This is a genomic window from Streptomyces sp. NPDC016309 (assembly GCF_043077235.1).
In the GTDB taxonomy this organism is placed as follows: Bacteria; Actinomycetota; Actinomycetes; order Streptomycetales; family Streptomycetaceae; genus Streptomyces.
Window position 1 is genome coordinate 1 of record NZ_JBIBSG010000021.1, and the last position, 57,279, is coordinate 57,279.

33 protein-coding genes are annotated in these 57,279 nt (G+C 71.3%); 20 read left to right on the forward strand and 13 right to left on the reverse strand.

The genetic code is table 11. The annotated features are described in order from the left end of the window. Nucleotides 1-165: 165 nt before the first annotated feature. Nucleotides 166-441 (reverse strand): hypothetical protein, encoded by a 276-nt coding sequence (locus ACF068_RS31525; protein WP_392277737.1) that lies wholly within the window; start codon nucleotides 439-441, stop codon nucleotides 166-168. Nucleotides 442-509: 68 nt separating this feature from the next. Further along, nucleotides 510-827 (reverse strand): ATP-binding protein, encoded by a 318-nt coding sequence (locus ACF068_RS31530; protein ID WP_392277766.1) that lies wholly within the window; start codon nucleotides 825-827, stop codon nucleotides 510-512. A gap of 888 nt (nucleotides 828-1,715) precedes the next feature. On the opposite strand from ACF068_RS31530, the gene ACF068_RS31535 reads away from it, so the two are divergent. The 4 genes from ACF068_RS31535 to ACF068_RS31550 all read left to right on the forward strand — a co-directional run bounded on the left by ACF068_RS31535 (nucleotide 1,716) and on the right by ACF068_RS31550 (nucleotide 4,052). Then, on the forward strand, nucleotides 1,716-2,054 hold the full coding sequence (locus tag ACF068_RS31535) for a MerR family transcriptional regulator (RefSeq protein ID WP_392277738.1): 339 nt from the start codon (nucleotides 1,716-1,718) through the stop codon (nucleotides 2,052-2,054). A 432-nt stretch (nucleotides 2,055-2,486) separates the two neighbouring features. Then, entirely contained in the window at nucleotides 2,487-3,317 is an 831-nt protein-coding gene (locus tag ACF068_RS31540; RefSeq protein ID WP_392277739.1) for a hemolysin III family protein, read from the forward strand. Between the two features lie 174 nt (nucleotides 3,318-3,491). After that, nucleotides 3,492-3,848: a PRC-barrel domain-containing protein gene (locus tag ACF068_RS31545; protein ID WP_392277740.1), complete on the forward strand. Its 357-nt coding sequence runs from the start codon at nucleotides 3,492-3,494 to the stop codon at nucleotides 3,846-3,848. 36 nt (nucleotides 3,849-3,884) lie between these two features. Continuing rightward, entirely contained in the window at nucleotides 3,885-4,052 is a 168-nt protein-coding gene (locus ACF068_RS31550) for a hypothetical protein (RefSeq protein WP_351811889.1), read from the forward strand. 82 nt (nucleotides 4,053-4,134) lie between these two features. Here the strand turns inward: ACF068_RS31550 and ACF068_RS31555 are convergent, their stop codons facing one another. The 3 genes from ACF068_RS31555 to ACF068_RS31565 all read right to left on the reverse strand — a co-directional run bounded on the left by ACF068_RS31555 (nucleotide 4,135) and on the right by ACF068_RS31565 (nucleotide 8,303). Then, nucleotides 4,135-5,373 (reverse strand): PP2C family protein-serine/threonine phosphatase, encoded by a 1,239-nt coding sequence (locus ACF068_RS31555; protein WP_392277741.1) that lies wholly within the window; start codon nucleotides 5,371-5,373, stop codon nucleotides 4,135-4,137. Between the two features lie 748 nt (nucleotides 5,374-6,121). After that, complete coding sequence (locus tag ACF068_RS31560; RefSeq protein WP_392277742.1) at nucleotides 6,122-6,295, reverse strand: hypothetical protein; 174 nt, start codon at nucleotides 6,293-6,295, stop codon at nucleotides 6,122-6,124. A gap of 517 nt (nucleotides 6,296-6,812) precedes the next feature. Continuing rightward, nucleotides 6,813-8,303 (reverse strand): hypothetical protein, encoded by a 1,491-nt coding sequence (locus ACF068_RS31565; RefSeq protein ID WP_392277743.1) that lies wholly within the window; start codon nucleotides 8,301-8,303, stop codon nucleotides 6,813-6,815. 105 nt (nucleotides 8,304-8,408) lie between these two features. Between ACF068_RS31565 and ACF068_RS31570 the strand changes: the two genes are divergently transcribed. Together ACF068_RS31570 and ACF068_RS31575 are read left to right on the forward strand one after the other, a co-directional pair. Beyond that, nucleotides 8,409-9,029 (forward strand): VOC family protein, encoded by a 621-nt coding sequence (locus ACF068_RS31570; RefSeq protein WP_392277744.1) that lies wholly within the window; start codon nucleotides 8,409-8,411, stop codon nucleotides 9,027-9,029. Nucleotides 9,030-9,565: 536 nt separating this feature from the next. Continuing rightward, complete coding sequence (locus tag ACF068_RS31575; protein ID WP_392277745.1) at nucleotides 9,566-10,336, forward strand: SAM-dependent methyltransferase; 771 nt, start codon at nucleotides 9,566-9,568, stop codon at nucleotides 10,334-10,336. Nucleotides 10,337-10,538: 202 nt separating this feature from the next. Here ACF068_RS31575 and ACF068_RS31580 read toward each other — a convergent pair whose 3' ends face one another. Beyond that, entirely contained in the window at nucleotides 10,539-11,531 is a 993-nt protein-coding gene (locus ACF068_RS31580) for a zinc-binding alcohol dehydrogenase family protein (RefSeq protein WP_392277746.1), read from the reverse strand. A gap of 59 nt (nucleotides 11,532-11,590) precedes the next feature. Here ACF068_RS31580 and ACF068_RS31585 point away from each other — a divergent pair, with 59 nt between their 5' ends. Further along, nucleotides 11,591-12,052 carry a MarR family winged helix-turn-helix transcriptional regulator gene (locus ACF068_RS31585; RefSeq protein WP_392277747.1) on the forward strand — a complete coding sequence of 154 codons (462 nt, stop codon included), beginning with the start codon at nucleotides 11,591-11,593 and terminating at the stop codon, nucleotides 12,050-12,052. Between the two features lie 286 nt (nucleotides 12,053-12,338). Then, the gene (locus ACF068_RS31590) at nucleotides 12,339-12,872 is read left to right on the forward strand and encodes a DUF6233 domain-containing protein (protein WP_392277748.1); all 534 of its coding nucleotides are present in this window, start codon (nucleotides 12,339-12,341) and stop codon (nucleotides 12,870-12,872) included. 356 nt (nucleotides 12,873-13,228) lie between these two features. On the opposite strand, the gene ACF068_RS31595 is transcribed toward ACF068_RS31590, so the two are convergent. Further along, entirely contained in the window at nucleotides 13,229-15,679 is a 2,451-nt protein-coding gene (locus ACF068_RS31595) for an ABC transporter permease (protein WP_392277767.1), read from the reverse strand. Beyond that, a complete protein-coding gene (locus ACF068_RS31600) occupies nucleotides 15,676-16,368 on the reverse strand; it encodes an ABC transporter ATP-binding protein (RefSeq protein WP_392277749.1) in 693 nt (230 codons plus the stop codon). The genes ACF068_RS31595 and ACF068_RS31600 overlap by 4 nt, the downstream gene beginning before the upstream one ends. A gap of 219 nt (nucleotides 16,369-16,587) precedes the next feature. On the opposite strand from ACF068_RS31600, the gene ACF068_RS31605 reads away from it, so the two are divergent. After that, the gene (locus tag ACF068_RS31605) at nucleotides 16,588-17,886 is read left to right on the forward strand and encodes a sensor histidine kinase (protein WP_392277750.1); all 1,299 of its coding nucleotides are present in this window, start codon (nucleotides 16,588-16,590) and stop codon (nucleotides 17,884-17,886) included. Next, nucleotides 17,883-18,578 carry a response regulator gene (locus ACF068_RS31610; RefSeq protein WP_392277751.1) on the forward strand — a complete coding sequence of 232 codons (696 nt, stop codon included), beginning with the start codon at nucleotides 17,883-17,885 and terminating at the stop codon, nucleotides 18,576-18,578. Before ACF068_RS31605 ends, ACF068_RS31610 begins: the two co-directional genes overlap by 4 nt. Nucleotides 18,579-18,687: 109 nt before the next feature. On the opposite strand, the gene ACF068_RS31615 is transcribed toward ACF068_RS31610, so the two are convergent. After that, nucleotides 18,688-19,875, reverse strand: a complete 1,188-nt coding sequence (locus ACF068_RS31615) for a multiprotein-bridging factor 1 family protein (RefSeq protein WP_392277752.1) — start codon at nucleotides 19,873-19,875, stop codon at nucleotides 18,688-18,690. Nucleotides 19,876-19,999: 124 nt separating this feature from the next. Between ACF068_RS31615 and ACF068_RS31620 the strand changes: the two genes are divergently transcribed. From ACF068_RS31620 to ACF068_RS31635, 4 genes are read left to right on the forward strand one after another with little or no spacing between them, the layout of a single operon-like run. Further along, nucleotides 20,000-20,602 (forward strand): toll/interleukin-1 receptor domain-containing protein, encoded by a 603-nt coding sequence (locus tag ACF068_RS31620; protein ID WP_392277753.1) that lies wholly within the window; start codon nucleotides 20,000-20,002, stop codon nucleotides 20,600-20,602. Between the two features lie 55 nt (nucleotides 20,603-20,657). Then, nucleotides 20,658-22,841, forward strand: a complete 2,184-nt coding sequence (locus ACF068_RS31625; protein ID WP_392277754.1) for a PQQ-binding-like beta-propeller repeat protein — start codon at nucleotides 20,658-20,660, stop codon at nucleotides 22,839-22,841. Nucleotides 22,842-22,857: 16 nt separating this feature from the next. Continuing rightward, the gene (locus ACF068_RS31630; RefSeq protein WP_392277755.1) at nucleotides 22,858-23,289 is read left to right on the forward strand and encodes a hypothetical protein; all 432 of its coding nucleotides are present in this window, start codon (nucleotides 22,858-22,860) and stop codon (nucleotides 23,287-23,289) included. After that, nucleotides 23,286-27,155, forward strand: a complete 3,870-nt coding sequence (locus ACF068_RS31635) for an NACHT and WD repeat domain-containing protein (protein ID WP_392277756.1) — start codon at nucleotides 23,286-23,288, stop codon at nucleotides 27,153-27,155. Before ACF068_RS31630 ends, ACF068_RS31635 begins: the two co-directional genes overlap by 4 nt. 188 nt (nucleotides 27,156-27,343) lie before the next feature. Here ACF068_RS31635 and ACF068_RS31640 read toward each other — a convergent pair whose 3' ends face one another. After that, nucleotides 27,344-27,775, reverse strand: coding sequence for a YybH family protein (locus ACF068_RS31640; RefSeq protein WP_392277757.1), 432 nt, complete (start codon nucleotides 27,773-27,775; stop codon nucleotides 27,344-27,346). Between the two features lie 486 nt (nucleotides 27,776-28,261). Here ACF068_RS31640 and ACF068_RS31645 point away from each other — a divergent pair, with 486 nt between their 5' ends. Both ACF068_RS31645 and ACF068_RS31650 read left to right on the forward strand, forming a co-directional pair. Beyond that, nucleotides 28,262-29,026, forward strand: coding sequence for a thioesterase II family protein (locus tag ACF068_RS31645; protein ID WP_392277758.1), 765 nt, complete (start codon nucleotides 28,262-28,264; stop codon nucleotides 29,024-29,026). A gap of 240 nt (nucleotides 29,027-29,266) precedes the next feature. Beyond that, nucleotides 29,267-32,140, forward strand: coding sequence for an AAA family ATPase (locus ACF068_RS31650; protein ID WP_392277759.1), 2,874 nt, complete (start codon nucleotides 29,267-29,269; stop codon nucleotides 32,138-32,140). Nucleotides 32,141-32,243: 103 nt separating this feature from the next. Here ACF068_RS31650 and ACF068_RS31655 read toward each other — a convergent pair whose 3' ends face one another. After that, the gene (locus ACF068_RS31655) at nucleotides 32,244-32,849 is read right to left on the reverse strand and encodes a response regulator (protein ID WP_392277768.1); all 606 of its coding nucleotides are present in this window, start codon (nucleotides 32,847-32,849) and stop codon (nucleotides 32,244-32,246) included. A 16-nt stretch (nucleotides 32,850-32,865) separates the two neighbouring features. Continuing rightward, nucleotides 32,866-34,119, reverse strand: a complete 1,254-nt coding sequence (locus ACF068_RS31660; RefSeq protein ID WP_392277760.1) for a sensor histidine kinase — start codon at nucleotides 34,117-34,119, stop codon at nucleotides 32,866-32,868. A gap of 366 nt (nucleotides 34,120-34,485) precedes the next feature. On the opposite strand from ACF068_RS31660, the gene ACF068_RS31665 reads away from it, so the two are divergent. From ACF068_RS31665 to ACF068_RS31675, 3 genes are all read left to right on the forward strand, one after another. After that, the gene (locus tag ACF068_RS31665; RefSeq protein ID WP_392277761.1) at nucleotides 34,486-35,046 is read left to right on the forward strand and encodes a hypothetical protein; all 561 of its coding nucleotides are present in this window, start codon (nucleotides 34,486-34,488) and stop codon (nucleotides 35,044-35,046) included. A gap of 66 nt (nucleotides 35,047-35,112) precedes the next feature. Continuing rightward, nucleotides 35,113-35,604, forward strand: a complete 492-nt coding sequence (locus ACF068_RS31670; protein ID WP_392277762.1) for a PH domain-containing protein — start codon at nucleotides 35,113-35,115, stop codon at nucleotides 35,602-35,604. Further along, entirely contained in the window at nucleotides 35,601-37,154 is a 1,554-nt protein-coding gene (locus tag ACF068_RS31675; RefSeq protein ID WP_392277763.1) for a PH domain-containing protein, read from the forward strand. Before ACF068_RS31670 ends, ACF068_RS31675 begins: the two co-directional genes overlap by 4 nt. 396 nt (nucleotides 37,155-37,550) lie before the next feature. Here the strand turns inward: ACF068_RS31675 and ACF068_RS31680 are convergent, their stop codons facing one another. Further along, a complete protein-coding gene (locus ACF068_RS31680) occupies nucleotides 37,551-38,669 on the reverse strand; it encodes a nucleotide disphospho-sugar-binding domain-containing protein (protein WP_392277764.1) in 1,119 nt (372 codons plus the stop codon). Nucleotides 38,670-38,937: 268 nt separating this feature from the next. On the opposite strand from ACF068_RS31680, the gene ACF068_RS31685 reads away from it, so the two are divergent. After that, nucleotides 38,938-57,279 (forward strand): type I polyketide synthase (locus ACF068_RS31685; protein ID WP_392277765.1); only part of this gene is annotated, 18,342 nt, incomplete at its 3' end.

The window sequence follows — 57,279 nt, forward strand, 5'->3', positions numbered from 1 at the left end:
AACCTAAAATAATTATAACCCCCCCCCCGCCCCCGCCCCAACCCCGGGGGGGGGGGGCCGGGGGGGGGCCCCCCCCCGCCCCCCCCCCCCCGGGGGGGGGGGGGCCCCCCCGGGCCCCGGCCCCCCCCCACACTGCTTGTAATGGGTTCCCGTCGCTCTCATTGCTCAGTGATCGGAATAGCTGAAGTCGCCCATTGCCCAGGCGCTGACGTCGTCGATCGAGACGCGGTACATCCCACCCGTCTCCAGGAGCCCGGCGAGAACTCGCCCACGTTGGACGAGCCAGCCAGGACCTCCGACACGTTGCCTCCGTACGACCTCGGGAGCCAGCCGACCCGTGATGACAGCGCCACCGCTGACCACGGTCAGGGACATCTGATTGCTCTGCCCGGCCACCACCAGGGCAGCGACATCAACCAGCAGTTCGTCAGGCTTCGACATCAGCACCGATCCTCTTCACCGGTGGTTCCGTCCCTTCAACCGGTCCCGCTGCCGAGCGAGAAGGGCGGTCACCGTCTTCCGCCAGAGGCCCGGCGGGTGACCGCGGTCGCTCTGGCGAGACGGTTGACCGTGGGCAAGCCGAAACCCCTGGTGCCGCCGTTCAGGTCGGGGGCGCGCATGCGCGGCGGCGCCTGCGGGCTGGGGTCATGAACGGCCACCTCGATACTGCCCGGGTGTGCGGTCAGGCCCAGGGCGCAGGTGCCACCGCCGTGACGCAGGGTGTTGGTGGCGAGCTCCGAGACGACCAGGACCACGGTATCGGCGGCCTCGGCTGCTAGCGCCGGGACAAGACCTTCGAGGAACTCCCGTGCGCTCTCGCGTGCGATGGCGACGGACCCCGAGGGGCGGGCGGTTAGGACTCACCAATGCCTGCCCCGCATGCACGGGCTCGTGCCCCGGCCTGTGGCGGGTAGCCGGGCGATGGCTGTCCTTGCGCCTGCCCATGTCACTGTTCGAGGTCGATTATCTAACCGTCGAGCATGCGGAAATCTATGTCGGCCAGAGTAGACATTGGGTGGTGTTGTGGTTATGGTTTCTCTCGTAGCCCAGAGAGACCGCAGGGCTCGGCAGAGACGAACTGCCGGGCATTACCCGTAGTTGCAGTTCGCAGGACGGTGCGGTGACGGAGTTTCGAAGCCAGGGTTGTTGCAGGACGGCGACGGGACTGGTGACCGGACCGGGTGGCCCGCAGTGATGAGGGGTCGCCGTGAGTAGTACCCGTAAGTGAGTGCAGTTCGCAGCACCCAGCAGTGAAGTCAGTGAGCAGTACCTCGGTGAAGGCGTCGGCTGCGGGCGCGCGCACCGGGAGGTTCGGCAGCGGGGTTCTAAGCCAGAGCAGACGCAGGATGGGCAACGGGGCTGGCTGCCGAAGTGGCGCTGTGAGAGGCCACAAGCAGCACGCAACACCAGCAATACAAGCAGTTCGCAGTTCCCGCTTGGTAAGTGATTGATCCAGAGGGAAGAACGGAGGAGCCGAGCGCCATCAGGATCGCCTGGGCGGAAGTCTTGAGCCCGGGTACCGCAGGACATCGATAGTGAGGTGGTCTCCGGTCACGCATCCGCGATCCCCGCACCCCCGGCAACATTTCGGTCGGGTGTGCGGAACCAGAAGGCCGGCGCAGTATCAGGGCCGGTAGATGGTGCAGCAGTTCCTTCGGGGCCCTGGTGCCGGTACAGGCACCAGGGCCCCTCCACGCGGTTCACAGAGAGGTGCAATGACCGCAGACGACTCGTACGGCCGTCTCGACGACGACAATTACCCCGCCTACACCATGGGCCGGGCCGCCGACATGCTCGGCACCACCCCCACCTTCCTCCGCGCCATCGGAGACGCCCGCCTCATCACCCCGCTCCGCTCCGCAGGCGGACACCGCCGCTACTCCCGCTACCAACTGCGCATCGCCGCCCGCGCCCGGGAACTCGTCGACCAGGGCACCGGCATCGAAGCCGCCTGCCGCATCGTGATCCTCGAGGACCAGCTCGAGGAAGCCCAGCACATCAACGCCGAATACCGCCGCGCCGCCGAATCATCCAATCCGACGCCCGCAGCGTGAGATGAGCGTGCCCGCCGGCATTGGTGGGCACCGTACGCACAGTCCCGCTGATCTCGCAGCCCCTGCCCGAGGGGTCGCGCGCCGCGTCCGGTAACTGCCGTCGTCCGTGCGGGCCGTGCTTTCAGTCGGACAAGGGGGCTGAGCTCGGTCGCTTCAAGCGTCGTCCCTGGCACGCTCGGTCGCCTCCTCGTACGAGTTGCCGTTGAACCGGGGGCCACCACGCTACGGGTGAGCGGGGAGACGCCCGTTCGGAAGCCCTGGCCGTTCCCATGCCCAGCCGCTCTACTCGGCTTCGGCGAACTCAATCGGCGGTGGGATCAATGGGGCCGGAGTTCACACGGCGACGAACCGGCCCATGCCCGCGACGTAGTCCTGGTTTTCGAGACCCGCCTCCCCGACTGCTGTCCGTGTGAGGTCCCCTAGCATGATCGCATGATTACCGGTGGCGCCCAGGAGGCCCAGGGAGGACGAGAAGCTGTGTCCCGCGACGCCGCTGAGGCCGAACGCCTTCACGTCGCCTCAGCGCGTGAAGAATGTCGTGAAGACGGGCTGCCCTGCGGATCACGAGGTGACGATCCAGGGGAGAACGCTCACTCGGTTGCCGCTCTGCTGGAGCGGGCGGCCGACCTGGCCGAACCGATCAAGCCCAGGTTGCGTGGCTGGCTTCATGCCGGAATGGTCCCCGCCGCGCTGATCGCAGGCATTGTGCTCATCTGCCTGGCCCGCACCCCGCAGGCGGCCCTGGCCTGCGCCGTGTACTCGGTCACCGCCTGGCTGCTGTTCGTAACGAGCGCCATCTACCACCGCGGCACCTGGGGCCCGCTCGGCGAGGCTCTTCTGCGACGCCTCGACCACGCAAACATCTTCCTCATCATCGCAGGCACCTGCACCCCCCTCGCCGTGCTCCTCCTTCCGGTGGAACAACGGTCCATGCTGCTGTGGATCGTGTGGACGGGTGCATTGGCGGGCATTGCGTTCCGGGTCCTGTGGGTCGCAGCTCCGCGCTGGTTGTACACCCCGTGCTACCTGGCCCTGGGGTGGGCACCGGTGCGCTACCTGCCCGACTTCCTGCACACCGGCGGAGCGGCCGTACTCGCCCTGATCGTGGCCGGCGGTCTCCTCTACAGCGCGGGCGCGGTCGTCTACGCCCTCCAGCGCCCCGACCCCTCGCCCCGCTGGTTCGGCTTCCACGAGGTGTTCCACGCGCTGACCGTGGCAGCATTCACCGCGCACTACATCGCCATCTCCCTGGCCGTCTACTGACCGCGACGGGCTGGGCGACCGCCGAGGCATCGCCCACGCGCGAAAGCTGTTTGCCCTTCCGGCCTGCAAGTTGGCCGCTCTCCGGGGTGTGACGTCCCGTAGGCAGGTAAGGAGGGAGGAGCGAGAGAAGGGCGAGACAGCGGTCTTCAGCTGACCTGTGACAGAGGGGGCCCCGTGTTCGAGGCGGAAGACGTCAGGGAGTGGCGTGGCCACAATGTGGTCGACCACGAGCGGCACAAGATCGGCGCCCTGGACGCGGTCTACGTCGACACGGCCACGGACCAGCCCGCGTTCGCGACGGTCACGGTCGGCCTGCCGACCCGGCACCGGCTTGTGTTCGTTTCCCTGGGCGGCGCGACGGTCGGTCCCGGGTATCTGAAGGTCGCCTACGATAAGAAGCGGGTCAAGGAGGCGCCTTCGATCGGCACGGACGGCGAACTGCTCGCGGAGGATGAGAAGACGGTCTTCGCGCACTACGAGTTCGCCTACCGAACGGGTGCGGGCGGCGAACGTCGCCTCGCCCGCCGCTGATGCCCCACCAACTTCCCCCACCGCGAGGTGACACGGATGGCTCTCTTCTTCCTGCTGGTCATCGTGGCCATCGTGCTCGGCATCATCGGAGTGGTGGCGAAGGGCCTGTTCTACCTGTTGGTCATCGGTGTGGTGGTTTTGGTCGCCGACTTCGTCCTCCTCGGCCTGCGCCTGGGCCGCCGCCGCAGGAACCCGCCCCGGTGACGCGGTCACTCCGGGGCAGAGCACCCCGCTTCGCCCGCCCAAGGTGGCCGACCCCAAGTGGGTTGTCGGAGCAGTCATCGAGTCACTGCCCCGGAGTGGTCCGCCCCGTCCGAGACGGGGCGGAGGCGTCGGCGAGGTCGGCGCCGGTGTCGGCGTCCCGCCGGGAGTGGCCGACGCCGTGCCAGTCCAGGCACATGACGGTCGCGTCGTCCTGCAGGTGGCCTTGGTTGGCGTCGACGGCCGCCGCGATGAGGGTGCGGGCGGCCTCGCGGGGATGCAGCGCGCGGGTGCGGACGATCAGGTCGGGCAGATCGAGGCTGGTGGCGTTCCGCTCCAGCATGCCGTCGGTCAGCATCACCAGCCGGTCGCCCGGCTGCAGGTCCAGCGACTGGACCCGGTAGGTGTGGGGGACTTGGAAGCCGAACGGCATATCGATCTCCGGACTGACCTCCCGCACCTGTCCGTCCCGCATCCGCAGCGGCCAGGGGTGCCCGGCGTTGATGAACTCGGTCTTGCCGTTGATCAGGCTGATGCGCAGGAGCTGGCCGGTGACGTAGCTCTGGCGGCCGTGCTGGCGCATGGCCCGATCGGCCTGGCGGGCCTGTTCGGCGAGGTCGGCACCGGCCCGCCGTGCCCGGCGCAGGGCACCCACCAGGAGAGTTGCCAGCAATGCGGCGTCAACATCGTGCCCCATGGCATCGGTCACGGAGAGCTGGACCGTGTCCCGGTCGATCACGTAGTCGAAGGTGTCCCCCCCGACGTGGTCGGCCGGCTCCAGCGCCCCGGCCACCGCGAACTGCGCCGCCTCACACGCCAGCGACGCCGGGAGCAACCGGTGCTGGATCTCCGCGGCCAGGCTCAGCGGGCTGGTACGGCGGCCCCACTGGTACACGTCGGTGAAGGACCGGTTGGCGATGACGATGTACGCGAGGGCGTGCGCGGTCTCGCCGATCTCCCGCATCACCCCCGCGTCCGGTACCGACGGCAGGAACAGTTCGAGGAGCCCGATGGCGTCCCCGCGGTTGGTCACCGGGGCGACGATACGCACCAGCGCGCCCTCGCCCTCGTCCTCCACGCTCGGCCGCTGGGTGCGGATCACGTCGTCGTACAGGGTGCCCCGCAGCCTGATGCGCCGGGCGGGCTCATCGGTATCGACGCTGCCTGCTGCCCCAAGCCGTACGACCGAGCCGCCGGTGAAGTCGGTGATCAAGAACGATACCGACGCGGCCCCGAGGCGCTCCTTGAGCATGCGCGCGACCACGTCAAGCGACTCCACGGGCGCCGCCGTCTCCGCCGCCGCCAACGCCCCTGCCAAGGTCATCGCCCTGCCCCAGCCACCCCCGTCCTCAGGAGTACGAGGGGTAGCTGCACCGTCCCCGTCAGGCCCAGATACGGTCACGGTGACTCCTCGCTGCTGGCTCACTCTCAGGGCTCCGTCCCGGTTGCGCGAGGGGCCGGCGCCAAGCCCGGTGCCGGGCAGATGTCACATTGCACCACAGGGCCCCTGAACGGATGCAGCTGCCGGCCAACCGGCCGTCGAACGGCCCGGCATCGGCGCCACTCCGTGGGGTCTTCCCGAGCCTGGCAGCCACCGGCCACCAGAGTTCATGTCCCACCGGCACCGGCGGCGACCCATGGTGCTTCCTGGTGTTCCGCTCCAAGATGCTCCATGACGCCCGGACGTCGCAGGGGCGATGCGGGCTGCGCGCATGCCCGGTGCCTGTGACGTCAGGGGAGAAGCGGTCGCGGCCCACGCAGCGGCAGGCTCCGAAGCTCCCTCGCATGGCACATCCCCTGAAACGGCGCAGATGAGGTTCGACCCTCCCACCGGTTTGCCGCACAGGCAGGTGGACCGCAGACGTCTGGAGACCGCTGCGGCGTGCTGCCGGCCCTTGAGAACGATCTTTGGTTCGAAGGACCCGTTACGGTACCGGGGGCACGGCTGCCTTGACTGGGTACGCCGTCCACGCGATGGGCCTGGACGGCGTACCCCGCGGCCAGCCGGTAGCCGAAATCCTCGGCGAGCGCGTCCGGGCCGATACGGATCAGCCGGTGGTGCAGATCCTCTTCTACGCGGTCGCAGCGGACGTGTCGGCGAGCTCGGGAAAGCGAGCCTCCCAGGCAGCCATCACCGCCCCGGTCAGGGACAGCTCCCGCCAACGGGTCCGCAGAACAGCGACGTCGAGGTGCGCCTGCCGGTCCCCGGGCGACTGCGCCTCACGGATCACCCGCTCGTACATCATCAGCCCATCGGCGTCGGCCAGGTCGTACTCCTAGTGCGGGCCCCAGTCCAGATGCCGGGGCAGGGCCACAAGGCCGTCCGCCGCGCCCCCAGCTCCCCGAGCGAGTCCGGCAGGGCATACGGTCGAAGCTGCGCCTACCTGCTGCTCATGCTTACCAACATGCCCCACGCCGAGGATTTACCAGGTGGATCTCTGCGAGGGATCCCTCGGAAGCGGGGTCTCGCATTTGGCTCCCTGGTGGGTCCCAAGCAGGAGCAACGACCACTCGCGGGTGTGACCAGCGATGCGGATCAGGCCCCTGGCCTGGGACTCTCTGCCGAGATAGCCGGATGCGTCAGCACGTCGCACGTACCGCCCAATCTGAACGTAACGCACACCAGCAGCGCCCCCGATACGACCCTTGCGGGCCGCTGACCTGTGCAGGCGGGCCGCCTTGGTATCGCTCTTCTCCGGGATTACGTGCCGGATACCGCGTCGCCGCAGGTAGGCGCGGATCATGCCGTTGCTGGGACAGCCCTTAGTCCTCCTCGCCGCACCATCCGTCCACGTCGCGTACCCCCGCTGCGGCGAGTGCGGCCAGGTGGGCCGGGCAGCCGAACGCCTCCGCGTCGGGGCGCGGCGCCGGGACGGTCTTCGGGGCGTGGAGGTGTCGTAGGACCGCGCCGTCGAGCCGTTCGAGGGCGGGGTGGTCGTCGTGGGCGCAGGTGTGGGCGTGCGGGGTCTCGGCGAGGGTGCGCAGCAGCGTCCGGATGTCGCGGGCCAGGGCGATGGCCGGGCCGGGATGCGTGATGCGAAGGGCCGTGGCGGCGGTCAGGACGAGTACGGTCCGCTCGCGGTCGTCCGCGGCGTGCGCGTGCCGCCGGGCGGCCCAGATGCCCTGGAGCTCGCGGGCCGGCTCGTCGCGCCCGTCGAACAGCGCGGTGAAAGGCTCGATGGCGAGGGTCCCGTCGGCTCGCAGGAACTCCGTGTCGAGGTGCCCGGTCTCCCGGTGCCCGAACAACTCCTCGCGGCCCTCACGCAGTTCGCTGAGGGTTTTGCGGGCGGTGGCGGCGGTGAACCGGGGGCACAGCCAGAGTGAGAGGTCGATCCCGGCCTGTTCCAAGAGGGCGCGGCCGCCGTCGTCGCCCAGGTGCACGCCGAGGGTGAGGGTGTCGTCGGCGATGGCGGGGCGGTCCGGTTCGTCGTCGAGGAAGCCGGGCAGCCCGGGGTGCCCGTCGTCGCCGTGCGCGCAGGGGTGGTCGAGGGCATCGAGGGGGACCTTCTCCAAGGTCTCGATCAGGTCGTCGAGGACCCATCGCTCGCGCACGACCCCGGACAGCGCGTACCAGGACGCCGCCGTCGCTACCAGCACGCCGCCCGCCCGGTCCCCGTCACTTGTCACGAAGCGGAGTTCCGAACCGGCGTCGGCGATCTCGTTGTAGGCGTCGAACCCGTATCCCTCCAGGACGGAGTTGAGCCTGTCGAGCGTGTCCTGGGCGTCCTCGGAGAGGCGCGCCGGCACGTCGGCGGCGGAGCCGGGCTCCAGCCGGTCCATGCCCAGGCGTGCGAGCCCTGCGATATTGCGAGGGCAGGCCCACTGCTCGCCGGTCCAGCCGATCGCGGAGAAGTCCGTGTCACCGTGCGCCAGGGGGCGAGCGACGTCCTCCAGATAGTGCGGCGGGTCGTCGAGGCCGTCCTCGTACGGGTGCTCGGCGTGTGTGCACGGGCGGTTCTTGAGCGCGCGGTCCGCCCGGTCGAGTGCGTCGTGCACGGCGCCGGACACCCGCTCCGGCCTGCGGTCGGCGTACGGGAGCGTCATCGCGAGGCCGAGCACCCACAGCGGGGCGCGGTCCCCTCCGGGGTCGGCGACCAGTCGCCGTACGCAGTCGAGGACGGTCTCGTCGTACTCCGGGTTCCCGTGCGCCCGGACGTCGTCCTGTACGTCCTGCCAGGCGCCGATCAGCGCCTGCAGGTCGGGGGTGGTCTCGGATGGGTCGGCGACGCCCTCGCCGTCCGTGGATTCGATCATGCCCGGTACGACGCGGGGCCCGGGGCGGAAGTTCCCGCGGGTGCACGCGTATCGGCGAGCCGGGGTCCGATGTGACGGGATGCGCGAGCCGGGAGGTTCAGGAGAATGGCCGTGACTATGCCTCTTTCACGGCATTCGAGTTTCACCGCACGAGAGGACTCGCTTCATGCCTGTCGCCGACACGCCGATGCACCTCACGCGAGGCGCCCACGTCGGATCTCGGTCTCCGACCTCGACGCCTCGGTCGCGTTCTACTCGGCCCTGACCGGGCGGGAGCCCGTCGCCGAGGGCACCATGAGCAGCGGGCCGTCCGGCCGTTCACAGGGGCTGCCGGTCGCGAAGCTGCGGTACGCGACGATCAACATCGACGGGCTCGGCATCGACCTGATCCAGTGCACGGACCCGGTGGGCGAGCGCACCGACGGCAAGGCGAACCGGCCCGGCTCCATGCATCTATGCTTCAAGGCCGACGACTTCGACGCGGTGTACGAGCGTACGAGGGACGCCGGTTACGACTTCCTCGGCGACGACTACACGTTCATCGCGGGCGAGGTCACGCCGGCGCCGCGCTCGGCACCAAGGTCGCGTACTTCAACGGCCCGGACGGCACCCACCTGGAGATCATCGACCCCAAGGGCGCTTCGCCAACTATGGCCTGTCGTTTGGATCAGGCCGGATCTGGTCAATGGCCCCGCGACCCGGCAAGATCCAAACGGCGGGCCCTAGCGGGATTCCGTCGTAGGCGACGTGGGGACTGTACACAGCGCCGGCAGCGATGCAGAACAGCCCCGCAAATTGGCTCACATAGGCCGTGACGGCGGGCAGTGAAGGAGCCACCCCGCGACGGTGAACGTCGACCCTCCACGTCGGCGAGAAGATCGCATGGTCCCGCGCACACTCGCTGACCTTCGTCTGGCCGAGTATCTCAGCCGCCTCAGCCACTTCGTCGACGGTCATACCGAACCGGAGCGGTCCGATGCCGACAGCCGGCGAACAGGACCACTCGTCCCGTTCGACGACTCCGGCCTTGAACGCCATAGTCGCTCCCGTAGAAACACCCGAGACTTGCCGCCGCCCATCGAGTCAGATCACTCAGCGTGAGCCCCTTCGGTCTCGGCCGAGAATGCGCGACACCTGAACATGAGCTCACCAGTACCAAGGGCCGGGCCGGAATCGAATGTTGCCGCGCCTGCACATGGGCGGGGAGTCGAAGCAGCGAGGCGAAACCGGGTTGTGCCTGGAGCGGTGATCGGCTTGGGTTCGTGCTCGTGACTGCCTTGAATGATCTCGTACGTCCGGACCGCTATCCGCGCTCGTCCTGCTATGACCCTGGCTGGTTGCTCAACCTCGCCATGGGGCCGAACCCGTTGTGGATGCTGGAGGACCTCGCCCAGGACCTTGATCTGCGCCCGGGGATGCGGATTCTCGACCTCGGCTCCGGCAAGGGCGCCACGTCGGTGTTCCTAGCCCGCGAGTATGGCGCCCAAGTCGTCGCGGCAGACTTGTGGATCGCCCCCGAGGATGCGGCAGCCGTCTTCGCCGACGCGGGTGTCGGCGATCAGGTGGAGGCTGTGCGGGCGGAGGCGCACGCCTTGCCGTTCAAGGAGGAGAGCTTTGACGTCATCGTGAGCGTCGACGCGTTCGAGTACTTCGGTACGGCAGACAACTACCTGCCCTACCTGGTCCGGTTTCTCCGCCCTGGTGGACAACTGGCCATGGCGACTCCCGCCATGACACGGGACGTCCGTGAACTCGGGGCCATCCCGTCCCACATCAAGGACGTGGTGGGCTGGGAAGCGATCGCCTGGCACACGGCGGAGTGGTGGCGCTTCCAGTGGGCGATCACTGAACTGGTGGAGGTCACGTCCGCGCGGCTACAGCAAGATGCCTGGCAGGACTGGCTGCTGTGGGCCCAGGCATGTGCCGAGCATCAGCCGGGCGGCCAGAGCGTCAACCAGCCGGTCATCGACATGCTCACCGCGGATGGCGGAGAGTTTCTCTCCTTTGCTCTGGTAACCGCACGCAAGAACTAGGTGGTCAACCCCGAAAGTCCTTCGGGGCTGACGCGAATGGTTGTGGCTGTGTGGGTGCACGGCAGGCTGGGCATCGGCCAAGGCCGCTGCCCAGCGCTGATGAGGGTCATATGCGAGTTGCTCCCGCGTCCGAGGTGATCACCTCCGTCCCGGCGGGGTTCATCGCGGGAGCCGCTTCGTGGTCGGCGCTTTCCGCGTGTTGTCAGGCGACGCGGAGGATGCTCTTGCCGTGGGTTGTGCCTTCGGCGAGGCGCTGCACGGCCATGGCCAGGTCCCCGAGGGCGTACTCGGTGGTGATGTCCGTGCGTACCTTGCCGTCGGCGACGAGGCCGAGTGCGCGGCGGGCACTGTCGGCGAGCCGCTCGGGGTGGGTCTGGCTGAGCAGGTTGCTGTTGTAGGTCAGGAGTGACTTGCCGTGCATGAGAAGGTCGTTGGCGTTGGCGAGGACGGGTTCGTACGTGGCGAGGTTGCCGTATGCCACCAGTCGGCCGTGTGCTGCGAGCTGCTCAAGGCCGGCGGTGCGGGTCGAGCCGCCGACCGGGTCGAGGATGACGTCGGGCTTCTCGTCGCCGAGCTTGGCCGGCAACTCCTCGCGGAGCAGGAGCCGGTCGTACCCGAACTGCGCGGCATATTCGGCCCTGTCGGCAGTTCCGACCACGCCGACGATCCGGCCTGCTCCCGCCAGTCGGGCGAACTGGGCAGCGAGCGTGCCGACTGAGCCGGCGGCGGCGTGGATCAGCACGCTTTCCCCGGGCCGCACGTGCGCGGCTGTGTTGATCAGGTCGTAGGCGGTCGGTGCGCCCCACCCAAGACCTGCGGCTGCCCTCAGCGGCATGCTGCCGATGCCGAACGTGAGCGTGGCGGGTGCCAGGACCACCTCGGCGTAGGCGCCTGAGGTGGTCAGCGCGGTGACGGCCTCACCTACACGGCGTGCGTCGATACCGGCGCCGACCGCGACGACGTGCCCGGATGCCTCGAACCCAGGGACAAAGGGGCGCGGTACGGGGAAGTGGCCGTCCCGGACCATGATGTCGCCCCACTGGATCCCGGCGTATGCCACGCGGATCGCCACTTGCCCGGGGCCGGGGGTGGGCTCATCGAGTTCGGCGACCCGGTAGTGGTCATCGGTGTCGAAAATGACAGCCTTCATGGTTACAGCCCCCTGTGTTGACTCAGTATCCTTACAGTCGAGCACGGTAGATGTGTAAGGATCCTGAGTCAACCCATGGACCTGTCAATGAAAGTGAGTACGCGGTGAAAGCCCCGATCGAGAACGACCTCTGCATCCGGATCAGGCGGTCGGAGCAGGCGTTGATGGCGCACCACGAGGCAGTACTGCGTGCCTACGGACTGACCATGACGCAGTACACCGTGCTGCTGGTCCTCTCGCGCGAAGGCGGCATGTCCGGCGCCCAACTGGCCCGGTCCTGCGGCGTCACGCAGCAGAGCATGAGCAGCGTGCTGACCAACATGGAGACCAAGAAACTGATCCGACGCGAGACGTCCCCCGTGCACGCCAAAGTGCAGATCGCCACCCTCACCGACGCGGGCCAGGCACTGCTGGACCGCGCCTACCAGGAGGTGGTCATCCTTGAGCGTGCGCTCACCGACGCGTTCACGCCCGCCGAACACGCTGCACTCTGCGAACTTCTGGAACGCGCCACCACCATCCTGACCCAGCAGACGCGCCACGCGACAGCCCCGCCCGCCACCTGAGCCTGCGGCCGCCACGCGCGGGCCCCGACCACCCCACCAAGGACTTCCAGAGTCGACCGCTACTGCAAGCAGACTTCACTTCGCCGATTCTTCTGTCTCCGATCGTCATCAGCGAGGCAGAACCTGGCGAAAACGCTGCGGTGGCACCATCGAGGCCAGGCGGAGCCGTCCTGTGGCCGGGGAATTCACCGTGGCCTCATGCGTGGGGTCACCTGTTCGATTCGTTTTGCAACTGGAGTCGTAACCGACCTGCCTTCTCGTCCTGCCGCGCCGCCGAAGGCTGGAGATGTGGCTCGAACCGTGTCTCGCCGATGTGCGGCAGGCGATCGCGGGGGCCGGGAGGCGCGAGTGGGAACGGCAGCACGGTCGGGAGGCGCGGCCGCTCGGAGAGGGCTGGCTGCTGGAGGCCGGCACCGGCGCCGGTCCTGCGGTGTACGTCCATGTTGGCGGCTGCCACATGGCGGGCAAGCGGTGCCGCGGCGTGCCCCGGGACATCAGGCTGCGGGCTCTGGCGGCCCCGGACCTTCGTGCTGACGCACGAACCAGTGGATACGGGGAACCTGGCGCGATCACATCCGCCAGGAGCCGCGTGTGCAGCTCCGGCATGTCCGTCACGCGGCTGCCCGGGTGCGGGGAGGCGAGCTGGGGGAAGGCGTCTTCCCGTACGGCGCGCACGGTGCGACCGATGGCTCCAAGATCCCCCGGGCCGGGCCGGGCAACTCATCCAGTGACTCCGGCAGCCGACGCCGGAACTTCTCCCGGTAGAGCGCGAGGTCCTCGGCGTCTGTGCCCGGAGGTCCCTCGGTGCGGGGTGCTGTGAGCTGGAGGGCATGAGTCCATCAGGGCGGCCGGAGGAGTGGCGAGGGGCATGATGAGCGAGCCGTGTCTGACGTGAGAGAGGCTGAGCCTGCTGGGGAGCTGCCTGCAGCAGCTCGGTCTGCCCGAGTGGGCAGGACGGGCACTCGTCGTGACGCTTGATTGACGCTCCGGCCGTCCGCATACCTCGCGATGAGCCGAGAAGGCGACTCTGACCTGGTCTTTTCCCTCACTCGTGCAGGCCGACACCTTTCCGATGACGCACCACGTGGAGTGCGTGGCGATCCTGGAGCCGGTGAAGAAGGACGCCTGACCTGGGGTTTTGCCGGGCTGCTCAGGCGCGTCCGGGTGCGCGGTTGCTTACTCGGTGCGCAGCGCCGTGGCCGTACGCGCCCTGGCGGCCCAGCCGGCCGGGATCAGTGCGCCCAGCATCGCGATCACGACTCCGCCGAGCCCCAGCAGGAGTAGCTGAACAGGCTCGTACACATCGAGGACCGGCGACGGCAGGCTGGTGCCTGCGGCATGCCCCATCACCGGCATGACGACGTGGTGCAGCGCGTACCCCGCCGGCACGCCGAGCAGCCCGCCGATCACGCCGATCAAGGCCACCGAGGCGAGCACGAGGCTCAGGGTCTGCCGCGGTGACATGCCGATCGCCTTGCAGACGCCCAGGTCGTGGATGCGTTCCCGGGTGTCCAGGACCACGGAGTTGAGTACGCCGAGACCGGCCACGGTGATCAGCATGAGGGTGAGCAGCACCGCCATCGCGGCCATGATGAGGATGACGCCGTCCTGCCCCGACTCGGAGCCGGTCGTGGCGTCGCCTCCCAGCGGCTGCACGACCGCGGCGACCTTGCGGGCGTAGTCGTCGGCGGAGACGCCGGACTTCGTTTCGACGAGGAAGGTGCTGGGCTCGGCCGACTCGAAGTCGGCCATGTCCGCGTGGATCTCCAGCCGGCTGCCCGACGTGTCGAAGGACTCGCCCACGATCCGCAGGTTCGCGGTGTCCTTCTCGTAGGTCACCCGCACCATGTCACCGATCTTGGTGCTTGTCCTTTCCAGGAAGCGCGAGGGCACCACGACCTGTCCCTTACCAGTGAGCCAGTGCCCGGAAATCATCTCGTAGCTGCCAGAGCGCGAATCGCCCTCGTAGAGGCTGGCCTGGATCGATCCTGAGATCCCGGCCACGGCGACCTCGGTCCGGGCCTTGCCGTAGTACGACTCCGTACCCGGCTGCGACGTGACGGCGGCCCGAACCTTCGCCGGATCGGCGGCCTTGGGCTTCTTGGACGTCCCCGCCGCGCTGTTCTCCACGGGAGGCGGGCCTGCATCGCTGCCGCCGGGGGGAGGCGGATCTCCCGCGTCGCCCCCCACAGGAGGCGGCGGAGGGGGAGCGACTTCGATCGCCTTGGTCGTCGTGACCGTGACCGCCGCACGGTTCTCCGGGTCCTGCGAGGTGCCGATCGCGTTCAGGGACGAGGTCAGCCCCACAGCGAACGTCGCCGCGACCGTACCGAACGCCACCGCGAGCAGCATCGCGAGAGTACGTACCGGATGCGTGAAGGGGGTCGCGAGACCGTAGGTCACCGGCCGCGGCAGCGGCAGCAGCCCCGTCGCCCGATGCGCCCACTGGCCGCGCCCGGTGCGCGGTGACCGGCCGACCGCGATGGCCTCGATCGTACGCAGCCTTCCGGCCCGCAGCGCGGGAATCAGCGCCGCGAGCCCCACGACGACCAAGGTGGCGGCCGGTACGGCGACGTCCACCCACCAGGCCACCGAGAGCGAGACGCCGCCGTACACCGACTCGGTGTCGGACAGCAGGGGCACGGCAAGGAGGTTGCCCAGGACGACACCCAGGGCGATGCCGACGACGGTCGGGATCAGCGCCTGGGCCACGTAGGCGCGTACGACCTCGCGTGGGGTGAAGCCGATGGCCTTGAGAATGCCGATTCTGCGCAGGCTGGTGCCGACCGCACCACTGATCACACTGCTGACGATGATCACCGACATCACGATGCCGAGCACGCCGAAAGCCATCACGAACGGGACGGTCGCCGCCGCACCCTGATCAGCGGCGCGTTTGGTGTCCAGCCAGGACTGGGTACCCAGCAGCGCCCCGGACCGCACGGAGGCGGCGAGCTTCTTTTGGTCGGCGATGATCTGCTGCTTCGTGCTCGCGGAGTCGAAGCGGTAGAGCATCTGACTCGTGACCGGGCTGCCCTCCGAGGCCAGCGCGTCGACCTGCGCGGGAGTGGCCCAGGAGTCGGCCGTCCTGCCGGCCGACACAGCGAAGCCGACGATCGAAAGGGCCGGGGCGCCCTCGGCGTCCGAAGCCTTCAGGGCGGCGCCGATCCCGACGCCGGGCCCCTCGAACGACGCGGCGAGCACGATCTCGCCCCGCTTCTGCGCCCACCGGCCGGACTTCAGATCCACCCGGTCCACGTCGCCGTCCGGACCCGACCGCCCGACCAGGGTCAGCATGGGCAATCGGAAGCCCGCCCGGTCGACCGGGCGGAACGCCGTGGACGGGTAGGGCCCCGCGCTCGCGGCGACGCCGGGCAACTTCCTGGTCCTTGCCAACTGCGCCGCACTCGCCTTGGCCGGATCGAAGTGGGCGGTGATGTGCGCACCCTGCTGCTTCCCGAAGGCGTGGTCGAAGGGCGCGGCCGCGGCGACCATCAGCGACCCGGCGACCACCGCCGACGCCACGGCCATCATCGTGGCCACGGCGATCACCACTGTCTGCACCCGCCGTCGGCCGACGCCGGAGCGCACGACCCGGCCCATCGCGCCGGTGCCGAACAGGCTCATCGGACGGCCCGCGCGTACGTGTCGAGGGCGACGTGACCGTCGACCAGGTGAATAGTGCGGCTCGCGCACGCCTCCGCCAGCGTCAGGTCATGTGTCACCAGCACGATGGTCTGTCCGGCGCGGTGCAGATCCATCAGCAGATTGCGGACGTCGTGGCCCGAGGCGGTGTCGAGCGCACCGGTGGGCTCGTCGGCGAGCAGCAGCGCGGGCCGGTTGACCAAGGCCCGGGCGACCGCGACCCGTTGGCGCTCGCCTCCGGACAGTCGGCCCGGGTAGGCGCGGGCATGCTTCTGGATGCCCAGCATCTCCATGAGCTCACCCGCGCGGGCCGCGGCCTTGCGCCGACCGGTCCCGGTCAGCTGGGCCGGGAGCTGAATGTTGTCGGTGACGGTGAGGTCGTCGAGAAGATTGAAGAACTGGAAGGCCATGCCGATGTGCTCGCGACGGAACGTTGCGAGGGCGTGCTCGCTCAACTGGTCGATCCGTCGCCCGGCCACGATCACAGTGCCATCGGTCGGCTTGTCCAGGCCTGCGACGAGGTTCAGCAGCGTGGACTTGCCGCTGCCTGAAGGGCCCGTCACGGCAAGGGCCTCACCCTTGGCGACGCTGAGCGTGAGCGGTCCGAGCGCCGGCGCGCCGGCGCTGTCGTAGCGCTTCGCCACACCCTCCAGTTCGATCACTTGATGCATATGAGTTGTCCGTCCTTGCGGTCGCGAGAGGCACATGCCGTTGCCGGTCCTGCGAACCTAGAGGTGCCGTGTGTGGGGCGCGTCGGCCGCGGAACCAACATCAGGCCCTTCCTGCGGAGGATTCGGCCGCGGAGTCATCCCTGAGAAGTAGGCCTCTGGGGCAGTGCCCTGGCCGGACAGGCGGACGCCGCCGAGCGGAGAGCGCAGCAGAATGCAGGGATGGAGACGGAAGACCGGCGCGGTCGGTACCGGCAACTCATCGACGCGCTACGCCCGGAGGCGCAGGCCTCCCCGCTGTCCCCGCGAGCGGCGCGCGCCGACGTGGTGCTGGCGGTCGTACTGACCGTCATCGCCCTGTTCGTGGCGGTCCGCTATCCCGGTGATGGGCTGGTGAACATCAACCCCCCCACGGTGGACGACGGGACCGGGGTCCCGGCCCCGCCCCCGCCGCCCGACCCTGATCGGCTGCCCGAGGAGGAGGGACCCCCTTCCACGCCCTGGGCCCTGGTCGTCCTGTCGACGCTGCCGCTGGTGGCCCGGCGCCGGTATCCGCTGTCCACGTTCGTGGTGGTGCTGGGCGCGGCACTGGCCATCGGCAGCTCCGCCACCTGGATCACCGTCCTGGCCTGTGTCATCGCCGCCTACAGCGCCGTCGTGTACAGCCGTTACCGGCTAGCGGCGATAGCCGTCCTGGTGATCGCCGCCACGCTGTCCGGTTTCGCCTTCCGTAACGCGGAACCCGTGCTCCCCGGATGGTCCAGCCCGGGATTCGTGCTCCTGGTGGCAGGGATGCTGGCCAGCCTCGTCCGCTTTCTGCAACTGCGGCTGGCCTCCAGCCGGGACCGGGTGACAGAACTGCAGGCCGCTCAGGAGGAGGCCACGCGCCGCGCCGTCGAGGAGGAGCGTGCCCGCATTGCCGCCGAACTGCACGACGTTGTGACCCACAATGTGAGCGTGATGGTGATTCAGGCCGGTGCGGCCCGCAAAGTGATGGACATGGCGCCCGAGCAGTCCAAGGAGGCACTGCTGGCCGTCGAGGCGGGCGGTCGGGCCGCCATGTCCGAACTCCGCCACGTGATGGGCCTGCTGGCCGCCCCGGACCACGAGAAGCCCGGCGGCCTGGAGCCCCAGCCGGGGCTCGCGCAGCTCGACGCGCTCGTCGCACGAGTACGCGGCGCCGGTACGCCCGTGAGCGTCGGGGTGTCGTTGCCCCCGGATCCTCTGCCACCGGGGGTGGACCTCGCGGCGTATCGCGTCGTACAGGAGGCGCTGACCAACACGATCAAACATGCGCGCGGCGCGCAGGCGTCCGTCGCCATCGGTTACACCGACGCCTGTCTGGAGATCGAGATCACGGACACCGGTGGTGCCAAGGATTCCCCGCCGGTGCGGAGCAACGGCCGTGGCCACATGGGGCTGCGCGAGCGGTTGGCCGTCTACAAGGGCGAGCTGACGGCCGGACCGATGCAGACCGGCGGCTACCGGGTGACGGCCCGCATCCCACGGAGCGCGATATGACCGCGGACCAGCCACCTCTGCGTGCCGTCATCGCCGATGATCAGGCCCTCGTGCGCACCGGTTTCAGAATGATCTTGGCAGCGGACGGCATCGAAGTGACGGCCGAGGCCGCCGACGGAGCCGAGGCTGTTGCAGCGGTTCGCCGTACGCGGCCCGACGTCGTCCTCATGGACATCCGGATGCCGGAGATGGACGGCATCGAGGCCACCAGGCACATCATCGGCGGCGCCGGCCCGGCGGGAACGCGGGTCGTCATCCTCACCACATACGACCTCGACCACTACGTCTACGCCGCGCTCACGGCCGGCGCCAGCGGCTTCCTGCTCAAGGACGTCTCTCCCGAACATCTGGTCTCCGCCCTACGCCTGGTGCAGACCGGCGACGCCCTCCTCGCACCCACGATCACTCGTCGGCTGATCGAACGCTTCGCCCATCGCGACGAACCGCAGACCATCGCCCCGCACCGCGATCCGTCCGGCCTGACCCCACGCGAGCTCGAGGTGCTCCGCCTACTCGCGACGGGCCTCAGTAATGCCGAACTCGCCTCCCGGCTGTTCCTCAGCCCGACCACGGTCAAGAGCCACGTCGGCCGCATCCTGTCGAAGCTGGACCTGCGCGACCGCGTCCAAGCCGTCGTCTTCGCCTACGAGACGGGCCTGATCGCCCCGGGCGGGGGGCGCCTGGACGATTGATCCAAGGGCAGTGGTCGTAGCCGGTCAGTGACCGGATGGCTGGTTGGTCGGTGGGGCCTGATTCGGCACCGAGGAAGGAGGGACGATGATGAGGCTCGAGTCGCGACTGTCAGCGGTTCGCGAGGGCGGCCGATGCGTCGATGAGGGAGAGTTGGCCCGGGCCGGCTTTCCGGGTCCGGGCCTGTTCCACGAACCGGCCCAGCTCCGCGCGGGCGGTGGCCGAGTCGATGCGCCTGATCACGGGCAGCGTGGCCTCGACGATGTGACAGGCGTCGTCGAGGCGGCCGGAACCGGCCAGGGCTGTCGCCTGCCGAACCGCGAAGCGCGCTCGGGAGTTGCTGTCCGCCGGGACGGCCGGCCGGTGCTCGGCGGCGAAAAGGTCGGCGGCCAGCTCGAAGCGATGGAGGCTGAGCATGCAGGACGCCTCAATGAGCCGAGGGTTGCCGTTCTCGATGCGCGGGCCCCAGTGAGGGGTCCGGTCGCCGATGGCCTCGGCGGCGTGGCTTCTGAACCGCTCCAGTGCCTCCTGGCAGGCCCCCGCATCGCCACGGCGCGCGTGCCCCTGGGCGGCGCGTCGCGCGGCGTGCGCGCGGATCACCGGGTTGGCCGCCGGGTGCCCGGCCGCCTGGTCGGCGAACCCGATCACCGCACAGGTGTCACCGCGGTGCTGGGCGATGAACGCCTTGCGGACCAGGGCGTACGCGGCCACCGTTTCGTCCCCGCCGTGTGCGCCCCACCGGACAGCGAGATTCGTCCAGCGCAACGCCTCCGCGGGATTTCCCGCCTCTTGTGCCATCCACCCCGTGTATTCGGCGAACTTCGAGGCCAGTAACCAGATTTCGGCACGCTGCCGGCCAACGGCGTGCGAACCGGCGTCCGTCAGGATCCGCGTGATCGACTTCATCGAAGCGGTGACGAATCCCGGGCCGGTGGATCTGCCGATGTCCTTCAGCTCCCGCAGGATGCGCTCGTATCCGGCGACCACGGGGCCGGCCTCGATGACGCTCTCGGCCCGGGCGCCGCGGCGGCTGACACCGGCCAGCTCGACGAGTTCCCCGCCGGTGCCGAAGGCCGTGTCGCATGCCGCCGCCACAGCGGGGGTCGGGTTGCGCACCCCGCTCTCCAGATTGCAGATCTGCCCTTCGGACACGTTCGCACGCCGGGCGAACTCGCGCACGCTCCACCCCCGACGCGCCCGGAGTGTGGCCAGGACGACGCCGAAGTCGCCCGGCGGCAGACGGGTGCTGGTCGATCTCCCTGCCGAGACCGTCCCTGCCGCGCTGTCCACCGCATCCATACCAACCAGCGTACGGAGCCTTGCGGTCGCTATTCAATCCTCGGCGAATAGCCACCGAGCGCGTACGCCACCCCTAGGGTGAGCACGATCCCTGACGTCAAGTCTTGCCGGAGAGGGGGCAATTGTGCCGCGCATCTTCCTCAGCTTTCGCAAACCGGACTCCCGGTGGATGCGGGACCGCGTCTACCGCGCGCTGTCCGACCGCTTGGGTGCCGACGAGATCTTCAAGTCGGGGCAGTCGATTCCGCCCGGGGCCGATTTCGCCGAGATCCTGCGGCGGCAGGCCGCCGAGTGCGAGCTCATGTGCGTACTGATCGGGCCAGGGTGGCTCGACGCACGGGGCGAGGACGGTGTGCGGCTCCTGGACCGGGCTCACGACTGGGTCCGCCTGGAGATCGCGACGGCTCTGCGGGCGGGAAACCGCGTCGTCCCGGTCCTCCTGGGAGACGCGACGATGCTGCCCGACGCCTCTGCGCTGCCGACCGAGATCGCGGAGCTGGCGCACCTGCAGTTCCTCCGCGTGCCGGAGACCCATCTGCCGGGCGGGCTGGAGCATTTGGGCGACGCGCTGACCGCTCTCCTGCCCGATACAGATACCCCTGTCGAACCCGGGCGAGGTACTGCGCCGGCCGCGGAGCCCGGGCCGTCAGCGACCATGACGGCCCATGTGTCCGGCGGCGGCAGCGCCTACCAGGCGGCCCGTGACCAGACGATCAGGCTGGCGTGAGGGGCGGACGATGGATCATCCCGGAGCAGACGGTGCTCATCGGGTCGGGCCGTATGTGCTGCTCGGAAGGCAGAGCACGGTCGGCGGGAGCGAAGTCTTCGCGGCCCGCACGGACGAGGGGCTACTCGTCACGGTCACCGTCGTGGGGCCCGAACTGGGCGCCGACCCGGGGTTCCGTGACCGGTTCCGAGCCGCCGTCGAGGCGGCACGGACGCTGTCCGGTGCCTTCCTCGTACCGGTGGTGGATGCCGACGCCGACGCGCCGGTTCCGTGGCTGGCGACCGAGTTCATCGCCGGACTGCCGCTCCGGCAGGCGGTGGACCGGCACGGCCCGCTGTCCGAACCGGCTCTGCGGGTGCTCGCCGAGGGCCTCGCGCGGGGGCTGGCCGCACTCCACGCGGCCGGGAGGGTCCACGGCGGGGTGAGCCCGGACTCGGTGCTGCTGACCATGGATGGGCCCCGCTTCACCGCAGTGGGGCTCGTGGGAGCCACCGGCGGTCCGGCGCCCTTACCGACGGACGACATGTTCGACCTCGGGTCGACCGTGCTGTTCGCAGCTTCCGGAGGCGAGCCGGACACAGGCGCCCTCCCCGTGTCGCTGCGCGAGGTGATCGGCGGCTGCCTGTACCCGGAACCGCCGGACCGTCCCACCGCGGAGCAGCTCGTCGAATACCTGAGGCGTCAAGACCTGCCGGCCCCTGCGGGCAGTTGGCTGTCGCCGGCGGTGACCGCCGACATGGCCGCCGCGACCGCGGCGGTGGGATCGGCGTCCGCCGGGGTTGGCGGCCGGGGCGCGGTGTTTCCTCCGCCGCCGGTGAACGCCGCCGGCGCGGGTGTCAGCCGCCGGAAGCTGCTCATCGGCCTGGCGGGGGGCACGGCCGTATTCGGTGGGGCCGCGGCGGCACTCGCCTTTGCCGGCGACTCGTCGCCGACACCCGCCGGCCGGGCCGGCGGCCCCGGGCCCACCGCACGGCCGGCCTCTCCGTCAGGCGTCCGATCTCCGTCGGCCTCCTCCGCGTCGCCGTCCTCGACGGACGGACCGGAACCGATCGTCCTGACCGGACCCGACGCCGCGAAGGCATGGTCGGGCGCCGGAAAACACCCCCCCACCTGCCTGGAAGCCTCCGGCAAGGTGGTCATGGTGGTCACGGACACGGCCACGTCCTTCCTGGACGCCGCGACCGGAAAGTCCGTGTTCCCCCAGCTGAACACGGTCAACGAATACGGCACGACCAGCTCCAAGTACCCGACGGCGTACGCGGACGGAGTGTTCTACCTGCTCTGCGACACCCCCGATCAGTCGGGCCTGCTGGCGGCGTTCGACGCCGCCAATGGGAAGGCGAAGTGGGCGACCAGGATGGCCGAAGTCGAATCCGGCGGGGGCAAGCCCACCGCGATGTACCGGAGCACCTATGTGGCCGTCGCGGGGAACACGGTGTACGTGTGCGGGACGATGAGCGTGTTGGACGGGTCGTACTCGTCCACGTCCCCGACCACCGGTTACATCCGTGCGTTCAACGCCGCGACCGGCAAGGGACTGTGGCGGGTCAAGGGCACGGACATCAACAACGTGCTGGTGCCACCCACCGGGTCTCACCTGCTGGCCACCTCGGCCGTACCGGGCAGGAAACCCGGCCGTGTCCAGATGATCGACGCCGGCAGGAGAGGCGCCCGCGGCTGGAAGGCATCCGTCCCGTACGGCGGGTTCTACTTCACCACCGGCTGGCCGCTGACGTGCTACGCCGCCGGGCTGTTCCTGTTCGCCGGTGGCAGCGGCGACACGCTGTTCGCCGTCGACGCGGCCACGGGCGGCGAGAAGTGGCATCAGCGCTTCTCTGCGAAGAACGGGGACCGGGTCCAGATCGGCGCCCCGTTCTCCAGCCTGGACGGCGCGACCGTCTACGTACCCGTCGGCAGCGACCTGGTCGCCCTGGCCACGGCCGACGGCACGCTCCGGTGGGTCGCGACGCTCGACGGGGCCAGCGAGACGGGCGGTTCCAACATGTTCAACGCCTCCTTGAGGATTTCCGGCAAGAGCGCGCAGTGTTCGGCCGACACCGTCTTCGCCACCGACAGCGCCAAGACGTTGTGGGCCATCGACGCGGCCACCGGCAGGGCGCGGTGGAGATACAGCGACCCGGGGCAGCCGGACGTGGGGTTCCTGTGGGCGGTGGGCGGTGACCGCGTGTTCATCGCGTCCCACCTGACGATGACCGCGATCGCGGCCCACGGCCGGTAAGGGACAAGGAGAAGACATGGAGACGAGTGTGGAACTCGCCGGCCTGGCGTCGGTGGCCGCAGCGCGTCTGATCGATCTGCTGGCGACGGACGGCTGGGCCGCGGTCAAGTCCTCGGTCCTGTCGCTGTGGCGGTCCGCGCACCCGGAGCGGGTCGAAGAGGAACTCACCGACACGCGAGGCGAGTTGCTCCAGGCGCGGCAGGCGGGCGACGGACAGGCGCTCCAAGGGCTGCTGGTCGCCGAGTGGCAGGCCCGCATCCTCCGGCTCATGGCCACGCGGCCGGACGCCGTCGAGGAACTGCGCGCGCTGCTCGGCGGGGAACCGCGCTCCGCCGGAGCCCCGGAACAGCTGATCACGGGCTCGATGACGATGGAGGCACATGTCTCCGGCGGCGACGCCTACCTGGCGGGCCGGGACATGACCGTCACCAGAGGCGGACAGGCGTGACGGAACGCGGCACCGGCGCCCCGTCCCCCGACGGGCCGCCCCTCTGGCAGCCGAAACGGCAGGAGGCGAGCGCGACCGGCGGCGGCAGCGTCTTCCAGGCCGGCCGAGACCTCCACGTCCGCTACGGCGCCGAGGGGCGAAGAACCGTGCCCGGCCCCGGAGCCGACCGAGTGCTGTGCCCGTACCCGGGCTTGGCCCCGTTCGGCGCGCAGCACAAGCAGTGGTTCCACGGCCGTGAGCGCATGGTTCACCTCGTGTGCGAGCGGATGGACGCCCGGATGCGTGAGGGTGGCCCGCTGGTGCTGATCGGCCCCTCGGGGGCCGGGAAGTCGTCCCTGCTCGCGGCCGGGGTACTGCCGGCCCTGGACGACGGCCGGCTTCCGGTGGCGGGTTCGAGCACGTGGCCGCGGCTGCTGCTGACCCCGACGGCGTCCCCGGCCCTGGCGCTGGCCACCTCCGCCGGGCTCGAAGCCGGGACCGCCCGGAGCACGGCAGCGGCGTGGCGGGCCGATCCCGCACGGTGCGTTGCCGAACTGCACGAGATCACCGGAGCCGGCGATCCGGCGCCCACCCGGGACTCCCCGCCCGCGGGACTGGTCGTCGTCGTAGACCAGTTCGAGGAGATCTTCACGGCCTGCGGCGACGAGACCGACCGGCAGTGGCTCATCGACGTGCTCGACCGCCTGGCCCGGCCCACGGGAGGTGCGGTCGTGGTGCTGGGGGTACGCGCGGACTTCTACGCCGCGTGCACGGCCCATCCGCAACTCCGGGCGGCACTGCGGGCCGGACCGGTCCTGCTGGAACCGATGACGGAGGACGAACTCAAGGACGCGATCCGCCGCCCGGCCGGCAGCGTGGGCCTCGACGTCGAGGACGGCCTGGTCGAGGTGCTGCTGGCGGACCTGGGCGCGGTCGGCGGACCGGTCGGTACCAGCACCACGGGCCGGCTGCCGCTGCTCGCGCACGCCCTGCGGGCCACCTGGCAGCAGCGGCACGGGCACACGCTCACCGTGGACGGCTACCGCGTCACCGGCGGCATCCAGGGCGCCATCGCCACCACGGCGAACAGGCTCTACGACATCCTGCCGCCGCCCTGCCAGGAGGCCGCGCGGTGGGTGTTCCTGCGGCTCGTCATCGTGGGGCGCGACGCCGACGACAGCCGCCGGCGCGTCCGGTACGACGAGCTGCTGCGTCACGCGCCGGACCGGGAAGCGGCCGTCAGGGTCCTGGACGACTTCACCCGCGGCCGGCTGCTCACCCGGGACCGGGACACGGTCGTGATGACACATGAGGTGCTCATCCGCGCCTGGCCCCGGCTGCGGGGCTGGATCGAGCACGACCGCAGCGGGAACCTCGTACGGCAGGATCTTGAAGAGGCGGCCACGCATTGGGAACGGGCCGGCCGGGAGGCGGCCGCGCTGTACCGCGGCAACCGCCTGGAGGCCGCACTCGCCTGGGCCGGGACGCACGGGCCGGAACTCAGCGCCGCCGCCCGGGCGTTCCTGGCAGCCGCCCGCCACCACCAGCGGCGCGGGCAATGGCTCCGGCGCGCCGCGGTCGCCACCATCACCGCCCTGGCCGTGATCGCCTCGCTGACCGCGGTGTTCGCCTTCCGGCAGGAGTCCCGGGCCCTGCGCGCCCGCGACCGGGCCATCAACGCCGCCGTCACCTCCGCGTCCGTGCAACTGGCGCCGACCGATCCCTCGCTGTCCGCCCAACTCGCGTTGACCGCCTATCGCATGGACCCGACCGAGGAGGCGGCGTCCCGGCTCATCAGCACCGAGAACACACCGCTGGCCACCCGGCTGCCCGGCCCGCACGGCGCGGTGAACACCGTGGCCTACAGCCCGGACGGGCACATGCTGGCGGCCGGGTACCACCGCCAGAACGTCGTCCGGCTGTGGGACGTCTCCGATCCCGGCCGTCCGGTGGCGCTGGGCCGGCCCGTATCCGTGAGCCCTTCCGTGGCGTCGATCCGGTCGCTCGCCTTCAGCCCGGACGGGCGGGTGCTGGCCGTAGGGGGCCACATCAGTAACAAGGGCGACGGCGGTTCCGGCGGATTCGTCGACCTGTGGAGCCTGACCAGCCCCAGTCACCCCCTCCTGCTCGGCCGGCCGACGGCTCCCGCCGTTCAGGGCTTCGACGCCGCGACCGCCGTCGACTCGCTGGCGTTCAGTCCCGACGGCCGTACGCTGGCCGCCGAATGGCACGCCGGACTCGTCAGCCTGTGGAACGTCTCCCGCCCCGAGGACGTCGACCCCGCGGGAGCGCCCCTGAACCTCGGCTGCCCCGGAGTCTTCTCCCGTCGCATCGCGTTCAGCCCCACCGGGCGTACCCTGGCCGCCGCGTGCGACGACGAGGCCGGCACCATCAGCTTGTGGAACACCACCGACCCGGCCCACCCGGGCCGCGGCCGTTCCGTCAAGGCCGGGCACCGCGTCAACTCCGTGGCGTTCAGCCCCGACGGCGGCACCCTGGCCGCCGGGTCCAACCCCGGCAGGGTCCACCTGTGGAAGGTCGCCGATCCCGGCCGCCCCGCCCCCCTGGGCAAGCCGCTGACGGGCCCCACCCAGTCCGTCATGTCGGTGGTGTTCAGCCCCGACGGTCACACGCTGGCGGCCGGCAGCGCCGACCACACCATCCACCTGTACAACGTCACCCATCCCAAGGCCATCGCCCCTCTGGGCCGGCCACTGGCCGGTCCCGGCAGCGCGGTGACCGACGTGGCGTTCAGCCCGGACAGCGGCACCCTGGCCGCCGGGAACACCGACGGCCACGTCGATCTGTGGAATCTGCCGCCGACCCGGATCACCGGCGCCGGCGGGAACGTGGCATCCGTGGCGTTCAGCCCCGACGGGCGGACCCTGGCCGCCGGAAACCAGAACAACACCGTCTCGCTGTGGAACACCACCGACCCCAACCACCCCGTCACCCGGGGTGATCCGCTCACCGGCCCCGACGAACCGGTCGACGCCGTGGCGTTCAGCCCGGACGGCCGCACCCTGGCCGCTGGTGACAGTGGCGGCACGGTCACGTTGTGGGACACCACCGATATCGGCAATCCCGTTCGCCTCCGTGAGACCCTCACCGGGGCCGGCGGGCTCATCTTCTCGCTGGCGTTCAGCCCCGACGGCGACACCCTGGCCGCGGCCGGCGACCACAGCTCCGGCAGTATCGCCCTCTGGGACGTCAGCGACCCCGCACACCCCGTCTCCCGGGGCGGCATCTCCAATTCCCGTACGTCGTCCGTCATGTCCCTGGCGTTCAGCCGCGACGGCACGATGCTGGCGGCCGGCGGCGACGGCAGCAACGGCACCGTCGGGCTGTGGAGTACGACGGACCCTGAGGTCCGCATCGGGCAGCCGATCGACCAGCCGACCGCCACCAGCACCTGGGTGGCGTTCAGTCCGGACGGCCGCACCCTCGCCACCGGGAACAGCCGCGGCACCGTCACCCTGTGGGATGCCACCGACCCCCACCGCCTCACGCGCAGGGGCAGCCCCCTGACCGTACCCGGCGGCAGCCTGTGGTCGGTGGCCTTCAGCCCGGACGGGCACACCCTCGCGGCGGCCGGCCACACCGACAACGGCACCATCCACCTGTGGGACGTCTCCGATCCCGACAACCCCACCGCCATCGGCGGGCCGCTGACCGTGGAGACCGGATTCGTCGCCGTCCTGGCTTTCAGCCCGGACAGTCGTACCCTGGCCGCCACCACCGACGACGGCGTGGCCACGCTCTGGGACCTGAACGTCGAGTCCGCCATCAGCCGTATCTGTGCCGGGAGCTCCGGCGCCCTGAGTCGGCAGCAATGGAGCCGATACGTTGACCAACTGCCGTACGAGCCACCCTGTGCGACCACCTAGGGAACTTGCGGCCAGCCTCGGCGGCACGGTGACGCTTCCCGCCCGCCGACCGCCCCGCCGCAGTGGCACGAGGACGAGGGTGGTGTGGACGACCCCTCGTGGTTCGGCCACATGGTGGGGACCCGCTGAGTCACCCCGCATGGACGTGAGTGGGCCGGGTGCCGGGCGGCCGGTTTGGCGGGGCCGGCTCACTGCTGCGGCGGGAACCAGACTCGGAGGGTTTCCGGGTCGATGGGCATCGAGATGTGCTCGTGAGTGATCAGCCAGCGGTCGCCGGAGCGGCGGAGGCAGACGCTCGAACGGACCCACAGCCCGATGTTCATGCCGTTCGTGCGGGTGCCGGAGTCCAGGTGGAGCATGTGGGCGAAGGCGAGGTCGGCGTCGCCGGCGGTGACGGTGAGGGCGTGCGTCTCCAGGGTGATCGGGCCGTCGTACGCGTCGAACCAGCGGAGGAAGTTGCGGCGGACCTCCTCGTGCCCGGTGAATCGGAGCGGGGGGACGGCGTCGTAGTAGACGATGTCGTCGGAGTACAGGGTCATGAGCCGGTCGATGTCCTTGGCCTGGCTCGCGTCGACGCGGTGTTCCAGCAGGGTCCTGATGGCGGACTCGTGCGAGGTCATCGCATCCTCCTCTTTCGCGGTACGGGACCGCGGCCGGCTGTCCGGCCGCCTCATCCGTTCGACGGTGCGGGGCCCTGAGGTGTGAGGTGCCGGGGCGTTCGGTGCGTACCGCCGGGGAGGTGGGGTAGACGGGAGGAGGTGTGCCTGCGGGGGTGGGTGAGTGGGGTGGCGGGGGCCGCAAAGCGAAGGTAAAGATCTGGCGTGGACTGGACGTCGGCGTGGGGGTGGTTTTCGGCCAGGGGGTCCTCGGTGAGGGGTGGGGGACTCCGCCGGGGTGGGTTCGTCGTGGCGGTTCTCGCCCGGGTCGGTCAGCGCTTTGGACTGATTGGTTCCAGCCAAAGTAGGGGTGTGAAGTAGGGGTACTCCCGGCTTTGGGCGCTCTGCTAGAACTGGCTACACCGAAACGCGTGTACGGAACTGGCGGAAGCGTTCGAACCGCCGGCCGCGCGCGACGCATCTGGGACTTGAACAGGGAGTTTCAGTCCATTGATTGAAAAGCAAAACACCGGCCTCTGGGTTCGCCGCTACCACGCTTCGGACGAAAGTCCGGTCCAACTGGTCTGCCTGCCGCACGCCGGTGGCTCGGCCTCCTTCTACTTCCCCATGTCCCAGTCGCTGGCCCCGGGGGTGGACGTCCTCTCCATCCAGTACCCCGGTCGGCAGGACCGCAGGGACGAGCCCGGGATCACCGACATCGGTGCCTACGCGGACGCGCTGACCGCACAACTCGAGCCGTGGCTCGATCGGCCCCTTGCATTCTTCGGCCACAGCATGGGCGCCGTCCTCGCCTTCGAGGTGACCCGCAGGCTGGAGCGCGACCACGGCACCAGCCCCTTGCGGATCTTCGCCTCCGGCCGCCGCTCGCCCTCCAGCTACCGTCACGAGACCGTGCACCTGCGGGACGATGACGGAATCGTGAAGGAAATGCGGGAACTCAGTGGGACCGATGCGAAGATTCTCGGGAACGAGGAAATCCTCCGCATGGTCCTCCCCGCCATCCGCAGCGACTACACCGCCATCGAGAACTACCGGGCCGCCCGCGAAGACGCCGTGCGCGCCCCCATCACCGTCCTCACCGGTGACGCGGACCCGAAGACCAGCAGCGAAGAGGCCGACGCCTGGGAAGCCCACACCACCGGCGGATTCGACATTCACCGTTTCCCCGGCGGCCATTTCTTCTTGGCGAACCATCAGGAACACATCATGAAGATCGTGATGGAGGAACTCACCACCGCGGCTCGGAGCCACTGAGCGGAACGCGGCGGGAACCACCACGCCGGGCAGGGGCCCGGCGGAACCCCGTGCATCCGGACGGCCGCATGACCAACGGCCGACCGGAGGCGAACCGGCGGGGGCAGGCCGCGGTGGCGGCCCGGCAGGGCGCATCGCGCCCGTCACACCACACGGAGCCGCGTCGGCGTCGCCAGCCGGGCACGCCACGGGCCGGTGTGGATCGTGAGCAAGTCATGCAGTTCGGGGGAAGGAAAATCTGTGGCGGCCAGGCTCGTCGAGCGCGAAAAGCAACTGGAGACACTCAAGGAACTGCTCGGCAGTGCGACGCGCGGCAGAGGACGCGTCGCCGTCATCAGCGGGGCGGTCGCGGGAGGTAAGACCAGCCTGCTGGAGAGCTTCACCGAAGAGGCCCTCGCGCAGGGCGCGCTGGTACTGGAGGCGGCCGGCTCCCGCGCGGAGCGCTACCTGCCCTTCGGCATCCTGCGCAGGATCCTCGACAGCGCGGCCCCCGTGGCCCCCGACGTACACGCCTACGCCACCGAACTGCTCGACCGCGTCACCGACGGGACCACCGACGCCGAAGCCGCCGCCGAAGCCGGCATGCGCGTCCTGCCGCACGTCTCCACCGCACTGCTGCGCCTCGCCCGCAACCGGACCGTCGTCATGGCCGTCGACGACGTCCACCACGGCGACGAACTCTCCCTCGCCTTCCTGCTGTGCCTCGCCCGGCGCGTACGGCAGGCCGGGGTCCTCATCGTGCTCACCGAAGCCGTACGCCTCCGGCCCGCACAACTCGCCTTCCACGCCGAACTCCAGCGCCAGCCCAACTGCACCACCCTCCGGCTCCCGCTGCTCAGCACGCGCGGCATCGCCCGCGTCCTCGCCGACCACTTCTCCCCCTCGGCCGCACAGCGACTGTCCGCCGAGTGCCAGGAGACCACCGGCGGCAACCCGCTGCTGGTCAGAGCCCTCGTCGGCGACGGCCTCACGGCGCTCGGCGACAGCGAGCCCTTCCAGCGGCTCGCCCCCGCCGAAACCTTCGAACGCGCCGTCCTCGACTGCCTCCACCGCGGCGACCCCGAACTGCTCACCGTCGCCCGCGGCGTCGCCGTCCTCGGCGACGCCGGCTCCCCGGTCCTCCTCAGCCGGATCGTCGACCTCCACGTCAAGGCCACCGAACAGGCCCTCCAGGACCTCGCCCGCTGCGCCGTCCTGCACGACGGCTCCTTCCGCGACCCCGCGGCCCGCACCGCCGTCCTCGAAGCCGCGCCGGCCGGCGTCCTGTCCGCACTGCACTCCCGCGCCGCGAAGCTCCTCCACCAGGAGGGCGCGGCGGCCCTCGACGTCGCCCGCCACCTCCTCGCCGCTCGCAAGAACGTCGAGGACTGGGCCATCCCCGTCCTCCAGGAGGCCGCCGAGTACGCCCTCGTCGACGACGAGCACGACCTCGCCCTGCGCTGCGGCGAACTGGCCGTCGCCTCCTGCGCCGAAGGCCCCCGGCACGCCTCGCTCAAGTCCCGCCTCGTCAGCATCGTCTGGCGCAGCAGCCCCGCCGCGGCCGAGGGACACCTCCGCCAGCTCTCCCGCGAGCTCACCGCCGGCCGGCTCGCCGACCGCGACCTCGTACACGTCGTGTCCTGCCTCCTGTGGATGGGCGAGTCCCGCGCCGCGGGCGAGGCCGTACTGCGCCTCCAGGAAGCCGACGGCAAGGCCCGCGCCGAAGGCCGCGCCCCCGCGTACGACCCGAACACCCTCGCCGCCGCCCAGAGCTGGCTCACCATGGTCAGCCCTCCGGTACGGGACGTCCTCGGCGCCGCGCACCCGTCGCGGACAACGCTGTCAGGCGCCCCTGGAGCTCTGCCCCTCGCGGGACTCGAGACCGTCCCGTACGACATCCCCGACAACGCCCACGTGCAGGCCGCCGAGGCCGTCCGCACCGCCCTGGGCGGCCGGAACCAGGCCGACGCCGCCGTCGGCGAGGCGATCCGGGTCCTCCAGCGCTACCACCTGAGCGACCGCACCCTCCAGCCCCTCGTCTTCGCGCTCCTCGCCGTCGTCTACGCCGGACGCCTCGACCTCGCACTCGCCTGGTGCGAACGCCTCCTCGCCGAATGCTCCGGCCGCAACACCCCCACCTGGCAGGCCGCCCTCGGGGTGGTCCGCGCCGAGATCTCCCTGCGCAGGGGCGACCTGCCCGGCGCCGCCGCCCAGGCCCGTCACGCCATGTCCCGCATCTCGGTGCAGAGCTGGGGCGTCGGCATCGCGCTGCCGCTGGCCATCCTCGTCGAGTCCGAACTCGGCATGGGCAACCACGACGAGGCGATGAGCCTGCTCGAACAGCCCGTACCGGAAGCCATGTTCAGCACCCTCCCCGGCCTGCACTACCTCCGGGCCCGGGGCCGCTGCCACCTGGCCACCGGCCGCTACCACGCCGCCCTGCGCGACTTCCTCAACTGCGGCGAGCTGATGCAGTCCTGGGGCATGGACGCGGCCGAGCTGGTCCCCTGGCGACTGGACGCCGCCGAGGCGTGGCTCGCCCTCGGCAACACGGCCCGCGCCAAGGAGTACACCGAGCAGCAGAAGGCGCGCGAGACGGGCCCCGCGGGCAGCCGGACCCGCGGCTTCCTGCTGCTCGCGCTCGCCCGCACCGGCACCGACCTCACCGTCCGGCTCAAGCGCCTCACCGAAGCCGTCGAGACCCTGGAGGAGGGCGGCGACCGGCTTCAACTGGCCACGGCCCTCGGCGAACTGGGCCGGGGCTACCGCGCGCTGGGCGACTTCAACCGCGCCCGCATGCTGGTCCGCAAGGCCTGGCACGTCGCCAAGTCCTGCGGTGCCGAACCCCTGTGCCAGCAGTTCATGCCGGGCCAGGGCGACGGCGACACCGGAGCCGCCCAGAGCGGCCGGGAGACGGAGGCCCCCAGCGAGGTCGAGGTCCTGTCGGAGGCCGAGGCGCGGGTCGCCCTGCTCGCGGCGCGCGGCCACACCAACCGGGAGATAGCGACCAAGCTGTACGTCACCGTGTCGACCGTCGAGCAGCACCTGACGCGCATCTACCGCAAGCTGAAGGTCAAGCGCCGCCGCGACCTGCCCGCCCGCCTCTCCGACATGAGCCTCCCGGGCATCGCCTGACCCCTCGGGAGGCGGGCGTGACAAGGGGAGGGGGAGGGGAGGTGCGTGCGGGGGAGTGGAGGGGGTGGCGCCGGTACCGCTTCCGGTACCGGCGCAGGAACCTTCAGGACAGCAGGCCGCGTTCCAGCGCCGTGATGACCGCGGCCGTACGGTCCGAGACCGACAGCTTCTTGAACGTCCGCAGCAGATGCGTCTTCACCGTCGCCTCGCTGATGAACAGCCGCCGCCCGATGTCCGCGTTCGTCAGCCCCAGGCTGACGAGCTGGAGCACCTCCCGCTCCCGGTCCGACAGCGCCGGCGGTTCCACCACCCTCGCCCGGAACAGCTTCGGCGCCAGCGAGGGCGTCAGGACCGTCTCGCCCCGGGCCGCCGCCTTCACCGCCTGCACCAGGTCGTCGCGCGAGCTGCCCTTCAGCAGATAGCCGGCCGCGCCCGCCTCCACGGCCCGCAGGATGTCGGTGTCCGTCTCGTACGTCGTCACGATCACCACCTTGGTGGCCGGAGCGACGCGCAGCAGATGACCGGTGGTCTCCACCCCGTCCATCCCGCCCATCCGCAGGTCGAGCAGGACGATGTCGGGAGCGAGCCCGGCGACCATCGCGATCGCCTCCTCGCCCGAACCGGCCTGCCCGACGACGCTCACCCCGTCGGCGGACCGCAGCATCGAGCTGAGGCCCTCCCGTACGACCGGGTGGTCGTCGACCAGCATCACGCTGATCGTCCCGTCAGCTCCCACCGTCCGCCCCTCCACTCGCGGGCACGGGCACCGTCACCTCGACGGTGGTGCCCCGCCCCGGGGCGCTGACCACGGTCACCGCCCCGTTGATCTCCTGCGCCCGGGTCCGCATGCCGCGCAGCCCGAACCCCTGCTGGTCGTCGTCGCCCACGGCGAACCCCGGCCCGTCGTCCCGTACGAGCAGCCGCGCCGTCTCCCGCCCGTACACCAGCCGGACCTCGGCCGAGCGTGCCTCGCTCGCGTGCTTGCGGATGTTGGAGATGGCCTCCTGGAGGGAACGCAGCAGCACCACGCTGACGGCCATCGGCAGTTCCCGCTCATCACCCTCGACCGAGACGTCCGCCCGTATCCCGGTCTGCGCCGTCAGCCCCTCCGCCTGCCGCCGGGCGGCCTGCACCAGTGACGACTCACGCAGCGCGGGCGGCGTCAGCTCCGTGACGAACTCCCGCGCCTCGGACAGGCTTTCGCGCGCCACCTGCCCGGCGAGCCCCAGATGCTCCCTGGCCAGTTCGGGATCGGCCGTCAGCTCCGTCTCGGCGGCCTCCACGAGGCCGATGATGCTGGTGAGGCCCTGGGCGAGGGTGTCGTGGATCTCCCGGGCGAGCCGCTCCCGCTCGGCCGAGACCCCCGCCGCCCGCGACAGCGCGGCCACCCGCTCACGGTTGCGGTGCAACTCCTCGATCAGTTCCGCCCGTTCCCGGCTCTGCCGGGTCACCCGCGTGATCCACAGCCCGAGCATGACCGACAGCGCGATCCCGAGCAGCGACGTCGGCAGCACGGCCATGATGTCGCGGCTCAGGGTGCCGCCACGCAGCCACACCACCGTCATCGGCATCAGGTTCGCCAGGACCACCACGGCGATCGCCGGCGAGGTCGCCAAACTCATCATCAGCATCGGCACCACGGCGAACAGCGCGAACGACGCCGCCAGGTCGAAGAGCACCGCCACCGCGAACAGCAGGAACAGACCCACCGAGAAGACGATGCTCCGCCGCCCGTGCCCCTGGCCCGGCTGGATCATCGCGCTGCGCCCCAGGGCCGCGTACCAGGGGACGGCCAGCGTCAGCGCGGCCATCGCCACGGCACGGTGGACCTGCTCGCCCGCCGAGGTGAACAGCAGCATGGTGGTGACGACGTACGAGACGGCGAAGAACGCGTCCCAGAGGCCGAACCAACGGGTCCCCGCCTCGGGCGGATGATCCGGGCCGCCGGCCGCCTCCACCACCCGCGTTTCAGTGCTCACGTCACCAGTCCTATCACCTCGGCCGGGCCCGGCACGACGCCGGGCAGGGGGCCGGGGCGGGGTGGCAGGGGCGCCGGGTGCGGGTGGCGACGGGGTCGGGCGGGGGGCGGCAGGGACGCCGGGCACGCGGCCGGCTGCGGGGGTGGCGACGGGCCGCGTGCGGGGGTGGCAGCGGTGCTCCCCGGGATGGGGCGGTGTCCACCGTGTCCACCGATCGGTTGACGACCGAACCCACTGGACGGTTGTCCACACGGGCCCCGTCCCGCCCCTAGCGTTGCAGGTGAGAGGCAGGGAGCACCGCACTGCCGCACGAAAACGGCGGTGCACGACACCGGCACCGCCGAGACCGAGGAAGAGGCCCGCCGCATGAGCCCGTTCTTGACCGCACTGATCGCCAGCGGGACGATCCTGATCATCATCCTGTCGACCGACCTCGGCACCCGCAAGGTCACCAACATGCGGATGCTGCGCTCGATCCTCGCGGTCGTCATCGTCCTCGCGCTGTTCGTGCACACCCTGCCGCTCGACGGCAACGACCCCTCCCTCCAGCTCGCCGGCATCGGCGCCGGCGTCATCTGCGGACTGGTCGCCGCCGCCCTGCTCCCCGCCCACCGGGACGCCTCCGGCGAGATCTACACCAAGGGCGGTGTCGGGTACGCCCTGGTGTGGACCGCGCTGTCCGCCTCGCGCGTGCTCTTCGCCTACGGTTCGGAGCACTGGTTCAGCGAGGGCATCATCCGTTTCAGCATCGAGTACAAGCTCAGCGGGCAGGACGTCTACTCCAACGCCTTCGTCTTCATGGCCCTCGCCATGGTGCTGACGCGGACCGCCGTCCTGCTGAACAAGCGCCGCCGGCTGCGCGGCGGCCAGCTCCCCGTGACCGGCAACACCGGTGCCCGACAGGGCAGTTCCGCGGGCACGCACTGAGATGACGGATGTCGGATCAGGTTCGGTACAAGATCGTCTCAGAGCTAGGGTGAAGCAGTGGAACGCATGGATGATGTAAGGCTCAGGCCCCCGCGCAATCGCGTCGAACGCAGGGCGATCGGCTGGTGGACGCTCCAGTCGTCGATGTTCGCCCTGCCCCTCCCGCTCGTCTTCGGCGTGCTGTACCTCTTCATCCCGCCCGCCAGGCCGTTCTTCGGCTGGGCCTTCCTGATCTCGCTCGTACCGGGCCTCGCCTACATGGCCGTCATGCCGATCTGGCGCTACCGGGTCCACCGCTGGGAAACCACCGACGAAGCCGTCTACGCGGCGTCCGGCTGGCTCTGGCAGCGCTGGCGGGTCGTCCCCCTGTCCCGCATCCAGACCGTCGACACCCTCCGCGGCCCCCTCCAGCAGCTCTTCGGCCTCTCCGGCATCACCGTCACCACCGCCTCCTCCTCCGGCGCCGTGAAGATCAAGGGCATCGACCACCGGACCGCGCAGGAAGTGGTCGAGCACCTCACCACCTCGACCCAGGCCACCCCCGGAGACGCGACATGAGCCACGACAGCACCACCGGAACGGCGCACACCGACGGTACGGTCCAGGCCGCCGCCGACCCCGGGTGGACCAAGCTCAGCCCCCGGCTGCTCCTTGTCAACCTCAGCATGCTCGCCGGTCCGCTCGCCCTGTTCGCCCTGACCGTCGCCCTCACCGGCGCCAACCTCCAGGCGCTCATCTCGCTCGGCTCCCTGGTGATCACCTTCCTGGTCATCACCGGCATCAGCACGATGCGCCTGCTCACCACCCGCTTCCGGGTCGCCGGCGACCGCCTCGAACTGCGCTCCGGGCTGCTCTTCCGCAGCCGCCGCTCCGTCCCCGTCGACCGGATCCGCAGCATCGACCTCGACGCCAAGCCGATGCACCGCCTCTTCGGCCTCACCTCGCTCCAGATCGGCACCGGCGAGCAGAGCTCCTCCTCCAGCCGCAAGCTGTCCCTCGACGGCATCACCAAGCAACACGCCCGCGAACTGCGCCGGCTCCTCCTCGACCGCCGCGGCAGCGCCCGCACCACCGGCCACGACGAGGACCTCACCATCGCCGAGATGGACTGGGCCTGGCTGCGGTACGCGCCGCTCACCGTCTGGGGCGTCGGCAGCGTCTTCATCGGCGTCGGCACCGCGTACCGCATCCTGCACGAGATGAAGGTCGACCCGCTCGAACTGGGCATCGTCAAGGACCTCGAGGAGCGCTTCGGCTCCGTGCCCCTGTGGTTCGGCATCCTCGTCGCCGTCGTCATCACCGCCGTCGCGGGTGTCGCGGTCTCCGTCGCCACCTTCGTGGACGCCTGGGCCAAGTACCGCCTGGAGCGCGAACAGGACGGTGTCTTCCGGGTACGCCGAGGGCTGGTCATCTCCCGCTCCGTCACCATCGAGGAGCGCAGGCTGCGCGGCGTCGAGGTCACCGAGCCGATGCTGCTGCGCTGGGCCGGCGGCGCCCGCCTGAACGCCATCGCCAGCGGCCTCGGCAACAGCGAGGAGAACCGCAGCCGCCGCTCCCTGACGCCACCGGTGCCCCGGGCGGAGGCCCTGCGGGTCGCCGCCGACGTCCTCGCCGAGGAGCGGTCCCCGACGGAGCTCGCCGACCTCGTCGCCCACCCGCGCGTCGCCCGCCGCCGCCGCGTCAACCGCGGCCTGCTGGTCCTCGGCGCCATCGTCGCCGTTCCGCTGGGCCTGGGCCTGTGGCTCACCCCCGTACTCGTCCACACCGCGTGGATCACGGCGCTCATCGGCCTGCCGGTCGTCATCGCCCTCGCCAACGACGCCTACCGCGCCCTCGGCCACGGCCTCCGCGACCGCTACCTCGTCGTCCGTGCCGGCACCTTCGCCCGCCGTACCGCCGCCCTTCAGCGCGACGGCGTCATCGGCTGGAACATCACCCGCTCCTACTTCCAGCGGCGCAACGGTCTGCTCACCATCGGCGCCACCACGGCGGCCGGCGACGGCGTGTACAAGATCCGGGACGTCCCGGTCGGCGCGGGCCTCGCCCTCGCCGAGGAAGCCGTGCCCAAGCTGCTCGCCCCCTTCATCGAGCGCGTGCCCCGCACCTGAGACCACCGGACCGCTCGCCCCGCTCCACCCCGCTCCACCCCGATCGACCCGCTCGAACCCCTCGAGCCCCGCTGCCCGGGACTCGAGGCCCCTGACCAACTGGCGATCCCCCGGGAGGTGGAGGGGTGGCAACCCCCGTGCCGCCCCTCCACCTCACCCCCCGGGCCGCCTCCCCGCATGCGCCGTACGTCCCGCGCGTCCCGCATGCACCTGACGCCGCAGGGGCCGTATCCGGAAATCACTCCCGGATACGGCCCCTGCCGCTCGTCCCGCCGGGTGCGGAGGTCGGGCGCCGGGTCCGAACCGGCGCCGTCCCGCCGGACCCCGAGCTCGTCCCGCCGGACCCCGAGCTCGTCCCGCCGGACCCCGAGCTCGTCCCGCCGGGCCCCGGGGGGCTCAGCCCGCCAGCTCCTCCAGCCTCGGCACCAGCGACGCGGGAGAGGGCATCGTCCCGATCTCCTCCCGCACCTCCCGCGCGACCGCCGACATCTTCTCGTCCGACAGCAGCCGGCCGAGGACCGCCGCGTCGAGGTCGTCCGCCGTGCCGAGCAGACCCGCCCCCCGGTCCCGTACCGCCTCCGCGTTGATCTGGCGGTCCGCGCCGTCCGGCAGGACAAGCTGCGGTACGCCCGCGTTCAGCGCGGCCAGCGTCGTGCCCGCGCCACCGTGGTGCACCGCCGCGTCACAGGTCTGGAGCAGCGCCGTCAGCGGCACCCAGCCCACCACCCGGACATTGTCCGGGAGTTCGCCGAGCGCCGCCGTGTCCACGTCGCCCAGCGCCAGCACGAACTCCGCGTCCACGGCCGAGGCCGCGGCCACCAGCCGCTGGACCGGGCCCAGGCCGTTCACGTGCACCGAAGCCGTGCCCAGCGTCACACCGATGCGGCGCCGCCCCGGCTCGTCCAGCAGCCAGTCCGGCAGCACGGCACCGCTGTTGTACGGGACCGGCCGCATCGACCAGCCGTCACGCTCGGCCTCCGCCATGCTCGGCGGCGCGATGTCGATCACCGGTACGTCGGCGGGCACCCCGGTGACGCCGTGCCGGGCCATCGTCTCGCCCAGCATCGACACCGTCAGCTCACGGAGCTGCGTACCGCGCGCGAAGCCGAAGTTGTGCTGCACGGCGGGAACACCGAGCCGCGCGGCGGCGATCAGACCGGACACGAAGATCTGCTCGAAGACGATCAGATCGGGCCGGAACGCGTCGGCGGTCCGCACGATGCCGTCCGCCAGGTGGTTGTTGAGGTGGGTGAACAGCCGCAGCCCGTCCATCGGATCGACACCGCCCGGCCCGCGCAGCCGCGCCATCAGCTCACCGGCCGTCGACTGGAGGAACCCCTCCAGCTCGAAGCCGGGGCAGACGTCCGCCACGTGCAGACCGGCGTTGGCGGCCTCCAGGGCGTCACCCGCGCTGGCGACCAGGACCTCGTGTCCGGCCGAGCGCAGCGCCCAGGCCAGCGGAATCGTGGGGAAGACATGGCCAATGGCCGGATACGAGACGAACAGCACGCGCATGGAAACGCGCTCCTCCCGGGTAGCTTTGAATAGTCCGGGCCGGAGATTCGACGATGGCAGAGTTCCGGTGATGGAATAACATCGCTACTCTTGCAATTACCAGCCCTATCGGCGCATCCTGATGCAGTGATGCGTGCCGAGTCAAGGCGCTTCCCGGAGCCCATGGTTAGGGGTCCGTAGGGGCTTGTTAGGGGTTTCTCGCCCTTCTCTCGCGTGCCAGAGTGTCCCCTGGTCTTGGATTCCTTATTCGGGGGTAATGGAGCGCGCGATGTTGAACGAGTCCGAGGATTTCACGCCCGAAATCAATGTCGCCCCCGAAACCGGTGAAACGCAGGACGGACGTGCCGAAGGGGTCCCGTCGTGGCGGGAGCGCCTGCTCGACCTCACCGAGACCGAGCAGCACGCCGCCCTGCTGGACTGGGTCACCACCCTCACCTCCGCCGCGCTGCGCGGCACGGCCCCCGCCGTCCTCGACCCCCACCGCCCCTTCCTCGACCTGGGCTTCGACTCGCTCGCCGCCGTCGACCTGCACGCCAGGCTCGTCGCCGGCACCGGCCTCCGCCTGCCGGTCACCCTCGCCTTCGACCACCCCACCCCCGCCCACCTGGCCCGGCACCTCCGCACCGCCCTCCTCGGCCTCACCGAGGACACCGGGACGCCCGTCACCGCCGCCGTCAGCAGCGACGAACCCATCGCCATCGTCGGCATCGGCTGCCGCTTCCCCGGCGGCGTCCATTCCCCCGAAGCGCTGTGGGACCTCGTCGAGACCGGCACCGACGCCATTTCCGCATTTCCGACCGGACGCGGCTGGGACCTCGACGCGCTGTACGACCCGGACCCCGACCGGGCCGGCACCAGCTACGCCCGCGAAGGCGGATTCCTCCACGACGCCGACCAATTCGACGCCGCGTTCTTCGGAATCTCCCCGCGCGAAGCCCTCGCCATGGACCCGCAGCAGCGCCTGCTCCTCGAAACGTCCTGGGAAGCTTTCGACCGCGGCGGCATCGACCCCGAAACGCTGCGCGGCGACCAGGTCGGCGTATTCGTCGGCGCGGAGACCCAGGAATACGGACCCCGCCTCCAGGACGCCACCGACGGTTTCGAGGGCTACCTCGTCACCGGCAACGCGGCCAGCGTCGCCTCGGGCCGTATCGCCTACACCTTCGGCTTCGAAGGACCGACGGTCACCGTCGACACCGCCTGCTCCTCCTCCCTCGCCGCCCTCCACCTCGCCGTCCAGGCACTGCGCACCGGCGAATGCTCCCTCGCGCTCGCGGGCGGCGCCGCCGTCATGGCGAGCCCCGGATCCTTCGTCTCCTTCAGCCGCCAGCGCGGCCTGGCCCCCGACGGCCGCTGCAAGCCCTTCGCCGCCGCCGCCGACGGTACGGCGTGGGGCGAGGGCGTCGGCATGCTGCTCGTCGAGCGGCTGTCCGACGCGCGCGCCAAGGGCCACCAGGTGCTGGCCGTCGTACGCGGCTCGGCCATCAACCAGGACGGCGCCAGCAACGGCCTCACCGCCCCCAGCGGCCCCTCCCAGCAGCGCGTCATCCGGCAGGCCCTCGCCAACGCCGGCCTGTCCGCCGCCGAGGTGGACGCGGTGGAGGCACACGGCACCGGCACCAAGCTGGGCGACCCGATCGAGGCCCAGGCGCTCCTGGCCACCTACGGGCAGCACCACACCGACGACCAGCCCCTGTGGCTCGGCTCCCTCAAGTCGAACATCGGCCACACCCAGGCCGCCGCCGGTGTCGCGGGCATCATCAAGATGATCATGGCCATGCGGCACGGTGTGCTGCCCCGCACCCTCCACGTCGACGAACCGACCCCGCACGTCGACTGGGAGGCCGGAGCGGTCTCCCTGCTCACGGACCCCGTCCCGTGGCCGAAGTCCGACCGCCCGCGCCGCGCCGGCGTCTCCTCCTTCGGCATGAGCGGCACCAACGCGCACGCCATCATCGAGGAACCGCCGGCAGCGGCGACCGCCGAGGAGCGGGGCGACGGCGCGCCGACGGCGGAGCACGAGGGCGTTGTGTCGTCCGGGGATCCCCAGGGCATTGCGTCGTCGGGAGAGCGCGAGGGCGTCGCGTCGCCGGCGAGTGACGAGGCCGGGACGCCGGGATCCCTCCCGGCCGGTGGCCCCCTGCCCTGGACCCTGTCCGCCAAGACCCCCGAGGCCCTCCGCGCGCAGGCGCGCAGGCTGAGCGACCACCTCCGGTCCCGGCCGGACGCCACACCCCTGGACGTGGGCCACTCCCTGGCGACCACCCGCGGCCGCTTCGAGCAGCGCGCCGTCGTGCTGGGCGACGACCGCGAGACGCTGCTCCGCGGACTGCACGCCCTCGCCGAGGGCGCCGACGCGTCCTCCGTGGTCCAGGGCGATCCCGCGCCGGGCAAGCTGGCGTTCCTCTTCACCGGCCAGGGCAGCCAGCGGCTGGGCATGGGACGCGAGCTGTACGACACGTACCCCGTCTTCGCCGACGCCCTCGACGACGCCTGCTGGTACCTGGACGACCAGCTCGAACTCCCGCTCCTCGACGTGCTCTTCGCGGACGAGGGCACGCCGGAGGCCGCGCTCCTCGACCAGACCGGCTACACCCAGCCGGCGTTGTTCGCGGTCGAGGTGGCGCTGTTCCGGCTGGTGGAGTCGTGGGGCGTGAAGCCCGACTTCGTGGCCGGGCATTCGATCGGTGAGATCGCGGCCGCGCACGTGGCGGGTGTGTTCTCGCTGGAGGACGCGTGCACGCTCGTTGCCGCGCGTGGCCGGTTGATGCAGGCGCTGCCTGCTGGTGGCGTGATGATCGCGGTGCAGGCGGCTGAGGACGAGGTCCTGCCGCTGCTGACCGAGCGGGTGAGCATCGCGGCGATCAACGGGCCGCAGTCGGTCGTCATCGCCGGTGACGAGGCCGATGCCGTAGCGGTTGCCGAGCACTTCGAGGAGCAGGGGCGTAAGACCAAGCGGCTGACCGTCAGCCACGCGTTCCACTCGCCCCACATGGACGGCATGCTGGAGGAGTTCCTCCGCGTCGCCCAGGTCCTGGACTACGGGACCCCCGGCATCCCGGTCGTCTCCCTCCTCACCGGCGGCACCGCCACCGCCGCCGAACTGGCCACCCCCGAGTACTGGGTGCGTCACGTCCGCGACGCCGTACGGTTCCTCGACGGCGTACGCACCCTTCGGGAACGCGGCGCCGGCACCTTCCTGGAGCTGGGCCCCGACGCCGTCCTGACCGCCATGGCGCAGGACTGCGTCGACCCCCAGGACCTCGCCTTCGCCCCCGCCCTCCGCTCCGGCCGGCCCGAGGCGGCCACCCTGCTCCACGCCGTCGCCCGCGCCCATGTGCGGGGCGCGCGGGTCGACTGGTCCGCGTTCTTCGCGGGCACGGGCGCCCGGCGGGTCGATCTGCCGACGTACGCCTTCCAGCGGCAGCGGTACTGGATGGACGCGCGGCCCGCCGCCGAGCCCCTGTCCGGCGCGGTGGGCCGCGCCGACGCGGCCGACACCGTCTTCTGGGACGCCGTCGAGCACGAGGACGTGGCCACCCTCGCCGCCGCCCTCGACCTGGACCTCGACGGGGAGCAGCCGCTCAGCGAGGTGGTACCGGCCCTGTCGGCGTGGCGTCGGCAGCGGCGGGTGCGGTCGGAGGTGGACGGCTGGCGTTACCGGGTGTCGTGGAAGCCGTTGGCGGAGTCGTCGTCGGGTGCGCGGTTGTCCGGGTCGTGGCTGGTCGTGCTGCCTGCCGGTGCCGAGGACCACGCTGTGGTGCGTGGTCTGGCCGAGCGGGGCGCCGATGTTCAGCTCGTGCGCGTCGAGGCTGGTGTTGACCGGGCCGGGCTGGCGGAGTTGCTGGTGGACGCGGCTGCGTGTGCCGGTGTGGTGTCGCTGTTGGCGTTGGACGAGGCTGCTGGGCTTGTTGCGACGGTCGGTCTGGTGCAGGCGCTGGGTGATGCCGGTGTCGATGCTCCGTTGTGGTGTGTGACGCGTGGTGCGGTGTCGGTGGGTCGTTCGGACCGGCTGGCGTCGGTGGCGCAGGCGCAGGTGTGGGGTCTGGGGCGGGTTGCCGCGCTGGAGGTTCCGCAGCGTTGGGGCGGGCTGGTCGATCTGCCGGAGGTTCTGGACGAGCGGGCGTTGTCCCGTTTCGTGGGTGTTCTGGCGGCTGCTGGTTCTGGTGAGGACCAGGTGGCGGTGCGGTCTTCGGGTGTCTTCGGGCGTCGGTTGGTGCGTGCGGCCGGTGCGGAGGGCACGGACTGGGTGCCGAGTGGCACGGTTCTGGTGACCGGTGGCACGGGTGCGCTGGGTGGCCGGGTCGCGCGGTGGCTGGCTGGGGCGGGCGCTGAGCGGTTGGTGTTGTCCAGCCGTCGGGGCCTGGATGCTCCGGGTGCTGCTGAGCTGGTGGACGAGTTGTCGGCTCTGGGCGTGGATGTTTCGGTGGTGGCGTGTGACGCTGCTGACCGTGAGGCGCTGCGGGCGCTGCTCGCTGCTGAGGCGGAGTCGCTGACCGCTGTCATCCACACCGCCGGTGTTCTGGACGATGGTGTGCTGGATGCTCTGACGCCGGAGCGTGTGGATGGTGTTCTGCGGGCGAAGGCGGTGTCCGCACGGAACCTGCACGAGCTGACGGTCGAGCTGGGCATCGACCTTGCGGCGTTCGTGCTGTTCTCGTCCATCAGTGGTTCTGTAGGTGCCGCTGGGCAGGCCAACTACGCCGCCGCGAACGCCTATCTGGACGCGCTCGCCGAGCAGCGTCGTGCCGACGGCCTCGCCGCTACGTCTCTTGCGTGGGGTCCGTGGGCCGAGGGCGGCATGGCCGCCGACGAGGCGATGGACGCGCGGATGCGCCGCGAGGGCCTGCCGCCCATGGCACCCGATACGGCGATCACCGCACTGGCACAGGCCGTGGGTGCGGCGGACGCGGCCCTCACCGTCGCCGACGTCGACTGGGAGCGCTTCGCCTCCGTCCTCGCGGCGGTCCGCCCCAACCCGCTGATCAGCGACTTCACCGCCGTCGCGGAGGGCCCGGCCGCCGTCACCGGCCACGGGGCCGTGGTCACGGGCGCCGATGTCGCGGGAACGGTGCTCGGGCGACTGGCGGGCATGACCCCGGCCGAGCAGGGGCGGGAGCTGCTCACGCTGGTCCGGACGCAGGTCGCCGCCGTGCTCGGGCACGATGGTTCGGACGCCGTCCGTGCGGAACGGGCGTTCAAGGAGCTGGGCTTCGATTCGCTGACCGCCGTCGAGCTGCGCAACCGGCTCGGCGCCGTGACCGGCGTGACGCTGCCGGCGACCCTGGTCTACGACTACCCCACCTCCGCCGCCCTCGCGGAGTACCTGCGGGGCGAACTGGCGGGCAGCACCGCCCCCGTCGCCGACCCGCACCTGCCCTCCGTGGTCGCCGCCGACGACGACCCCATCGCGATCGTGGCCATGAGCTGCCGCTTCCCCGGCGGCGTACGCACCCCGGAAGAGCTGTGGCGGCTCCTCACCGACGGCACCGACGCGATCGCCGAGTTCCCGGCCGACCGTGGGTGGGACCTGGACCGGCTCTACAGCGCGGACCCGGCACGGCCGGGCACGTCGTACACGCCTGAAGGCGGCTTCCTCTACGACGTCGCCGATTTCGACGCCGACTTCTTCGGGATCTCGCCGCGCGAGGCGCTGGCGATGGACCCGCAGCAGCGGCTGCTGCTGGAAACCTCCTGGGAGGCCTTCGAGCGGGCGGGTATCGACCCGTCGTCGCTGCGGGGCAGCCAGGCCGGTGTCTTCGTCGGCACCAACGGCCAGGACTACCTGTCCCTCGTCGCCCGTGAGGCCGAAGGCCTGGAGGGGCACGTCGGCACGGGCAACGCGGCGAGCGTGGTCTCGGGCCGGTTGTCGTACGTGTTCGGCCTCGAAGGCCCGGCGATCACGGTCGACACGGCCTGCTCGTCGTCGCTGGTCGCCCTCCACCTCGCCGTGCAGGCGCTGCGGCAGGGCGAGTGCACGATCGCGCTGGCCGGTGGCGTGACGGTGATGTCGACCCCGGACGCCTTCGTGGACTTCAGTCGCCAGCGTGGTCTGGCGGAGGACGGCCGCATCAAGGCGTTCGCCGCCGGCGCCGACGGTACGGGGTGGGGCGAGGGCGTCGGCATGCTGCTCGTCGAGCGGCTGTCCGACGCGCGCGCCAAGGGCCACCCGGTCCTCGCGGTCGTGCGGGGCTCGTCGATCAACCAGGACGGTGCGAGCAACGGCCTGACCGCCCCCAATGGGCCTTCCCAGCAGCGCGTCATCCGTGCCGCCCTCGCGAGCGCCGGTCTGTCGGCGGCGGACGTGGACGCCGTGGAAGCGCACGGTACGGGCACGACGCTGGGCGACCCCATCGAGGCGCAGGCGCTGCTGGCCACCTACGGCCAGGACCGGCCGGAGGACCGGCCGCTGTGGCTCGGCTCCGTGAAGTCGAACATCGGGCACACCCAGGCCGCCGCAGGTGTCGCGGGCGTCATCAAGATGGTGCTGGCCATGCGGCACGGGGTGCTGCCGAAGACGCTGCACGTCGACGAGCCGACCCCGCACGTCGACTGGACGGCCGGCGACCTCGCCCTGCTGACCGAACAGACGGAGTGGCCGGAGACGGGCCGCCCCCGCCGGGCCGGCGTCTCCTCCTTCGGCCTGAGCGGCACCAACGCCCACACGATCATCGAAGAGGCGCCGGCCACCCCCGCCGACGAGTCGGCAGCCGACGGCCCGGCAGCCGTCGAGGGGCCCCTCGCGCCGGTCCCGCCGGTGCTCCCGCTCGTCCTGTCCGCCAAGAACCCCACGGGACTGCGCGCCCAGGCCGACCAACTGGCCTCCTACGTAGCCGCTGACCCTGCCGTCCCCTTGGGCGACGTCGCCTACTCGCTCACGACCGGGCGGGCCGCCCTGGAGGAGCGCGCCGTACTCGTCGGCGGCGTCGAGGACCGCGAGGGCCTCACCGCCGGCCTGCGGAGCCTCGCGGCGGGCGAGCACGTACCCGGCCTCGTGCGGGGCACGGTCGGCGAGGGCGGTCTGGCGTTCCTGTTCACGGGGCAGGGCAGTCAGCGGCTGGGCATGGGGCGTGAGCTGTACGAGACCTACCCGGTCTTCGCGGACGCGCTGGACGCGGTCTGCGCGCGGCTCGACCTCGACCTGCCACTGAAGGACGTCCTGTTCGGGTCCGACGAGCTCGTCCTGGACCGTACGGAGTTCACGCAGCCGGCGTTGTTCGCGGTGGAGGTGGCGCTGTTCCGGCTGTTGGAGTCGTGGGGCGTGAAGCCCGACTTCGTGGCCGGGCATTCGATCGGTGAGATCGCGGCCGCGCATGTGGCCGGGGTCCTGTCCCTGGAGGATGCCTGCACGCTGGTGGCGGCTCGTGGTCGTCTGATGCAGGCGCTGCCGACCGGTGGCGTGATGATCGCGTTCCAGGCGTCGGAGGACGAGGTTCTTCCGCTGCTGACCGAGCGGGTGAGCATCGCGGCGATCAATGGTCCGCAGTCGGTCGTGGTCGCTGGTGATGAGGACGCGGCCGTCGCTATCGCCGGACACTTCGAGAAGCTGGGTCGTAAGACCAAGCGGCTGAGCGTGAGCCATGCGTTCCACTCGCCGCACATGGACGGCATGCTGGCCGACTTCCGGGCCGTTGCGGAGGGGATCTCGTACGAGACTTCGCGTATCCCGGTCGTGTCGAACCTGACCGGTGCGGTCGTTGCCGACGGTGAGATGGGCTCGGCGGACTTCTGGGTACGGCACGTCCGGGACGCGGTGCGGTTCCTGGACGGTGTCCGTGCGCTGGAGGCGGCCGGGGTCACGACGTACCTCGAACTCGGGCCGGACGGTGTGCTGTCCGCGCTCGCCCAGGATTGCCTGGCGGATGGGGTGGACGCGGTCTTCGCGCCCGTCCTGCGCGGTGGGCGGCCCGAGGCGGAGGCCGTCAACACCGCGCTGGCCCAGGCCTACGTCCGGGGCGTGGCCGTCGACTGGGAGGCGTACTTCGCCGGCACCGGTGTTGTCCGGCGGGTCGACCTGCCCACGTATGCCTTCCAGCGCCGGCGCTACTGGCCGGAGGCTTCGCTGACCGGTGGCCTGCCGGTCGGCGGGAGCGCCGACGCGGTGGACGCGCGGTTCTGGGAGACCGTCGAGAGTGGGGACGTCGAGTCCCTCGCCGCCATGCTCGGCCTCGATGACGCCAGCGCGTGGGGCAGCGTCGTCCCCGCTCTCTCCGCCTGGCGCCGACAGAGCCATGAGCAGGCGCTGGTGGACGGCTGGCGTTACCGGGTGACGTGGAAGCCGGTGACGGCCGCGGTGTCCTCCGGAACGTCCGTCAGCGGTACGTGGCTCGTCGTGGTGCCGGCCGGGTACGCGGACGACGCCGTGGCGGAAGCCGTGGTGCGTGGTCTGTCCGGGCGGGGCGCCGAGGTCCGGTGCGTCAGCGTTGAGGCTGGTGCGGATCGTGGTGCGGTGGCGGAGCTGCTGGCCGGGGTGGGTTCTCCGGTTGGTGTGGTGTCGCTGTTGGCGTTGGACGAGGCTGTTGGGCTTGTTGCGACGGTTGGTCTGGTGCAGGCGCTGGGTGATGCCGGTGTCGATGCTCCGTTGTGGTGTGTGACGCGTGGTGCGGTGTCGGTGGGTCGTTCGGACCGGCTGGCGTCGGTGGCGCAGGCGCAGGTGTGGGGTCTGGGGCGGGTTGCCGCGCTGGAGGTTCCGCAGCGTTGGGGCGGGCTGGTCGATCTGCCGGAGGTGCTGGACGAGCGGGCTCTTTCCCGTTTCGTGGGTGTTCTGGCGGCTGCTGGTTCTGGTGAGGACCAGGTGGCGGTGCGGTCTTCGGGTGTCTTCGGGCGTCGGTTGGTGCGTGCGGCCGGTGCGGGGGGCACGGACTGGGTGCCCAGCGGCACCGTTTTGGTGACCGGTGGCACGGGTGCGCTGGGTGGCCGGGTCGCGCGGTGGCTTGCTGGGGCGGGCGCTGAGCGGTTGGTGTTGTCCAGCCGTCGGGGCCTGGATGCTCCGGGTGCTGCTGAGCTGGTGGACGAGTTGTCGGCTCTGGGCGTGGATGTTTCGGTGGTGGCGTGTGACGCTGCTGACCGTGAGGCGCTGCGGGCGCTGCTCGCTGCTGAGGCGGAGTCGCTGACCGCTGTCATCCACACGGCGGGTGTGCTCGATGACGGTGTGCTGGATGCTCTGACGCCGGAGCGTGTGGACGGTGTTCTGCGCGCGAAGGCGGTGTCCGCACGGAACCTGCACGAGCTGACGGTCGAGCTGGGTATCGACCTCGCGGCGTTCGTGCTGTTCTCGTCGATGAGTGGTTCGGTGGGTGCCGCTGGGCAGGGCAACTACGCGGCTGCGAACGCCTATCTGGATGCGTTGGCCGAGCAGCGTCGTGCCGACGGTCTTGCTGCCACGTCTCTTGCGTGGGGTCCGTGGGCCGAGGGCGGCATGGCCGCCGACGCGGAGCTCGACGCCCGGATGCGGCGGGACGGCGTACCGCCGATGGACGCGGACCGGGCGATACGGGCCCTCCGGCAGTCGGTCCTGGCCGACGACGCCGTGCTCACCGTGGCCGACGTGGAGTGGGACACCTTCCTCCCGGGCTTCGCCGCCGCCCGCCCCAGCCGGCTGTTCAGCGAGGTGCACGAGGTCCGCGCGGCCCGGGCCCGCCGGGAAGCGGCTCCCGAGGCCGAGCGCCCGTACTCCCTCTCCGGCAGGCTGGCCGCGCTCGCCCCGGCCGAGCAGGAACGAGAGCTGCTGAACCTCGTCCGTACGCACGTCGCCGCCGTGCTGGGCCACGGCGGATCCGAGGCGGTCGGCGCGGAACGGGCGTTCAAGGAGCTGGGCTTCGATTCGCTGACCGCCGTCGAGCTGCGCAACCGCCTGGGCGCGGCCACCGAGCTGACGCTCCCGGCCACGCTCGTCTACGACTACCCCACCTCCGCCGCCCTCGCGGACTACCTGCGGGGTGAACTGGTCGGCAGCGTGCGGGTCGCCGACACCGTGTTGCCGGCCGTGGCCGTGACCGATGACGACCCGATCGCGATCGTGGCGATGAGCTGCCGCTTCCCCGGCGGGGTCCGTAGCCCCGAGGACTTGTGGCGACTGGTCGCCAACGGTACGGACGCCGTCGGCCCCTTCCCCGCCGACCGCGGGTGGGATTTGGACCGGCTGTACAGCCCCGACCCGGATCGGCCGGGCACCTCGTACACCCGTGAAGGCGGTTTCTTCGACGGGGCGGCCGACTTCGACCCGGCGTTCTTCGGGATCTCGCCGCGCGAGGCGCTGGCGATGGACCCGCAGCAGCGGCTGCTGCTGGAGACGTCGTGGGAGGCGTTCGAACGGGCGGGTATCGATCCGTCGTCGCTGCGGGGCAGCCAGGCAGGTGTGTTCGTCGGCACCAATGGGCAGGACTACCTCTCGCTCATCAGCCGTGAACCGGACGGCGTCGAAGGCCACGTGGGTACGGGCAACGCGGGCAGCGTCATGTCCGGCCGCGTCTCCTACGCCCTGGGCCTGGAGGGTCCGGCGGTCACCGTCGACACCGCCTGCTCGTCGTCGCTGGTCGCCCTGCACTGGGCCATCCAGGCCCTGCGGAACGGCGAGTGCACGATGGCCCTCGCGGGCGGTGTGACGGTGATGTCGACGCCCGAGAACTTCGTGGACTTCAGCCGCCAGCGGGGTCTGGCGGAGGATGGCCGTATCAAGGCGTTCGCGGCCGCCGCGGACGGTACGGGCTGGGGTGAGGGCGTCGGCATGCTGCTCGTGGAGCGGCTGTCGGACGCCCGCAAGAACGGGCACCCGGTGCTGGCCGTGGTCCGTGGCTCGGCGGTCAACCAGGATGGTGCCAGCAATGGCCTCACCGCCCCCAACGGCCCCTCGCAGCAGCGCGTGATTCGCGCCGCCCTGGCGAGCGCGGGCCTGTCGGCCGCCGATGTCGACGCCGTCGAGGCGCACGGCACCGGCACCAAGCTCGGTGACCCGATCGAGGCGCAGGCGCTGCTGGCCACCTACGGTCAGGACCGGCCGGAGGGCCGGCCGCTGCTGCTGGGCTCCGTGAAGTCGAACATCGGGCACACCCAGGCCGCCGCCGGTGTCGCGGGCTTGATGAAGATGGTGCTGGCGATGCAGCACGGAGTGCTCCCACAGACCCTCCACGTGGACGAGCCGACCCCGCACGTCGACTGGACGGCCGGGGACATCGCCCTGCTGACCGAGCGGACGGCCTGGCCGGAGACCGGCCGCCCCCGCCGCGCGGGCGTCTCGTCCTTCGGGATCAGCGGAACGAACGCCCACACGATCATCGAGCAGGCCCCGGAGCCCGTATCGGCCGAGTCCGCCGAGCCGGCGGGGTCGGCGGGGTCGGCCGGGTCGGCCGGTACGGCGCCGGCCGTGGTGCCGGCCGCGGCGTTCCCGCTGCCGTACGTCCTCTCCGCGAAGGGCTCCGAGGCGCTGCGCGGCCAGGCCGACGCCCTGCGGGCGCACCTGGAAGCCGTCGGGAACGACAGCCCGACTGCCGTCGACCTGGCCTTCTCGCTGGCCACGGCTCGCGCGCACCTCAGCCACCGCGCCGTACTCGCCACGGACGACCGGCAGGAACTCCTCGCTGGGCTGACGCGGCTGGCCGACGGCGAGTCGTCACCCCGGATCGTCACCGGAGCGGCCGGCGAAGGCCTCACCGCGTTCCTGTTCACGGGGCAGGGCAGCCAGCGGCTGGGTATGGGGCGCGAGCTGTACGACACGTACCCCGTGTTCGCCGACGCGCTGGACGCGGTCCGCGCCCACATGGACCTGCCCCTGCTGGATGTGCTCTTCGGGTCGGACGCGGCTGCTCTTGACCGGACGGAGTTCACCCAACCCGCGCTGTTCGCGGTCGAGGTGGCGCTGTTCCGGCTCGTCGAGAGCTGGGGCGTGAAGCCCGACTGCGTGGCCGGGCATTCGATCGGTGAGATCGCGGCCGCTCATGTGGCGGGTGTCTTCTCGCTGGAGGACGCGTGCACGTTGGTGGCTGCGCGTGGGCGGTTGATGCAGGCGCTGCCGACCGGTGGCGTGATGATCGCGGTCCAGGCCTCGGAGGACGAGGTCCTGCCGCTGCTGACCGACCAGGTGAGCATCGCGGCGATCAATGGCCCCCAGTCGGTCGTCATCGCTGGTGACGAGGACGTGGCCGTCGCCATCGCCGGGTCCTTCCAGCAGCAGGGTCGTAAGACCAAACGCCTGACTGTCAGCCATGCGTTCCACTCGCCGCACATGGACGGCATGCTGGAGGACTTCCGTACGGTCGCGGAGTCGATCTCGTACGAGACCCCGCGTATCGCCGTCGTCTCGAATCTGACCGGTGCGGTCGTTGCCGACGACGAGATGGGCTCGGCGGACTTCTGGGTGCGGCATGTCCGCGAGGCCGTCCGCTTCCTGGACGGGGTGCGGGCGCTGGAGGCGGCCGGGGTCACGACGTACCTCGAACTCGGCCCGGACGGGATCCTGTCGGCCCTGGCCCAGGACTGCCTGACCGGTGAAGCGGACGCGACCTTTGCGCCCGTCCTGCGCGGTGGCCGGCCCGAGGCGGAGACCGTCAACACCGCGCTCGCCCAGGCCTACGTCCGGGGTGTGGCCGTCGACTGGAACACGTACTTCGCCGGTACGGGCGCCCGGCGGGTCGACCTGCCCACGTACGCCTTCCAGCGGCAGCGCTACTGGCCCGGTGCGGCCGCCTTCACCACCGGTGACCCGGGGGCGATCGGGCTCGGCGACGCCGGGCACCCGCTGCTGGGCGCGACGGTGGCGCTCGCCGACTCCGAAGGGATGCTCTTCGCCGGCCGGCTCTCTCTCGACACCCACCCGTGGCTGGCCGACCACGCGATCCTCGGCAGCGTCCTGCTCCCCGGCACCGCCTTCGTCGACCTGGCGATCCGGGCCGGCGACCAGGTCGGGTGCGACACGGTGGAGGAGCTGACGCTCGAAGCGCCGCTGGTCGTCCCCGCGCGGGGCGGCGTCCAGCTCCAGCTCGTGGTCGAGGCGCCGAGCGGCCTCGGACAGCGGCCGTTCAGCGTGCACTCCCGGCGCCAGGACGCCCTCGCGGAGGAGCCGTGGACGCGGCACGCCTCCGGTGTGCTGGTGACCACCGGTGCGGTACGGGCTGCTGCCGACGCCGACGGGGAGTTCGCGGACCTGGCCGCGTGGCCGCCCGCCGGTGCCGTACCGGTGGACGTGCGGGGGCTGTACGAGGAGCTGGCCGAGGGCGGGGTGGCGTACGGACCGCTGTTCCAGGGGCTCAAGGGGGCCTGGCGGCGCGACGGTGAACTCTTCACCGAGGTCGCCCTCCCGGACGACAGCCGGCGCGAGGCGGCCCGGTTCGGGCTGCACCCCGCCCTGCTGGACGCCGGTCTGCACGCCATCGGCCTCGGCGGGACCGACCACGGCACGACCGAGGCCGGGGCCGGCGCCCTGCTGCCCTTCTCCTGGGCCGGCGTCTCGCTGCACGCGACGGGTGCCTCCGCACTTCGCATGCGGCTCACGCCGCACCACCCGGACGACCCGCACACCCTGTCGCTGCTCGTGGCCGACGAGACCGGACGCCCGGTCGCGTCCGTGGAGTCGCTGACGCTCCGTACCGCGTCGGCCGATCAGGTACGCGCGGCCGACGGCGGCCATCTGGAGTCGCTGTTCCGCGTCGAGTGGGTGCCCTCGGCGCCCGTCGCTTCGCCGCGCGGCGACGCCACCGGCCTTCGCTGGGCCGTGCTGGGCCGCGACGCACTGGGCCTGGGGGCCTGGGGCGGCGCCCACGTGACGGAGTACGCCGACGCCGACGCCCTGAGCGAGGCTCTGGCGGCGGGCGAACCGGTACCGGACGCCGTGTTCGTGACCTCGGTGGCCACCGACACCGACACCGACAGCCCCGGAGCCCCCGGCGCCCCCACGCAGGGGGACGACACGGCGGCCTCCGTCCACGCGGCCGTCACCGACGCGCTGTCCACCGTTCAGGAGTGGCTGGCGAACGAGCGCTTCGCCGGTACCCGGCTCGTATGGCTGACCTCCGGCGCCGTGGCCACCGAGCCCGGTGCGGGAGTCCGGGACCTGGCGGGCGCCGCCGTCCGCGGCCTGCTGCGCTCGGCGCAGTCGGAGAACCCCGGGCAGCTGCTGATGCTCGACGTCGACGGCGACGCCGCCTCGCTCGCGATGGTGCCGGCCGCCCTGACCTCGGGCGAACCGGAGCTGGCCGTCAGGGGCGGGGAACTCAGCGCCCCGCGCCTCATGCGCGTGCCGTCGGCGGAGGCGGCCGGCGCGGGCGAGGCCTCCACCGGCCCCGACCACCGTGGCGACCTCGACTCCACGGGCGCCTTCGGCGACCCCACCGGCACCGTGCTGGTGACCGGCGCCACCGGCACCCTCGGTCGGCTGTTCGCCCGTCACCTGGTGACCGCCCACGGCGTCACGAGGCTGCTGCTCACCAGCCGCCGGGGCCCCGACGCCCACGGTGCCGACGAACTGCTGGCCGAGCTGGCGCAATTGGGCGCCCATGCCGACCTCGTCGCCTGCGACACCGCCGACCGGGACGCGCTCGCCACCCTCCTCGCGGCCGTACCCGCCGAGCACCCGCTGACCGCCGTGGTGCACACGGCCGGCGTGCTGGACGACGGCGTGCTCGCCTCGCTCACCCCCGAGCGGGTCTCCGCCGTGCTGCGCCCGAAGGTGGACGCGGCCTGGCACCTGCACGAGCTGACCCGGGACCTCGACCTCTCCGCCTTCGTCCTCTTCTCGGGCGCGGCCGCCGCGTTCGGTGCGGCCGGGCAGGCGAACTACGCGGCGGCCAACGCGTTCCTCGAAGCGCTCGCCGAGCACCGCCGGGCGGCCGGCCTGCCGGCCACCTCGCTCGCCTGGGGCCTGTGGGCCCCGCAGTCGGGCGGCATGGCGCAGCGGCTCGACGACGTCGACCTGCGGCGCATCGCCCGTGACGGCGTCGGCGCCCTCTCCGCCGACGAGGGCCTGGCCCTCTTCGACACCGCCATGACGGTGGACGCGGCGGTCCTGCTGCCGATGCGGCTCGACCTCGCCGTGGTGCGGGCCCAGTCCGTCTCCACGGGCGAGACCGCGGCGCTGCTGCGCTCCCTCGTCCGGGTGCCGTCGCGGCGCGCCGTCGAGCGGCGCACGGCGGGTGACGGCGGCGGTTCCCCGCTGACCGCCCGGCTGCTGGCCCTCCCGGCCGCCGAGCGCGAAGGCCTGCTGCTGGACCTGGTGTGCGGCCGGGTCGCCGCGGTCCTCGGGCACGCGGACGGCCGGGCGGTCGACGCGGACCGCGCGTTCAAGGAGCTCGGCTTCGACTCCCTGACCGCCGTGGAACTCCGTAACGTCCTCAAGACCGAGACCGGCCTCCGGCTCTCACCGACCCTCGTCTTCGACTACCCCACACCGCTCGCCCTCGCCCGGCACCTGCTGGACGAACTGTCCGAGGGCACCCCCGAACTGTCGGGTGCGGGCGCGCACGAGGACGCCGCACGCGGGCAGCGCACGCCCGCACGGCCCGCCGCCGCCACGGCCGCGACGGACGACGACCCGATCGTCATCGTCGGCATGGCCTGCCGCTTCCCCGGTGGCGTACGGTCGCCGGAGGAGCTGTGGCAGCTCGTCGCCACCGGCGGCGACGGCATCACCGCGTTCCCGTCCGACCGGGGCTGGAACGTGGAGTCCCTCTACCACCCCGACCCCGACCACGCCGGCACGTCGTACACCCGCGAGGGCGGCTTCCTCCACGACGTGGCGGACTTCGACCCGGCGTTCTTCGGGATCTCGCCGCGCGAGGCGCTGGCGATGGACCCGCAGCAGCGGCTGCTGCTGGAGACGTCGTGGGAGGCGTTCGAGCGGGCGGGCATCGACCCGGCGACCCTGCGCGGCAGCCGTACCGGCGTCTTCGCCGGCGTCATGTACCACGATTACGCGTCCGGCGTCGGCATCGGCACCGGCGACGGGGCCAACGGTCCCGCCCTGCCCGAGGGCGTCGAGGGCTACCTCGGCACGGGCAACGCCGGCAGCATCGCCTCCGGCCGCATCGCCTACACCTTCGGCCTCGAAGGCCCGGCGGTCACCGTCGACACCGCCTGCTCGTCGTCGCTGGTCGCCCTGCACTGGGCGATCCAGGCCCTGCGGCAGGGTGAGTGCACGATGGCCCTGGCCGGCGGTGTCGCGGTCATGGCGACCCCCGAGACCTTCGTCGACTTCAGCCGCCAGCGCGGTCTCTCGGTCGACGGCCGCTGCAAGTCCTTCGCGGCCGCCGCGGACGGTACGGGATGGGCCGAGGGCGCGGGCATGCTCCTGGTCGAGCGCCTGTCCGACGCACGCGCCAACGGCCACCCGGTGCTGGCGGTCGTCCGCGGCTCCGCGATCAACCAGGACGGCGCCAGCAACGGGCTCACGGCCCCCAACGGTCCGTCGCAGCAGCGTGTGATCCGCGCCGCCCTGGAGAGCGCCGGTCTGTCGGCCGCCGACGTGGACGCGGTCGAGGCGCACGGCACCGGCACCAGGCTCGGTGACCCGATCGAGGCGCAGGCGCTGCTGGCCACGTACGGCCGGGAGAAGTCGGCGGACCAGCCGCTGTGGCTCGGCTCCATCAAGTCGAACATCGGCCACACCCAGGCCGCCGCCGGTGTCGCGGGCGTCATCAAAATGGTCATGGCGATGCGCCACGGCGTGCTCCCGCAGACCCTCCACGTCGACGAGCCGTCCCCCCAGGTCGACTGGGAGGCCGGGGAAGTGTCCCTGCTGACCCGGTCGGTGGACTGGCCGGAGACGGGCCGCCCGCGCCGTGCGGGCGTGTCGTCCTTCGGCATCAGCGGGACGAACGTCCACACGATCATCGAGCAGGCTCCTGTTGTGGAGGAGTCGGTGGAGGTGGCGGGGGCTGTTGTGGCGCCTGTTGCTTCGGTGGCGGTGACGCCGTGGGTGCTGTCGGCGAAGGGCGGGGAGGCGCTGCGTGAGCAGGCCCGTCGTCTGCTCGCTCGTGTCGAGCAGGACTCTGCGTTGCGTCCGGTGGACGTCGGTCTGTCGTTGGCGGTGGGTCGTGCGGCGTTCGAGGAACGGGCGGTGGTGTTCGGGGCCGATCGTGAGGGTCTGCTGGCGGGGCTGACGGCCGTGTCGGAGGGTTCGTCGTCGGCGGGTGTGGTGACCGGTTCGCCGGTGGCGGGCAAGGTGGCGTTCCTGTTCACGGGGCAGGGCAGCCAGCGGCTGGGTATGGGCCGGGAGCTGTACGAGGCGTTCCCGGTGTTCGCTGAGGCGCTGGACGCGGTGTGCGCCCACATGGACCTGCCGCTGAAGGACGTGCTGTTCGGCGCGGACGCGGCTGCTCTTGACCGCACGGAGTTCACCCAGCCGGCGTTGTTCGCGGTGGAGGTGGCGCTGTTCCGGCTGGTGGAGTCGTGGGGCGTGAAGCCCGACTTGGTGGCCGGGCATTCGATCGGTGAGATCGCGGCCGCGCACGTGGCGGGTGTGTTCTCGCTGGAGGATGCGTGTGCGCTGGTGGCTGCGCGTGGTCGTCTGATGCAGGCGCTGCCTGCTGGTGGCGTGATGATCGCGGTGCAGGCGTCGGAGGACGAGGTCCTTCCGCTGCTGACGGACCGGGTGAGCATCGCGGCGATCAACGGTCCGCAGTCGGTCGTGGTCGCCGGTGATGAGGACGCGGCCGTCGCCATTGCCGGGTCCTTCGAGGAGCAGGGTCGTAAGACCAAGCGGCTGAGCGTGAGCCACGCGTTCCACTCGCCGCACATGGACGGCATGCTGGACGACTTCCGTACGGTCGCGGAGTCGATCTCGTACGAGGCTCCGCGTATCCCGGTCGTGTCGAACCTGACCGGTGCGGTCGTTGCCGACGGTGAGATGGGTTCGGCGGACTTCTGGGTGCGTCATGTCCGGGACGCGGTGCGGTTCCTGGACGGCGTGCGTGCTCTGGAGGCGGCCGGGGTCACGACGTACCTCGAACTCGGGCCTGACGGGATCCTGTCCGCGCTCGCCCAGGAGTGCCTGGTCGGTGACGCGGACGCGGTCTTCGTGCCCGCGCTGCGCTCCGGCCGGTCCGAGGCGGAGACCGTCACGGCCGTTCTCGCCCAGGCCCACGTGCGGGGTGTCGCCGTCGACTGGGACGCGTACTTCGCCGGTACGGGCGCCCGGCGCGTCGACCTGCCCACGTACGCCTTCCAGCGGCAGCGCTACTGGCTCCAGATTCCCGGCCTGGTGCGGAACGGTGTCACCGACGAGGTGGACGCTCGCTTCTGGGACGCCGTCGAGCGCGGAGACCTGGAGTCGCTGGCCGCCACCATGGACGTCGACGACCAGGACGCGTGGGGCAGTGTGCTGCCGGCGTTGTCGGCGTGGCGTCGGCAGCGGCGGGTGTGGTCGGAGGTGGATGGCTGGCGTTACCGGGTGTCGTGGAAGCCGTTGGCGGATGTGTCGTCGGGTGCGCGGTTGTCCGGGTTGTGGCTGGTCGTGGTGCCTGCCGGGTTGGATGACGACGCTGTGGTGCGTGGTCTGTCCGGGCGGGGCGCCGATGTTCAGCTCGTGCGCGTTGAGGCTGACGTTGACCGGGCCGGGCTGGCGGAGTTGCTGGCCGGGGTGGGTTCTCCGGTTGGTGTGGTGTCGCTGTTGGCGTTGGGCGAG

Coding starts and splice junctions, on each gene's coding strand:
- ACF068_RS31570 (WP_392277744.1), top strand. CDS start 8,409: ATGGCCGTGACTATGCCTCTTTCACGGCATTCGAGTTTCACCGCACGA.
- ACF068_RS31610 (WP_392277751.1), top strand. CDS start 17,883: ATGACCGCGGACCAGCCACCTCTGCGTGCCGTCATCGCCGATGATCAG.
- ACF068_RS31630 (WP_392277755.1), top strand. CDS start 22,858: ATGGAGACGAGTGTGGAACTCGCCGGCCTGGCGTCGGTGGCCGCAGCG.
- ACF068_RS31535 (WP_392277738.1), top strand. CDS start 1,716: ATGACCGCAGACGACTCGTACGGCCGTCTCGACGACGACAATTACCCC.
- ACF068_RS31590 (WP_392277748.1), top strand. CDS start 12,339: ATGTGGCTCGAACCGTGTCTCGCCGATGTGCGGCAGGCGATCGCGGGG.
- ACF068_RS31555 (WP_392277741.1), bottom strand. CDS start 5,373: ATGACCTTGGCAGGGGCGTTGGCGGCGGCGGAGACGGCGGCGCCCGTG.
- ACF068_RS31680 (WP_392277764.1), bottom strand. CDS start 38,669: ATGCGCGTGCTGTTCGTCTCGTATCCGGCCATTGGCCATGTCTTCCCC.
- ACF068_RS31550 (WP_351811889.1), top strand. CDS start 3,885: ATGGCTCTCTTCTTCCTGCTGGTCATCGTGGCCATCGTGCTCGGCATC.
- ACF068_RS31565 (WP_392277743.1), bottom strand. CDS start 8,303: ATGATCGAATCCACGGACGGCGAGGGCGTCGCCGACCCATCCGAGACC.
- ACF068_RS31655 (WP_392277768.1), bottom strand. CDS start 32,849: ATGCTGGTCGACGACCACCCGGTCGTACGGGAGGGCCTCAGCTCGATG.
- ACF068_RS31615 (WP_392277752.1), bottom strand. CDS start 19,875: ATGGATGCGGTGGACAGCGCGGCAGGGACGGTCTCGGCAGGGAGATCG.
- ACF068_RS31605 (WP_392277750.1), top strand. CDS start 16,588: ATGGAGACGGAAGACCGGCGCGGTCGGTACCGGCAACTCATCGACGCG.
- ACF068_RS31560 (WP_392277742.1), bottom strand. CDS start 6,295: ATGATGTACGAGCGGGTGATCCGTGAGGCGCAGTCGCCCGGGGACCGG.
- ACF068_RS31665 (WP_392277761.1), top strand. CDS start 34,486: ATGAGCCCGTTCTTGACCGCACTGATCGCCAGCGGGACGATCCTGATC.
- ACF068_RS31675 (WP_392277763.1), top strand. CDS start 35,601: ATGAGCCACGACAGCACCACCGGAACGGCGCACACCGACGGTACGGTC.
- ACF068_RS31525 (WP_392277737.1), bottom strand. CDS start 441: ATGTCGAAGCCTGACGAACTGCTGGTTGATGTCGCTGCCCTGGTGGTG.
- ACF068_RS31600 (WP_392277749.1), bottom strand. CDS start 16,368: ATGCATCAAGTGATCGAACTGGAGGGTGTGGCGAAGCGCTACGACAGC.
- ACF068_RS31640 (WP_392277757.1), bottom strand. CDS start 27,775: ATGACCTCGCACGAGTCCGCCATCAGGACCCTGCTGGAACACCGCGTC.
- ACF068_RS31540 (WP_392277739.1), top strand. CDS start 2,487: ATGATTACCGGTGGCGCCCAGGAGGCCCAGGGAGGACGAGAAGCTGTG.
- ACF068_RS31670 (WP_392277762.1), top strand. CDS start 35,113: ATGGATGATGTAAGGCTCAGGCCCCCGCGCAATCGCGTCGAACGCAGG.
- ACF068_RS31595 (WP_392277767.1), bottom strand. CDS start 15,679: ATGAGCCTGTTCGGCACCGGCGCGATGGGCCGGGTCGTGCGCTCCGGC.